At 58.6% G+C, this 57,671-nt stretch carries 52 protein-coding genes and 1 pseudogene (2 of these 53 only partly in view); 29 read left to right on the top strand and 24 right to left on the bottom strand.

Annotation, left to right across the window (positions count from 1 at the left end):
- From lpxC to MHN28_RS05855, 4 genes are all read left to right on the top strand, one after another.
- Positions 1–558, top strand: partial view of a UDP-3-O-acyl-N-acetylglucosamine deacetylase gene (lpxC, locus tag MHN28_RS05870; protein WP_239337069.1) — the 3' portion only. The gene continues 363 nt to the left of window position 1, outside the view; 558 of the gene's 921 nt are visible here — the last part of the coding sequence; its start codon lies off the left edge, out of view; its stop codon occupies positions 556–558.
- 127 nt (positions 559–685) lie between these two features.
- Positions 686–1,528, top strand: a complete 843-nt coding sequence (locus MHN28_RS05865) for an outer membrane protein assembly factor BamD (RefSeq protein WP_239337068.1) — start codon at positions 686–688, stop codon at positions 1,526–1,528.
- A gap of 35 nt (positions 1,529–1,563) precedes the next feature.
- The gene (recN, locus tag MHN28_RS05860; protein ID WP_239337067.1) at positions 1,564–3,213 is read left to right on the top strand and encodes a DNA repair protein RecN; all 1,650 of its coding nucleotides are present in this window, start codon (positions 1,564–1,566) and stop codon (positions 3,211–3,213) included.
- Between the two features lie 100 nt (positions 3,214–3,313).
- Positions 3,314–4,999, top strand: coding sequence for a chloride channel protein (locus MHN28_RS05855; protein WP_239337066.1), 1,686 nt, complete (start codon positions 3,314–3,316; stop codon positions 4,997–4,999).
- Here MHN28_RS05855 and MHN28_RS05850 read toward each other — a convergent pair.
- Positions 4,996–6,363 (bottom strand): DUF3179 domain-containing protein, encoded by a 1,368-nt coding sequence (locus MHN28_RS05850; protein WP_239337065.1) that lies wholly within the window; start codon positions 6,361–6,363, stop codon positions 4,996–4,998. The two genes, MHN28_RS05855 and MHN28_RS05850, sit on opposite strands and share 4 nt — an antisense overlap.
- Before the next feature lie 859 nt (positions 6,364–7,222).
- Between MHN28_RS05850 and MHN28_RS05845 the strand changes: the two genes are divergently transcribed.
- Together MHN28_RS05845 and MHN28_RS05840 are read left to right on the top strand one after the other, a co-directional pair.
- Positions 7,223–7,723 carry a hypothetical protein gene (locus MHN28_RS05845; protein ID WP_239337064.1) on the top strand — a complete coding sequence of 167 codons (501 nt, stop codon included), beginning with the start codon at positions 7,223–7,225 and terminating at the stop codon, positions 7,721–7,723.
- Positions 7,724–7,830: 107 nt separating this feature from the next.
- A complete protein-coding gene (locus MHN28_RS05840) occupies positions 7,831–8,124 on the top strand; it encodes a hypothetical protein (RefSeq protein WP_239337063.1) in 294 nt (97 codons plus the stop codon).
- A gap of 14 nt (positions 8,125–8,138) precedes the next feature.
- On the opposite strand, the gene MHN28_RS05835 is transcribed toward MHN28_RS05840, so the two are convergent.
- The 6 genes from MHN28_RS05835 to MHN28_RS05810 all read right to left on the bottom strand — a co-directional run bounded on the left by MHN28_RS05835 (position 8,139) and on the right by MHN28_RS05810 (position 14,387).
- Positions 8,139–8,480, bottom strand: coding sequence for a DUF427 domain-containing protein (locus MHN28_RS05835; protein WP_239337062.1), 342 nt, complete (start codon positions 8,478–8,480; stop codon positions 8,139–8,141).
- 66 nt (positions 8,481–8,546) lie between these two features.
- Positions 8,547–10,337: an aminopeptidase P family protein gene (locus tag MHN28_RS05830; protein ID WP_239337060.1), complete on the bottom strand. Its 1,791-nt coding sequence runs from the start codon at positions 10,335–10,337 to the stop codon at positions 8,547–8,549.
- Positions 10,338–10,409: 72 nt separating this feature from the next.
- Positions 10,410–12,287 (bottom strand): cobaltochelatase subunit CobT, encoded by a 1,878-nt coding sequence (gene cobT, locus MHN28_RS05825; RefSeq protein WP_239337057.1) that lies wholly within the window; start codon positions 12,285–12,287, stop codon positions 10,410–10,412.
- Entirely contained in the window at positions 12,284–12,646 is a 363-nt protein-coding gene (locus tag MHN28_RS05820; RefSeq protein WP_239337053.1) for a hypothetical protein, read from the bottom strand. The genes cobT and MHN28_RS05820 overlap by 4 nt, the downstream gene beginning before the upstream one ends.
- Entirely contained in the window at positions 12,646–13,632 is a 987-nt protein-coding gene (gene cobS / locus MHN28_RS05815) for a cobaltochelatase subunit CobS (protein WP_239337051.1), read from the bottom strand. Before cobS ends, MHN28_RS05820 begins: the two co-directional genes overlap by 1 nt.
- Before the next feature lie 149 nt (positions 13,633–13,781).
- Positions 13,782–14,387: an isoprenylcysteine carboxylmethyltransferase family protein gene (locus tag MHN28_RS05810; RefSeq protein WP_239337049.1), complete on the bottom strand. Its 606-nt coding sequence runs from the start codon at positions 14,385–14,387 to the stop codon at positions 13,782–13,784.
- 326 nt (positions 14,388–14,713) lie between these two features.
- Between MHN28_RS05810 and MHN28_RS05805 the strand changes: the two genes are divergently transcribed.
- On the top strand, positions 14,714–15,673 hold the full coding sequence (locus MHN28_RS05805) for a Hint domain-containing protein (protein ID WP_239337047.1): 960 nt from the start codon (positions 14,714–14,716) through the stop codon (positions 15,671–15,673).
- A gap of 39 nt (positions 15,674–15,712) precedes the next feature.
- Here MHN28_RS05805 and MHN28_RS05800 read toward each other — a convergent pair whose 3' ends face one another.
- Positions 15,713–16,339, bottom strand: a complete 627-nt coding sequence (locus MHN28_RS05800; protein WP_170422646.1) for a J domain-containing protein — start codon at positions 16,337–16,339, stop codon at positions 15,713–15,715.
- A 107-nt stretch (positions 16,340–16,446) separates the two neighbouring features.
- Here MHN28_RS05800 and MHN28_RS05795 point away from each other — a divergent pair, with 107 nt between their 5' ends.
- Positions 16,447–16,701: a BolA family transcriptional regulator gene (locus MHN28_RS05795; protein WP_239337045.1), complete on the top strand. Its 255-nt coding sequence runs from the start codon at positions 16,447–16,449 to the stop codon at positions 16,699–16,701.
- Between the two features lie 18 nt (positions 16,702–16,719).
- Here MHN28_RS05795 and MHN28_RS05790 read toward each other — a convergent pair whose 3' ends face one another.
- Positions 16,720–17,256: a winged helix-turn-helix transcriptional regulator gene (locus MHN28_RS05790; protein ID WP_239337044.1), complete on the bottom strand. Its 537-nt coding sequence runs from the start codon at positions 17,254–17,256 to the stop codon at positions 16,720–16,722.
- A 40-nt stretch (positions 17,257–17,296) separates the two neighbouring features.
- On the opposite strand from MHN28_RS05790, the gene MHN28_RS05785 reads away from it, so the two are divergent.
- Positions 17,297–17,686, top strand: coding sequence for a VOC family protein (locus MHN28_RS05785; RefSeq protein ID WP_239337043.1), 390 nt, complete (start codon positions 17,297–17,299; stop codon positions 17,684–17,686).
- 61 nt (positions 17,687–17,747) lie between these two features.
- On the opposite strand, the gene MHN28_RS05780 is transcribed toward MHN28_RS05785, so the two are convergent.
- From MHN28_RS05780 to pepN, 5 genes are all read right to left on the bottom strand, one after another.
- Positions 17,748–18,152 carry a DUF4177 domain-containing protein gene (locus MHN28_RS05780; protein ID WP_239337042.1) on the bottom strand — a complete coding sequence of 135 codons (405 nt, stop codon included), beginning with the start codon at positions 18,150–18,152 and terminating at the stop codon, positions 17,748–17,750.
- 175 nt (positions 18,153–18,327) lie between these two features.
- A complete protein-coding gene (gatB, locus tag MHN28_RS05775; protein ID WP_239337041.1) occupies positions 18,328–19,839 on the bottom strand; it encodes an Asp-tRNA(Asn)/Glu-tRNA(Gln) amidotransferase subunit GatB in 1,512 nt (503 codons plus the stop codon).
- Positions 19,840–19,909: 70 nt separating this feature from the next.
- Entirely contained in the window at positions 19,910–21,169 is a 1,260-nt protein-coding gene (locus tag MHN28_RS05770) for a hypothetical protein (RefSeq protein ID WP_239337040.1), read from the bottom strand.
- Positions 21,170–21,298: 129 nt separating this feature from the next.
- The gene (locus tag MHN28_RS05765; RefSeq protein ID WP_239337039.1) at positions 21,299–21,727 is read right to left on the bottom strand and encodes a hypothetical protein; all 429 of its coding nucleotides are present in this window, start codon (positions 21,725–21,727) and stop codon (positions 21,299–21,301) included.
- Positions 21,724–24,276 carry an aminopeptidase N gene (gene pepN, locus MHN28_RS05760; protein WP_239337037.1) on the bottom strand — a complete coding sequence of 851 codons (2,553 nt, stop codon included), beginning with the start codon at positions 24,274–24,276 and terminating at the stop codon, positions 21,724–21,726. Before pepN ends, MHN28_RS05765 begins: the two co-directional genes overlap by 4 nt.
- Before the next feature lie 205 nt (positions 24,277–24,481).
- On the opposite strand from pepN, the gene MHN28_RS05755 reads away from it, so the two are divergent.
- From MHN28_RS05755 to MHN28_RS05745, 3 genes are all read left to right on the top strand, one after another.
- A complete protein-coding gene (locus MHN28_RS05755) occupies positions 24,482–26,614 on the top strand; it encodes a malate synthase G (RefSeq protein WP_239337035.1) in 2,133 nt (710 codons plus the stop codon).
- A gap of 25 nt (positions 26,615–26,639) precedes the next feature.
- Entirely contained in the window at positions 26,640–27,065 is a 426-nt protein-coding gene (locus tag MHN28_RS05750; protein WP_239337033.1) for a heme-binding protein, read from the top strand.
- A 225-nt stretch (positions 27,066–27,290) separates the two neighbouring features.
- Positions 27,291–28,070 (top strand): gamma-glutamyl-gamma-aminobutyrate hydrolase family protein, encoded by a 780-nt coding sequence (locus MHN28_RS05745; RefSeq protein ID WP_239337031.1) that lies wholly within the window; start codon positions 27,291–27,293, stop codon positions 28,068–28,070.
- Positions 28,071–28,116: 46 nt separating this feature from the next.
- Here the strand turns inward: MHN28_RS05745 and MHN28_RS05740 are convergent, their stop codons facing one another.
- On the bottom strand, positions 28,117–30,357 hold the full coding sequence (locus MHN28_RS05740) for a xanthine dehydrogenase family protein molybdopterin-binding subunit (RefSeq protein WP_239337029.1): 2,241 nt from the start codon (positions 30,355–30,357) through the stop codon (positions 28,117–28,119).
- A 3-nt stretch (positions 30,358–30,360) separates the two neighbouring features.
- The gene (locus MHN28_RS05735) at positions 30,361–30,825 is read right to left on the bottom strand and encodes a (2Fe-2S)-binding protein (protein WP_239337028.1); all 465 of its coding nucleotides are present in this window, start codon (positions 30,823–30,825) and stop codon (positions 30,361–30,363) included.
- Between the two features lie 99 nt (positions 30,826–30,924).
- Between MHN28_RS05735 and MHN28_RS05730 the strand changes: the two genes are divergently transcribed.
- A complete protein-coding gene (locus MHN28_RS05730) occupies positions 30,925–31,503 on the top strand; it encodes a TetR/AcrR family transcriptional regulator (RefSeq protein ID WP_239337027.1) in 579 nt (192 codons plus the stop codon).
- Here the strand turns inward: MHN28_RS05730 and kynU are convergent.
- Positions 31,496–32,689 (bottom strand): kynureninase, encoded by a 1,194-nt coding sequence (gene kynU, locus MHN28_RS05725; protein WP_239337026.1) that lies wholly within the window; start codon positions 32,687–32,689, stop codon positions 31,496–31,498. The genes MHN28_RS05730 and kynU overlap by 8 nt on opposite strands.
- A gap of 218 nt (positions 32,690–32,907) precedes the next feature.
- On the opposite strand from kynU, the gene MHN28_RS05720 reads away from it, so the two are divergent.
- From MHN28_RS05720 to MHN28_RS05690, 7 genes are all read left to right on the top strand, one after another.
- Positions 32,908–33,357, top strand: coding sequence for an isoprenylcysteine carboxylmethyltransferase family protein (locus tag MHN28_RS05720; RefSeq protein ID WP_239337025.1), 450 nt, complete (start codon positions 32,908–32,910; stop codon positions 33,355–33,357).
- 127 nt (positions 33,358–33,484) lie between these two features.
- Complete coding sequence (locus tag MHN28_RS05715) at positions 33,485–35,056, top strand: Re/Si-specific NAD(P)(+) transhydrogenase subunit alpha (protein ID WP_239337024.1); 1,572 nt, start codon at positions 33,485–33,487, stop codon at positions 35,054–35,056.
- Between the two features lie 13 nt (positions 35,057–35,069).
- The gene (locus MHN28_RS05710) at positions 35,070–36,524 is read left to right on the top strand and encodes an NAD(P)(+) transhydrogenase (Re/Si-specific) subunit beta (protein ID WP_239337023.1); all 1,455 of its coding nucleotides are present in this window, start codon (positions 35,070–35,072) and stop codon (positions 36,522–36,524) included.
- A gap of 160 nt (positions 36,525–36,684) precedes the next feature.
- A complete protein-coding gene (locus tag MHN28_RS05705; protein ID WP_239337021.1) occupies positions 36,685–37,041 on the top strand; it encodes a VOC family protein in 357 nt (118 codons plus the stop codon).
- A gap of 107 nt (positions 37,042–37,148) precedes the next feature.
- Positions 37,149–38,426 (top strand): DUF3422 family protein, encoded by a 1,278-nt coding sequence (locus MHN28_RS05700; protein WP_239337018.1) that lies wholly within the window; start codon positions 37,149–37,151, stop codon positions 38,424–38,426.
- Between the two features lie 69 nt (positions 38,427–38,495).
- A complete protein-coding gene (locus MHN28_RS05695) occupies positions 38,496–39,638 on the top strand; it encodes an MFS transporter (RefSeq protein ID WP_239337016.1) in 1,143 nt (380 codons plus the stop codon).
- Positions 39,639–39,697: 59 nt separating this feature from the next.
- Entirely contained in the window at positions 39,698–40,861 is a 1,164-nt protein-coding gene (locus MHN28_RS05690) for a M20 aminoacylase family protein (protein ID WP_239337014.1), read from the top strand.
- 76 nt (positions 40,862–40,937) lie between these two features.
- On the opposite strand, the gene MHN28_RS05685 is transcribed toward MHN28_RS05690, so the two are convergent.
- Both MHN28_RS05685 and moaA read right to left on the bottom strand, forming a co-directional pair.
- On the bottom strand, positions 40,938–42,236 hold the full coding sequence (locus tag MHN28_RS05685; protein WP_239337012.1) for a 3-deoxy-D-manno-octulosonic acid transferase: 1,299 nt from the start codon (positions 42,234–42,236) through the stop codon (positions 40,938–40,940).
- Between the two features lies 1 nt (position 42,237).
- Entirely contained in the window at positions 42,238–43,245 is a 1,008-nt protein-coding gene (moaA, locus tag MHN28_RS05680) for a GTP 3',8-cyclase MoaA (protein WP_239337010.1), read from the bottom strand.
- Positions 43,246–43,335: 90 nt separating this feature from the next.
- On the opposite strand from moaA, the gene MHN28_RS05675 reads away from it, so the two are divergent.
- Positions 43,336–43,752: a hypothetical protein gene (locus tag MHN28_RS05675; protein ID WP_239337009.1), complete on the top strand. Its 417-nt coding sequence runs from the start codon at positions 43,336–43,338 to the stop codon at positions 43,750–43,752.
- Here MHN28_RS05675 and MHN28_RS05670 read toward each other — a convergent pair.
- Genes MHN28_RS05670 through glmU form a run of 4 tightly spaced genes read right to left on the bottom strand, consistent with a single transcriptional unit; the run spans position 43,749 to position 48,163 of the window.
- Positions 43,749–44,426, bottom strand: a complete 678-nt coding sequence (locus tag MHN28_RS05670; RefSeq protein ID WP_239337008.1) for a DNA alkylation repair protein — start codon at positions 44,424–44,426, stop codon at positions 43,749–43,751. The two genes, MHN28_RS05675 and MHN28_RS05670, sit on opposite strands and share 4 nt — an antisense overlap.
- A gap of 8 nt (positions 44,427–44,434) precedes the next feature.
- Positions 44,435–44,977, bottom strand: coding sequence for a pyridoxamine 5'-phosphate oxidase family protein (locus tag MHN28_RS05665; RefSeq protein ID WP_239337007.1), 543 nt, complete (start codon positions 44,975–44,977; stop codon positions 44,435–44,437).
- A gap of 3 nt (positions 44,978–44,980) precedes the next feature.
- Positions 44,981–46,804, bottom strand: coding sequence for a glutamine--fructose-6-phosphate transaminase (isomerizing) (gene glmS / locus MHN28_RS05660; protein WP_239337006.1), 1,824 nt, complete (start codon positions 46,802–46,804; stop codon positions 44,981–44,983).
- Between the two features lie 3 nt (positions 46,805–46,807).
- The gene (glmU, locus tag MHN28_RS05655; RefSeq protein WP_239337004.1) at positions 46,808–48,163 is read right to left on the bottom strand and encodes a bifunctional UDP-N-acetylglucosamine diphosphorylase/glucosamine-1-phosphate N-acetyltransferase GlmU; all 1,356 of its coding nucleotides are present in this window, start codon (positions 48,161–48,163) and stop codon (positions 46,808–46,810) included.
- Between the two features lie 133 nt (positions 48,164–48,296).
- Here glmU and MHN28_RS05650 point away from each other — a divergent pair.
- The 3 genes and pseudogenes from MHN28_RS05650 to MHN28_RS05640 form a co-directional block, all read left to right on the top strand.
- Positions 48,297–48,959 (top strand): annotated as a pseudogene (locus MHN28_RS05650) (HAD-IA family hydrolase); the annotation flags it as partial.
- 48 nt (positions 48,960–49,007) lie between these two features.
- Positions 49,008–50,198 (top strand): DegT/DnrJ/EryC1/StrS aminotransferase family protein, encoded by a 1,191-nt coding sequence (locus MHN28_RS05645; protein WP_239337663.1) that lies wholly within the window; start codon positions 49,008–49,010, stop codon positions 50,196–50,198.
- A gap of 155 nt (positions 50,199–50,353) precedes the next feature.
- On the top strand, positions 50,354–51,517 hold the full coding sequence (locus MHN28_RS05640) for an isovaleryl-CoA dehydrogenase (protein ID WP_239337002.1): 1,164 nt from the start codon (positions 50,354–50,356) through the stop codon (positions 51,515–51,517).
- 53 nt (positions 51,518–51,570) lie between these two features.
- Here the strand turns inward: MHN28_RS05640 and MHN28_RS05635 are convergent, their stop codons facing one another.
- Positions 51,571–52,176, bottom strand: coding sequence for an OmpW family protein (locus MHN28_RS05635; protein ID WP_239337001.1), 606 nt, complete (start codon positions 52,174–52,176; stop codon positions 51,571–51,573).
- A gap of 136 nt (positions 52,177–52,312) precedes the next feature.
- Between MHN28_RS05635 and MHN28_RS05630 the strand changes: the two genes are divergently transcribed.
- The 5 genes in view from MHN28_RS05630 to MHN28_RS05610 are tightly spaced (at most 3 nt apart) and all read left to right on the top strand, a layout consistent with a single transcriptional unit that may run on beyond the window.
- Positions 52,313–53,839, top strand: coding sequence for an AMP-binding protein (locus MHN28_RS05630; RefSeq protein WP_239337000.1), 1,527 nt, complete (start codon positions 52,313–52,315; stop codon positions 53,837–53,839).
- Positions 53,836–54,312, top strand: a complete 477-nt coding sequence (locus MHN28_RS05625; RefSeq protein ID WP_239336999.1) for a hypothetical protein — start codon at positions 53,836–53,838, stop codon at positions 54,310–54,312. Before MHN28_RS05630 ends, MHN28_RS05625 begins: the two co-directional genes overlap by 4 nt.
- Entirely contained in the window at positions 54,309–55,913 is a 1,605-nt protein-coding gene (locus tag MHN28_RS05620; RefSeq protein WP_239336998.1) for a carboxyl transferase domain-containing protein, read from the top strand. Before MHN28_RS05625 ends, MHN28_RS05620 begins: the two co-directional genes overlap by 4 nt.
- A complete protein-coding gene (locus MHN28_RS05615) occupies positions 55,913–56,338 on the top strand; it encodes an ASCH domain-containing protein (protein WP_239336996.1) in 426 nt (141 codons plus the stop codon). The genes MHN28_RS05620 and MHN28_RS05615 overlap by 1 nt, the downstream gene beginning before the upstream one ends.
- 3 nt (positions 56,339–56,341) lie before the next feature.
- A protein-coding gene (locus MHN28_RS05610) for an acetyl/propionyl/methylcrotonyl-CoA carboxylase subunit alpha (RefSeq protein ID WP_239336994.1) crosses the window boundary here: on the top strand, positions 56,342–57,671 show its 5' portion. Its footprint extends 599 nt past the window's final position; 1,330 of the gene's 1,929 nt are visible here — the first part of the coding sequence; the start codon lies at positions 56,342–56,344; its stop codon lies off the right edge, out of view.

The raw sequence follows: 57,671 nt of genomic DNA, 5'->3' as shown, positions 1-57,671 counted from the left end.
CAGGCCAGCCCCGTTTTGGCTTACGAAGTTCTTAAGCCGGTGACTGCTGTGCGTGAAGGTGCCAGCGCATCGATCGCGCCTGCGGATGGGCTGATCATCGACTTCCACATCGACTTTGAAGACGGCGCGATTGGCAGCCAGACCAAGCGTCTGGACATGCGCAACGGATCGTTCGCGCGTGAACTCAGCGATTGCCGGACCTTCTGCCGTCGAACCGATGTCGAAGCGATGCGCGAAAATGGTCTGGCACTGGGCGGTACGCTGGAAAACGCAGTGGTTGTTCAGGGTGACGAGGTTCTGACACCGGGTGGTTTCCGTCATGCGGATGAAGCTGTGCGCCACAAGATGTTGGACGCATTGGGCGACCTGTATCTGGCAGGAGGCCCGATTCTGGGTCACTTCACCGGCGACAAGTCGGGTCACGCGATGACCAACACATTGCTGCGCAAGCTGTTTGAAACGCCAGGTGCGGTTCGCCCAATCCTGTGCACCCCCGAACAGGCGGCGCGCCTTCCGGGGCAAGGGCTGGTCTGGAACGAAATCCCGGAAGTCGCCTGATTGGATCAACTCTGACGACAATTCCGCCAGCGGGCGTATAAGGCGTTTTGCACCGGAATTATATGTGCTAGACCATGGCCCAAACCGGGGCAAAACCCCGTCAAGTAATACGACAAGGATAGGCGGAATGGTTGGCACCAAAGCGGCAGTCAGGTTCGCGAGCGCGATTCTTCTGACAGCAGTTTTGACGGCGTGCGCTGGAAAAGGCGCAGACCGCGATCAGAACCTGGAAGGGTTCACTCCCGAACAGATTTTCACGCGTGGCGAGTTTGAGCTGTCGCAGAATCGTTCGGACGATGCGGCGTGGTACTTCTCGGAAGTCGAACGTCTGTATCCCTATTCCGACTGGGCCAAGCGCGCGCTGATCATGCAGGCGTTCTCGTACCATGCGGACAAGAATTACGAGGAAAGCCGGGCTGCCGCACAGCGGTACATCGACTTCTATCCCACCGACGAAGATGCGGCCTATGCGCAGTATCTTCTGGCACTTAGCTATTATGATCAGATTGACGAGGTCGGGCGCGATCAGGGCCTGACCTTCCAGGCGTTGCAATCGCTGCGCACGGTGATCGAGGTCTACCCGGATAGTGAATACGCAACCTCGGCGGTGCTGAAATTCGACTTGGCCTTTGACCATCTGGCGGGCAAGGAGATGGAGATCGGGCGCTATTATCTGCGTCAGGATCACTACTCCGCAGCGATCAACCGGTTCCGGGTCGTGGTCGAGGATTTCCAGACCACATCGCACACGGCCGAAGCGCTCTATCGTCTGATCGAGGCATATCTGGCGTTGGGTCTGGTTGACGAGGCCCAGTCGGCTGGCGCGATTCTGGGTTACAACTATCAGTCGTCCGAATGGTATGATGCGGGCTACAAGCTGTTGACGTCGCGCGGATTGGATCTCAAGAGCCGCGGGAACAACTGGCTCAGCACGATTTATCGCCAGACCCTCAAGGGTCAGTGGTTGTAATCGCCATGGCCAAAGGGTTGGGACGCTAAGACCCGATGCTGCGCGCCCTCGATATCCGCGACATGCTGATCATCGACCGGCTGGAACTGACGTTTCAGCCGGGTCTGAACGCGTTGACCGGTGAAACCGGGGCCGGCAAATCGATCCTGCTGGATTCGTTGGGGTTTGTGCTGGGTTGGCGCGGACGGGCCGAATTGGTCCGGCAGGGCGCTGCACAGGGTGAAGTCGTGGCCGAGTTCGAGCTACACGAAGGCCATCCGGCGCACGGCATTCTGGCCGAGGCAGGATTGCCCGGGGGCGAGGAACTGATCCTACGCCGCGTCAATACGGCTGAAGGGCGTAAGACGGCGTGGGTCAATGACCGCCGCTGTTCGGGTGAGGTGCTTCGCGCATTGTCCGAAACATTAATCGAGCTGCACGGGCAGCACGATGACCGTGGCCTGTTGAACCCGCGCGGTCACCGGGCAATGTTGGACGACTACGCCGGGGCAGGGGATCACCTTGCCAGGGTAAGATCGGCCTGGTCCGACATGTCCCGTGCACGGAAGGCACTGGCCGAGACCGAAGCGGCCCTTGCCGCTATGCGCGCCGAAGAAGAGTTTCTGCGCCACTCTGTCTCTGAACTGGACCAACTGGACCCGCAACCGGGCGAGGATGCTGAACTCGACGCCCGCCGTCGCATGATGCAGGGGGCCGAACGTATCCGCGACGATGTCGCCCGGGCATTCGCCTTGTTGGGTGGTGACGGGGCCGAGGGCGCAATGGCGGACGCCGTGCGCTGGCTCGAAGGGGTCTCGGACAACGCGGGTGGTCAGCTTGAGGACCCCATTGCTGCGTTGGGGCGCGCGCTGATCGAGTTGGGTGAGGCGCAGGACGGTGTGAATGCCTGCCTTCAGGCTCTGGATTTCAATCCGGCAGAATTGGAGGCCGCCGAAGAGCGCCTGTTCGCGATCCGTGCGCTGGCCCGCAAGCACGATGTTGCCCCCGACGATCTGGGTGCATTTGGCGACACTTTGCGGGACCGGTTGAACCGGCTTGAGGCTGGGGATGCGGATCTGGCGGACCAACGCGTTGCCGTCGAAGCCGCGCAAACAGCCTATAATCACGCGGCGGCTGACCTTAGCGCCCTTCGTCAAAAGGCGGCAGGGCAATTGGATTCGGCCGTCATGACCGAACTTGCACCGCTGAAGATGGAGCGCGCGGTGTTTCAGACCGAAATCACTGCTGCCGACCCCGGCCCCGAAGGCACCGATGCTGTGGCGTTTACCGTTGCTACCAACCCGGGCGCGCCATCTGGTCCGTTGAACAAGATCGCGTCGGGCGGCGAACTCAGCCGGTTTCTGCTGGCGCTCAAGGTTTGCCTGACCGGTGACGACGGTGCCCGCACGATGATTTTCGATGAAATCGACCGGGGTGTCGGTGGTGCGACCGCCGATGCGGTGGGACGCCGACTGGCCTCGCTGGCACAGGGCGGGCAGGTGCTGGTCGTGACGCACTCGCCTCAGGTGGCGGCCCGTGCGGCGCATCATTGGCGGGTTCAGAAACAGGTCACAAACGGGCAAACGCTGTCCACCGTCGTGCCGTTGGCCGAGCCCGACCGCGTGGACGAGATCGCCCGCATGGTCGCAGGCGACACCATCACTGACGAGGCGCGCGCCGCTGCACGTGCGCTGCTGGACGCCTGACGCCATTCTGCCGCTTTCCTGTAATCAAACCGTCGCGATCCCACTTTTATAAGGGCGCTCCGTGGCTTACTAAGGGGAAAGACGTGATCCCCGAGGGCCAATGACCCAATCAACCCGCACCGTTCTGCGCAACCAGCTCAATCAGGCTCTGGCCGCGATCAAGGACGCTTGGCGGGTGATGCTGCGACGCGGTCCCAGCCAAATCCAGTTCTGGTTCATCGCACTGGCCATCGGGATCGCGGCGGGATTCATGGCGTTGGGGTTCCGCAAGGCGATCCGGGCGCTGCAGGCTTACATCTACGATACGGATGATATCCTGATGCTGCACAGCCATGTCGAAAAGCTGCCGTGGGTTCTGATTCTGATTATACCGATTATCGGCGGACTGATTGTGGGCGTGATCCTGCATAAGTTCACCGACGATGGTCGTGTACGTTCAGTTGCGGATGTGATCGAAGGGGCAGCGGTGACTGATGGCCGGGTCGAAGGCAAGGCGGGCCTTGCGTCGTTCTTTGCCTCGCTCATCACGCTCAGCACCGGGGGCTCCACGGGGCGAGAGGGGCCGGTCGTGCATATGGCTGGCGTGATCTCGACCTGGGTCAGCAACCGTATTCATGCCGATGGCATTACGGGGCGTGACCTTCTGGGGTGTGCTGTGGCTGCTGCCGTGTCGGCCAGCTTTAACTCTCCCATCGCGGGCGCTTTGTTCGCGCTTGAGGTTGTCTTGCGCCACTTCGCAGTGCATGCCTTCGCGCCGATCGTGATCGCCTCAGTGGCGGGGACGGTGATCAACCGGTTGGAATATGGCGACGTGACCGAGTTTGTTCTCGAGACGCCCGGTTCTCTGCAATTCTACGTGGAACTGCCCGCCTTTCTGATCCTCGGCCTGATCTGCGGTCTGGTGTCCTTGCTGCTGATGCGTTCGATCTTCTTTGCCGAAGATATCGGCAATCATATCCAAAGCCGTCTTTCCCTGCCGCGGTGGCTGCGCCCGGCTGTGTCCGGGGCAATGCTGGGCCTGCTGGCGATCTGGTTTCCGCATATCATCGGCGTGGGGTATGAAACCACGATCCGCGCCCTGACCGGTGATTTGACTCTGACGGTCGCCATCCTGTTCGCGGTGATCAAAACTGTTGCTTTGGCCATTACCATGGGAGGGCGCATGGGGGGCGGTGTGTTCTCACCCTCGCTTATGATCGGTGCGTTGACCGGGCTGGCCTTCGGGTTGATTGCAACTGGTTTGTTGCCGGATGTGTCAGGCACCCACACTCTGTATGCTTTTGCAGGTATGGGGGCTGTGGCGGCTGCCGTTCTTGGGGCACCAATTTCAACGACGATGATCGTCTTTGAGCTGACCGGAGACTGGCAGATCGGGATCGCGGTGATGGTTTCGGTCTCGATGTCGACCGCACTGGCCTCGCGCCTTGTGGATCGGTCGTTCTTCCTGACCCAGCTTGAGCGTCGCAATGTGCATCTGGCCGCCGGACCGCAAGCCTACCTACTAGCCATGCTGCGCGCCGGGGCGGTGATGCGCCCTATTGGTGATCCACGCTCGATCACGAAGGACCAAGCGCAGGAACTGATAGAGCAGGGCCTCTGCGTGCAGGCCGGAGATACTCTTGAGGCCGCGATGCCTTATTTCGACCGTGATGACATCCCTTGTATTCCAGTCGTTATCGTTGAGGACGATGGCATTGAAACTCCTGTCGGTGCGCTCTTTCACGTCGACGCCCTGAAGGCCTATAACCGGGCGCTGGCTGCCACAGCAGCCGAGGAGCACTCCTAACGCCGATATACCGTCGCAGTATCGCCAAGGTAATTGTTCCACGCAAACCAGTATGAGATATGGCCCGCGACCCTGGGCAGCTGTGCGCCGTCTGGCCCGATCAATGCTTCCTCGGTCATGGTCCATTTCCGGCCTGTTTCATCCACCAAACCGCCATCGGACGCCGTAAACTTGTGGGACGCACGCTCATACGCCCGCACGGCGCGTTTGTCCGAGTTCCCGATCAAAACCAGCGGTCGGTTGGCAATGGCGTCATTGATGACTCGCGCCTTGCTGAACGTATCCAGTGGCCATGCCCGCGCTGCGCCAAACTGGCGAATGGTGAAGACATAGTCCTTCTGTTGATGCCGGGACTGATCAACCAGCGCAGGGAACATCAACTCTGGTGAGGCGAAGTATTCGCGATAAACCACGCCGGACCCATAATTCCGCCGGTGCCCGGTTTTCAACGACAGTACCTGTGTCTTAGGGTGTGACGTTTTCCAGCTTTCCCAGGTGGTGATGACCACCGGCCGCTGCTTCAGCTCAATACCACTATCGACCAGGGGGCCAACAACCGGCCTGCCGGTGTACTGGTTCCACAAAGAATTCGTCTGGCGGTCGAACATCAGCTTGTTAGATCGGTACAGGAACCCGGATGACCCAAAGATCAACGGCTTCCCGCGACCCGGCACCTGCGTCTCAAACAAAATTCCGGATCCGCACAGCGTACAATAGGCCAGCGCCACCGGAACGCCACCGATCACCTCGTTGAACATCTCGTGCCAGCCCATGATCCTTAGCGGATAGGCCCGCTCGTCCCCATTAATCGATACGCCGAAGACCAGGTCATCGCCCTTGAGGTAGTCCGCACGCGCGGCAGGGATCAGTACCGGATTGTCCAGCGAGGGGATGCCGTCTTTGCGTACGCCGCCCCAGGCGATTTCCTCCAGACGGATTTTCATCTTGTCGGGCTGCAGGTATTTTAGGCGTAGAAAATCGTCGAAGTTCCCGTCGATTCCAAGCAGCACTTCGCGCTTGAACGGAATAAGAGACGGGTGGGGAACAATTTGCGGATTCCTTTCCTGCCATAACATCCAGTCGAACCAGTCTGCGCCGATGTCCTCTCCGGTCAAAGAGCGCATGACGCGCGCGATCTCGTTACTGCGACGCCTGCCGTATCGCATACCGGTCAGCAGGGCCGGGACAACGTCCGGATTGCCGCGCTCTGTCAGAAAGGCCATGCCTTGTTCGAATTCTGAGGCGCTTCCGAACAAGGTAGATCGCACGGCCTCCAGCACACGATCCTGCTGAGCGGACAGCGCACCGGGAAGTATGATCCCGACGCTAAGCGATCCGGCGAAACTGCGACGGGTAATCGGCATGGCATCCTCTGGTGATGTTCGGAAACATTGTGCACGTTTGGCGCTTCAAATGCATGCAACAGCCTCGTGAACGCGCCGTGATCATACCTGCATCCTGTCGCGCTGGACCATGTCGTAGGGTGCAACTGAAACTGTCGAACCGTCGAAGGCTGGGGTTTTGGGCAGTCTATTGTTGGTCCACTACGTGCACAGCGCGGGCCAAAATTGTGCTGTTGTTCCTGTTTTTTTAATCCGAACCCAGAAAATCGGTATTACCGGTAAAGTCTGCCACGATATCTTCACAAGTACATTACGAATTTAATTGTTCCCATGTGGGAGGCGAGGCCTGCCCAGTTTCAGAAACTTGGGCGTCATAACTGCATTGAATTAAACTTGAACAAGATCTCAGGTTGCGGGGTCACGTTTAAGTACTTTTTCTGCAACTCGCATTGCACCCCCTGTTTCAAACGCAGTTGGTTCCATTGCGGCCTTATGGCATGGACCTGTCGCCTGATCTTGGACCCGGAGATATGGAGTGACCCAGCCCGAAGAAATCCTCCTACTCGTTGGGAATTTGTTTCCTGTCCAAAATGATCAGCGTCATGTTCCAGAGGTGATCCGACACCTTGCTGGCGTTGCGGTGCCGGGCTGCGCAAGTAAGTTTTTTCAATCTAGACGTTTTCTATCCTGTCTATTTTCGACCATCCCAGAACGCGTATGCAGACAACCCAGGCCGCCCCGGTCTGGTCGGTGAGAGTCGTCGAACAAAGGTCCGTTTTGTGCGCGTATTTGACGAATGCGAGGCGGTTCAGGCCGACCTCCAGATTATTGGCGGCGTCAGACGCTAGCGTTTGGGCGGGGGGGAAGCGCGCCTCGTCTTTTGACTGGAACGAAAGATGCCCCCGACGTCGGTTTAGGGGCGATTGCACGGACCGTCGAAATTCGCTTGAGTGATATGGGCGATGTCGAATTGTGCGCAGGTCGCTTTCACCGCCTCGATAACGAAAAGAACTTTTTGAGCTTGGAGCTAAATGACGGCACGCGAACTCGGGCACGCCGTGTGTTTCTGGCGGCAGGGGTTCTGGGAACTGCGACTCTTGCGACTCTGCTGGCACGCAGTCTGCCGCAGATTGCCGATATCGGCTTTCAGGATCACGCGCCCTATAGCATCAATTGTCTCGGGCTGGGGCGGGCTCTGGGATCGCCGCAAAACTATGCAAACCGGGGAAGCTTCAATGCGCTGACACTCAAGCGCAAAAAGCTGGTCGATGCAATCTCATTGCATCTGTCTACGCCGTGTCACAAGCGCCGGTCAGCCTTGTGGCGACGATGTTGGGCCTTGGGCCGCGCTTGCGCGGGTGGCGCATGGGTCGTTTGTTGATTTCGTGCAGCCCGTCCGGATCTGGATACCCAATACATATGTGAAGATTCGCCACCAGCCACAACAAGGCCGCATTAATGTAACCCATGTCCCCGCACCCGAACAGGATGACGGTCTACAGTTTTTTCTGGACTGGCTCGCATCACACAGGGTGCGCTATAAACTGGTGGTTACCGCGCCCGGGGCAGGTTGTCCACTACCACAACCTGAAGCTGGGCACCCAAAACGAGCCTGTGGATCAGGCGGTTGAATCCGCCTTTCAGGGCAGGGCGCGGGTTATCGATGCCTCTTGCCTGACCAAAATCGGCTGCCCACTGCACACCCTGACATCCATAGCGCAGGCCTACGGGCATGTGCGCCATGACGTGGCCAGCACCGAACGGGTAAGAGAGGCCATCTGAGGCCCCATCTATCCTTAAATCTGCTCAACCTTCACAGAATCGACGCGATAGAACGCGACGTGGCCCTTGATCTCGGCCATTGCGGGAACCGGGTCTTCATAGCTCCAGGCTGCGTTTTCAGTCACAGAAGACTTGTTGACGATTGAGAAATGCGTCGCATCCCCTTTATGCGGGCAATGCGTGACCTTGTCCGTACGGTCCAGAAAGGCCATCCCGATATCGGCGCGAGGGAAGTAGATCACTGGTTCCAGATCACCTTCCAACAGTTCCAGTGCGTTCATGCTCTCTCCGAGAACCGCGCCGCCGGAACGAACACTCCATTTACCAGGTGCTTTACGGATTGTTATCTCAGTCATCTCTGCTTCTTCCCTCGTCTTTTTCTTCGGATCACTCCTCTGCCCGCTTTATGTGACAGTTCAGTGTCAGATCGGTGCAGTTGCGGCATCCAACCACAGTTGAGCGTCACCGCCCAGTCTTGGACGGACTTTTTCCGCAACGTCGCGGTGATAGGCGTTCAGCCACGCTCGTTCTTCCTGCGTAAGCATATCGACTACAATCAGCCGCCGGTCAATCGGAACGTAGGTCAGGGTTCGCCAATTCAGCATTGCGCGCTCGTCGTCCCCGCCGGGCAGGGCCGGGGCCTCTTGCACCACAACCAGGTTTTCGATCCGAATGCCAAAGGCACCTTCGCGATAGTATCCGGGTTCGTTTGACAGGATCATGCCCGGTTCCAGCGGCACATGGCTGACCTTCGACAGGCGCTGCGGTCCTTCGTGGACGCTTAGATATGCGCCGACCCCGTGGCCGACACCGTGATTGAAATCCTGACCAGCGGCCCACAAAGGCGCCCGGGCAATACACTCGATGTCTCGCCCGGCCAGCCCAACGGGCCAGCGCAGCATGGACATACCGATCATTCCCTTGAGTACGCGGGTAAAGCAAGCTTTTTCCTCATCGCCCACGTCCCCGATCGCGATGGTGCGGGTGATGTCCGTTGTGCCATCCAGATATTGCCCGCCGCTGTCCAGGACCAGCAGATGCCCGTTCTCCAGCCGACTGTCAGTTTCTTCGGTCACCCGGTAATGCATGATGGCGCCGTTGGGCCCGGTGCCCGCAATCGTGTCGAACGAGATGTCCTGCAAAGCGTTGTCCCGGCGGCGGTGCTCTTCAAGCCGCGTGACCACTTGCACTTCGCTCAGAGTGCCAGGAACCTGTGCGTCCAGCCAGCACAGAGTCTCAATGACGGCCACGGCGTCGCGCAGATGCGCCTCGGCACTGCCTGCGATTTCAGCCGGGTTCTTGCGCGCTTTTGGCAAGGCGCAAGGATCGCCCTGGTCCAGCATCTTGTCACCCAACACGTCCGCGACGGCCTGCGGCAGCGTCCCCAGATCGACCTGAACGGTTCCTTCCAGTTCAGCGACTGCGTCCAGAAAGGCCTGAGGTTTATGGACCTGCACCTGATTTCCGAGGTGATCGTCCAGCCCAGCCAGTTTTTGCGCTTCCATGAAAAGGTCGACCCGTCCATCCGCATGCAGAATGGCGAACCCATGCGCCACCGGGTTGTATCCGATATCCGACCCCCGAATATTCAAAAGCCACATGATCGAATCTGGCAGAGTAATGACCGCCGCAGTGCATCCACTTTGCCGCAGGTCGTCGGCCAGCCGCGTGATTTTGCTTGCGGCTGCTTCGCCGGCAAACTCAATCGGATGCGCCTTGACCGGGTTCATCGGAGGGTCCGGCTGATCCGGCCAGACCCGATCCACAAGATTGTCACTGCGCAACAGTTCGATGCCGCTTCCGTTCAACTCTTTTTGTGCGCTGGAAATCTGACCCGCCGCATGCAGCCATGGATCAAAGCCAACCTTGCCTCCGTCGGGCAGTTGTTCTTTCAGCCAAGCACTCAGGCCGGTTTCGGGCCATGGCACCGGCGTGAACTCGGCCGCGACCTGTGCTTTGACCTGCGTGCGATAGCGACCGTCGATGAATACACCCGCAGTATCCCTCAACGCCGCACAAAACCCTGCTGATCCGGTGAAACCGGTCAGCCAGGACAGCCGCTCATCCCGCGGTGCCACGTACTCACCTTGATGCGCATCTGCACGGGGGATCAGAAAACCATCCAACCCTTCTTTCCCCATCTCGCCTCGCAAGTCGGCCAACCGGGGTGGTCCCTGTTCCGGACGCGCTGTTACGGCAAAGGACTGAAACATCTCATACCTCTCTCGGATGGGGCTTACCCCTTCATCTTTTTAGAAATACTCCCGCCGGAGGCACAGCCAGCGTCAGCTGGCCTTTCTCATCCCCATCACCCGGGCCCGCGCGCGGGGATCGCTGTCGAACAGCGCCGCAAGTTGTTCGGTCATCGCGCCCGCCAATTGCTCGACATCCGTGATGGTCACTGCGCGGTCGTAATAGCGGGTCACGTCGTGGCCGATGCCGATGGCCAGCAGTTCGACCATCTTGCGCTTTTCGACCATGGAGATCACGTCGCGCAGGTGTTTTTCCAGATAATTCGCGGGGTTGACACTCAAAGTTGAATCATCGACCGGCGCACCATCCGAAATCACCATAAGGATCTTGCGCGCCTCGCGGCGGGCCAGCATCCGGCGATGCGCCCATTCCAGCGCCTCACCGTCGATGTTTTCCTTCAGCAGGCCTTCTTTCATCATCAACCCCAGATTGGGCCGCGCGCGGCGCCATGGGGCATCCGCACCCTTGTAGATGATGTGGCGAAGATCGTTCAAACGTCCCGGCTGCTGTGGACGGCCATCGTTCAGCCACGCCTCTCGCGCCTGTCCGCCTTTCCATGCCCGCGTCGTAAAGCCCAGAATTTCGACCTTCACGTTGCAACGCTCCAGCGTTCGGGCCAGAACATCAGCACAAATAGCGGCGATCGAAATCGGACGGCCGCGCATGGAGCCAGAGTTATCCAGCAGCAGCGTAACCACCGTGTCGCGGAACTCGGTGTCTTTTTCGACCTTGAAGCTCAGCGGAGTGGTTGGGTTCGCCACCACACGCGCCAGACGACCGGCATCGAGGATGCCTTCTTCGCGGTCGAACTCCCAAGAACGGTTCTGTTGTGCCTGCAACCGGCGTTGCAGCTTGTTGGCCAGACGGCTGACCGCACCCTTCAGCGGCTCAAGCTGCTGGTCCAGATAGGCGCGCAGTCGTTCCAGTTCGGCGGGCTCTGCCAAGTCCTCGGCCGCGATCTCTTCGTCATAGGTGCCCAGGTACACCTTGTAATCCGGATCGGCCTCGGACGCCGGCGGTGGGGCAGGTGGCTCCAGTGGGGCCTCGCCTTCCGGCATCTCAGCCTCATCGCCCATCTCATCCTCGGCCATCTCGTCCATCGAGACCTGAGCCTGAGATTGATCCTGCTGCTCTTCCTGTGTCTGCTCAGGGGTCGCGTCGGACTCTTGCTCGTCCTGATCATCCTGACCGGTGCTGTCGGGATCGGGCTGTTCCTCGGCGTCGTCCTCGGCCTGATCTTCCTGGTCGTCGTCCAGCTCATCCGGGTCTTCGCCCAACTGGTCGCCGTATCCCAGATCCTTAATCACCTGCCGTGCGAATTTGGCGAATTCCGCCTGATCCGAGAGGATCTCTTGCAAGTTGTCTAAGGTGCCTCCGGCCTGTTCTTCGATGAAACCGCGCCAGAGGTTCATGATGTTCTCAGCCGCAGGCGGCAAGCCCCGCCCGGTGGCAAGGTGCCGGATCAGATACCCGGCAGCGACCGATAGCGGCGCGTCTGCAGGCTGCTTGCACTGGTCGTACCCGCGCCGCAGCGCCTCGTGCCCGATCTTGACGTCGATGTTGGAGGCGGTGCCGGGCATATCCCGCGCGCCCATCGCCTCACACCGGGCAACCTCCATCGCCTCATACAAATCCCGCGCCATATCGCCCGGAGGGGCATAGCGCGCGTGGGTCGCGTCGTCATGGTATTTGCGCTGCAAGGCCAGAGCATCAGCCGTTCCGCGTGCCAGCAGGACCTCTTCGCGGGTCATACGGCGAGAGACCTGCGGCAGACGCATTGATTCACCCGACAGACCGGACGGGTCGACGGTATAGCTCACCGATAGCTCAGGATCGTCGGCCATAACCTTGGTGGCTTCGGCCAGAGCCTTTTTGAACGGATCGGCGGGGTTGTCGTTTGGTTTGCTCATTTTGGTTTTCCCGAGTCCGGATCGGAGTATTGGGCGAAGACAGTATCTGGGTCCTGTTGCAGCAGATATCTGCAGTGCACCTGAGAATTCTGGCTTGGATTCAGGTCCGAGACAACGGATTTCGGCGTTTCCCATTGCTGTGCAATGATGCCGACGGGTACTTCATCCAGTTCAACCACCCAAGTTGCCTTGCCTCCTGAAATACGAGCCAAATAGTCTCGCGACAGAATGGCTTTGCATAGATCAAAGCCCGTGACAGGTGCAGGAACGGTAAGAACAGAACGATGAGGTGCAGACACATCATCCCCTGCTGCGACGCTATCCCGCGTCAGCGACAAAGAATAATGTGCGCCGTTCATCACCCCAGGCTCACGCTTGCTGCGCTTTCCGGCAGTTCTTCATCGAAGCAGCGCTGATAGAACTCGGCCACGGTCTGGCGTTCCAGCTCGTCACACTTGTTCAGGAAGGACAGGCGGAAGGCATAGCCTACGTCGCGGAAGATCTCAGCGTTTTGTGCCCAGTTGATCACGGTCCGGGGGCTCATGACGGTGGACAGGTCACCGTTCATGAAGGCGGTCCGGGTCAGGTCTGCAACGGTGACCATCTGGCTGACGGTCTTGCGGCCCTTCTCGGTGTTGTAGTGCGGTGCCTTGGACAGAACGATCATCGTCTCGGCATCGTGGCTGAGGTAGTTCAGGGTCGAGACCAGAGACCAGCGGTCCATCTGCGCCTGGTTGATCTGTTGCGTACCGTGGTACAGGCCGGTAGTGTCGCCCAGACCGACGGTGTTCGCAGTGGCAAACAGACGGAAGTTCGGGTTCGGGGTGATGATTTCGTTCTGATCCAGCAGGGTCAGTTTACCGTCATGCTCCAGCACGCGCTGGATGACAAACATCACATCCGCGCGGCCTGCGTCGTATTCGTCGAACACGATGGCAACGGGGTTGCGCAGGGCCCAAGGAAGGATGCCTTCGTGGAATTCGGTGACCTGCTTGCCGTCGCGCAGTTTGATCGCGTCCTTACCGATCAGGTCGATCCGGCTGATATGACTGTCGAGGTTTACGCGAACGGCAGGCCAGTTCAGGCGGGCGGCGACCTGTTCGATATGGGTTGATTTGCCCGTGCCGTGGTAGCCTTGGATCATAACGCGGCGGTTGTGCGAAAATCCTGCCAGAATTGCCAGAGTGGTTTCCGGGTCGAACTTGTAGGTCGGGTCGATGGCAGGCACACGGTCGCTGCGGTCAGCAAAGCCCTTGATCGCCATGTCGGTTTCAATGCCGAACACGTCACGGACCGAAATATCCTCGGTGGGTTTTGCGTTGATATCGATCGATCCGTCAGCCATTCGCCTTGTCCTTATCCTTTGGCCCGCATTGCCGGGTTTGAACCTGTGTGTGGTGCAACATATTGCGGGCAAGGGCAAGGGAAAGCCGCCCGCGTCGGGACTTAGGCGGATGTTTCTTTGAAACTGGCCTTATCGACGCGAGGAGTTGGTCAATCGAGGATCGCGTTACGGACCCGGATCAGGCTGCGTTCATCGACGAAACGGGGCGTAGTGTGCATATATTCCTGAAACGCGCGGCCGTATCCCTGCAGCAGCCAGCGTTCTTCGTTCAGAACGAATAAGAAGTAGATCACGAACAGTGTCGCAGCCAATCCCAGCGTCACCCAGGACCCGCTGGTTATACCCAGACCCACCGTGGCCAGAACCGACGTCACATACTGCGGGTTGCGCGAATAGGCGTACATACCGCCGGTCACCAGCCCGTCGCTCTCGCAATAGGTGTTGTCGAGGCCCAGAAAACGATAACCCCAGAGGGTGATCCCGAAGGACAGCACCATGATGGGAATGCCGATCACATAACGCACCCAATGGCCCCAGCCGTTCACCCAGACCTCGGACAGGGCAAAAACCACCGTCGCTCCGCAATACAGGCGGAACAATCCAAAGGCCGCATGGTGCCGCCAACCGCTGGCGCTGGGCCAGAGACCCAATTTGGGAAGGTGCAAGTTCAGCGCGAGGTATGCGCTGAGTAACATTGCTGAACCAAGGGCAACCAGCAGGGCAATCGAGTGTAAGGGATTGATGAAGTGTTCCATATCGCTTTCCAATTGGCACAAGTCTCAGTTCGGATATGGGCCCTTGCTACGGGCCATGCGACAGGCCGTAACAAGGGTATGTAACAAGTTGAGTAAAACCGCCTACGGCATTTCAACTACACTCAGATCCCGCGGGCCCGGTGCAAATTTGCAATTTTCGCCAGCGACTCTAACCTTCAATCAAAGAACAGAATGTGTGTATTTGTTTTGACCATGTGGGCGCAGGTTCAGTCAGGATTTTGCTGGCGAGGATGCGGTCGCGTCGAGTGAGGGTAACGGGTATGGTTTCTACGCCGATTGATCCCTTAAAGGGAGTTACCGTTACTGTGTCCGGGGACACAACGGGGACTGTAACCGGTGACCCTCCACTTCCTGCGATGGGTGACCTGGATGGCAATGTCTCAGTTCCGAACGATAATTGGACCGTCATTGGAGATTTTTTTGAAATCTCTGATCAGCCTGACAACGGAACGGCATCGATCAACCTCTTCACCGGAGAATGGACCTATCAAGTCGATCCCGATTACTACGACAGTCTCGATCCGGGCGACATCGTAACGGATACATTCCAAGCCCGTGTCGTCGGGGTCGCCCTCAATCCGGCTGATCAGTTTGTCAGCGGCGAGGCTTTTCAAACGGTCTCCATACAAATTGAAGTCGTCTGCCACTTGTTGGGTACGCTGATCCGCACTCCTGACGGAAACGTGCCGATCGAACATCTTAGCCCGGATGACCTTGTTTCCACAATGGACCACGGGGCGCAGCCAATTCGGTGGGCAGAGTCGGCATTCCTTTCGCCTGAACAGCTTGAAGAAAACCCGGATCTATACCCGATTGAGATTTCGAGGAACGCGCTTGGTCCGAATTGCCCCAAGCGGGATTTGCGTGTTTCGCCGCAACATCGAATGCTTGTGACCGGACCGTTTGTCGAACTGTTGTTCGGCGAAGCACAGGCCCTGGTCGCCGCCAGACATTTGGTCGGGCTCCCCGGGGTGCAAGTCGCCAAGCCAGCGGACGGGGTGACTTATGTCCACGTCCTGTTGGATCGGCACGAGGTTTTGTTCGCCGAAGGAGCGCCGTCTGAAAGCCTCTACCTTGGAGACGAAGCTTTGGTTGCGATGAGTTCTGAAGGTATACAAGAACTTCGTGAAATATTCGGGTCAAAGCTTGACAGCGCTTCCCAAGGATTTCCGTCTCTCGCACGACGCTCGCTCAAGGCTTATGAGGCACAGGTCTTGCAAGCTGAGTGGGCAAACTCTACGAAACCTCCGAATTTTCAGGGCTGAGCTGTTTCTTACGCTGTGCAAGAATGTGCGTTGGAGACGTTACTTGAAGTTCCGGCTGTCCTTGATCTGATCCCAGGCCCAGACGACCTCTTGCAACTGCTCTTCCTGCGAGCGGTCGCCGCCGTTCATGTCCGGGTGCAGCACTTTGATCAGTTTTTTGTACGCCTTGCGGACCTCGGCCTTTGTCCAGCTGTCGTTGGCTTCCAGAATCTCAATCGCGCGGCGCTCGGTGGGGGGTAGGCGACGACCGCCGCCGCCAGAGGTGCGTCCCTTGTTCTGGGTGCTGTTCGCGCCAAGTACCTGGTGTGGGTCCTCGATGCCCAGTCGGGCCCAGGCGCGCGCCTCAGGGTCGCCCATCGGCTTGGTCTCTCGCTCCCACACTTTGTCCTTGGACCGCTGCGCGTTCAGCTCGGCTTCGGTGGTTCCGTCGAAGAAATTCCACTTGTTGTTGTATTCGCGAACGTGCTGCTGGCAGAACCAGAAGAAGTCATCCAACACATCAGGGGCCTTGGGCGCGCGGAACTTGCCCGGTTCATTGCAGCCTTCGTGATCGCAAATACGCGTCGAGGTTTCAGACGCGCCCGACATGCCCCGACGCCCGCGCGGGTTCTTTTTCTTGGCGCTGGAAACGGACATATCGAATCCGAAGGGGTCTGATTTCGTCATGCTCTGATCCTTACGAACACATCTTTTCGACTCGGAGGCAGCAGTTTAGTCTAAGCAGCCGAAAGTAGAAGAGGGGGGCGGTAAATTTTTTACCGCTGAGCGAAAAAATGACTGTGACCGACGAGATCCGATCCTGCCTGCAGGCCGCGTTCGACCCGCGTGAGCTGGAAGTTGTGGATGACAGCGAAAGCCATCGCGGTCATGCCGGGTATCAAGAGGGTGGTGAAAGCCACTTCAACGTCCGCATCCGTGCCAGTGCATTCGAAGGGCAGTCCCGCGTTGCCCGCCACCGTGCCGTTCACAAGGCCCTGGGCGATATCGTTCCCCGCATTCACGCGCTGGCGCTGGATATTGATTCCTAATCACGCTTGGCGCTTTGGTCAGGCGGCCAGCGCAATTGCCTGATTAACTGCGAATCCCCGGTTTATCGCGCGATAGGTGGGGAAGGGCTGCCTGTGCGTTGCATCGATTTCCCGCTGTATCCATTCCTGTTCTTCCAGCCGGTGGAGCGACGTCGACAATGCCCGATCCGAGATTGTGATCAGACCGGATTTGAGTGCCGAGAAACGTTGCGGTCCGTCCGTCAGCGCCAGAATGGGCGCGGTCCAACTGCGGCGCAGCAGAGCGAATTCTTTTTCATTCGGCACCGCATTTACGATCCGGCTGGCCGTTTCGGCCGTCGGCACACCAATTTGCGTCAGCCGGAATTCGGGTCTTAGCGGGTGCCCGTGGCCGGGATTCCGTTCCAGAAGTCCAAGCTGAATCAAGTGATCAAGGCTTTGGGCAAAAGACGTTCGACTGGCCGTTGTCGCAGCCAGCAAGGGTGCCTGACGCCCCGGAATGCCCGCGTGCATCAACGCCAGAATGTTCAGGGACCAAGCGCGGGACGTGAGCTTGACAAGAATCGTTATGTCCATAAAGTATAGTTACTTTATTTTTAAACCAAAGGAAAGTTCTATGCCGCTTGTCTCATTGGAAAACACGATAACTCTGGCCATGTCCGTCAAGGATAGACACGTCAGTGCTAAATGGTATCAGGCCAAGCTGGGTTTTGAGCTGATCCACCACATCGATGAAGCCGGGTGGAGCGAGATGAAGACTAAAACCGAAGGCGTGACATTGGGTCTGGGCGAACAGGCAGAGCCCGCGCCGGGCAATACGGTGCCAGTGTTTGGGGTGTCTGATATCACGGTGGCCCGGAAGGCTTTGGAAGCTTCGGGCGTCAGGTTCGATGGTGAAACGGAAACCATCGAAGGCATGGTCAGCACCGCGACCTTTTACGACCCTGATGGCAATGCGCTGATGCTGGCGCAAGACCTGAGCCAGGCAGCGAACGCGGCAGAGTAACTCTGATTGAGGGTCTGAAAGCGCAAAGACCTACGGACCAGCTTTTGGGGGCTGGTTATGGTTAGTCTTTGGCCTTGTCAGACAGGTCCGCCGCTTTCAAGGTCAGTGGCGGGTCCTTGACCTCTTCGGAAATCGGCGCGGGCGCTTGCACCTCTTCGGGGCCAGGAATTGGCTGTGCCTCGACAACCTCCTCAACGGTTTCATCCGACGCGCGCGTTGAGGTGAAAGTGACTTCGATTTCGCGCCGAAACACCAGAACATTGCGCCAGTTCACGGTCGACGTGGTCAAGCCCGAGCGTTCCTCGCTGGGTAAAAGTTCCGCGCGCTGGTATTCCCAACCATCCTGACCCATTTGGTTCAGAATCTGCTCGATTGACACAGCAAACCGCCCTTCGGCGGTTTTGACACCCTTGGCCTTGGTGCCTTTTTGTGGGGCGGGGACAACTTTGTATTCGTAGCGCTGCATCAGATCTTCCTGGTTGCCGATCCCAAGCAATCTAACATGTTGCCGGGTTTCGAAAAGTCATCTTCGCCCGTTGGGCAAATTCTGTGTCATCTGTTGCGCGTACCCTGCGCGGGGATCGGAAAGGCCCGGGCAGCACGCCCGAACACCTCCATAAAGGTCGTTTGAACTGAAAGGCTTACGATCCCAGTTTCTTGCTAACCAACTCGTTGACGGCCTTTGGGTTCGCCTTGCCGCCGGTCGCTTTCATGACCTGACCGACGAACCAGCCCGCCAGTTTCGGATTGACCTTGGCTTTTTCGACCTGCGCCGGATTGGCGATAATGATCTCGTCCAGAGCAGCCTCAATAGCGCCGGTATCGGTGACCTGCTTCATGCCGCGTTCTTCGACGATCTGGACCGGGTCACCGCCTTCGGTATAGACGATCTCGAACAGGTCCTTGGCGATCTTGCCCGAGATGGCGTCCGACGAAATCAGGTCAATGATTCCGCCCAGTTGTGCAGGCGAAACCGGAGACTCCGTGATATCGTGATCTTCTTTCTTCAGACGGCCAAACAGTTCGTTGATGACCCAGTTCGCAGCCAGCTTGCCGTTGCGGCCCTTAGCCACTTCTTCGAAATACGCGGCCGATTCCACCTCGGCGGTCAGCACTGATGCGTCATAGTCGGTCAGGCTGAATTCGGCGATAAAGCGCGCCTTTTTGTCGTCGGGCAGTTCGGGCAGCTTGGCGGCGATGTCGTCTACCCACGCCTGCTCAATCTCCAGAGGCAGCAGGTCAGGGTCGGGGAAGTAGCGGTAGTCATGCGCTTCTTCCTTCGACCGCATCGAACGGGTCTCGCCCTTGTCCGGATCATACAGACGGGTCTCCTGATCGATCTTGCCACCCGCTTCAACGATGGCGATCTGGCGGCGGGCTTCGACCTCGATCGCCTGCTGGATAAAGCGCATCGAGTTCATGTTCTTGATCTCGCAACGCGTGCCCAGATGCGAGAAATCCTGCGTTTCCTGATACTTCTCATACGCGCCCGGCAAACAGATTGAGACGTTCACGTCCGCGCGCAGGTTGCCGTTCTGCATGTTGCCGTCGCAGGTGCCCAGATAGCGCATGATTTGGCGCAGCTTGGCGATGTATGCGGCGGCTTCTTCCGGGCCACGGATATCGGGGCGCGAGACGATTTCCATCAGACAGACACCGGTCCGGTTCAGGTCGACGAAGGACATATGTGGATCCATGTCGTGGATCGATTTGCCCGCGTCCTGTTCCATGTGGATGCGTTCGATGCGGACCATGCGCGCGGTGCCATCGCCCATCTCGACCAGTACTTCACCTTCGCCCACGATGGGGTGGTAGAGCTGGGAAATCTGATAGCCCTGCGGCAGGTCGGGGTAGAAGTAGTTCTTGCGGTCAAAAGCTGATTTCAGGTTGATATCCGCTTTCAGCCCCAGCCCGGTGCGGACAGCCTGTTCCACGCAGTATTCGTTTATGACAGGCAACATCCCCGGCATCGCCGCGTCCACGAAGGCCACGTTCGAGTTCGGCTCAGCCCCGAATTGGGTCGATGCGCCCGAGAACAGCTTGGCATTGGAAGAGACCTGCGCATGCACCTCCATCCCAATTACCAGTTCCCAATCGTGCTTGGCCCCGGCAATGGTTTTGGGTTTGGGCATTTCGTATGTCAGGTCGAGCATGGCGCGCCTCATTTCCGCAGAAGTCTAAGCCTGCGTATTAGGCCCGGCACGGCCTAGGGGCAAGGGGGAATCAGTGCCCGGACAGGCGCAGACCCTTCGGTGTGAAGGTCACGTCCAATCCGCTGCGCAGTTCATCACGGAACAGATCGGCTATTGCGCGCAAAGCGTCACGTTGGCCACGAGCTGCAAAGCGCTCGGGCGAACTGATGCGGACGCTGTTATTGAACCCGTTCGCTGCATGCGCCCAGATCAGCGGGTGCAACTCGGTCAGGTGATCGCGGATCAGCCAGTTTGCGGCCTCACGAATCTGGCCGCGCACCTGATCTGCCTTGGCGTTTTGGCCAGAACCCTTCTGGATCGTGATGGAGCAATAGGCCGAAAGTAAATTGACGGTCTGCTGATCCGGACGCTGGCGCAGAATGTCGTGCAAACCTTCTACGAAGTAGTCGACATCCAAGCGCGCGCAGGCCTCTTCGTCCAGCGTAATCGCGTCGAACTGTACCCAAGTATAGCCGCCGGCACCCCAGAGCTCTTGCGTGCGGGCCGCCATGCGCAGGGCCTGAACCTCAAGTTCGTCATAACTGCCGAACCAGCGCGGTAGCAGATGGGTGCCCATCGCGCGCATATGCCGCTGGTTGTGCGGATCCAATTCGATCAGCCGTTCGTATTCATATGCCACACGCGTATTGGCCTTGCGCTGGCCTGCAAGCAGGGCGCAGCCTGCCGCAGCGATGATCGGGCTGTCTGGCGCGGCCGTACGGCAAGTAGGAAAAATTGTTGCCGCTCGGTCGAAATGCGCGGCACATCTGGATCGGTGTAGCGAAGGCAGGGTTGCTTCCGTTGTCGTGCCCCGCCACGCCCAGGCGAGGTCAATATGAGCCAGTGCCACCACCAGTGCGATCATCGGATCACCGGAATGCGCGCGCATTTCGTCTTCCAATTCTGAAATCCCGCTCAGCACATCAATTTCCGACAGTGCCTTGGCGTCGGAAAGGGCGTGCTCGACGGCCAGAACGACATCGGCCCGTGCGCCAAAGGCCAACAGTTCCGCGATTGGCATCCCGTCCGGTGCCGTGTCGCGGGCATCGTCCGCGGCGCGCATCAGGTCGGACAATTCCGTCCACCGGTCCTGTCTGGCCAGATAGCGTCCTTGCTCAATGGATGTCCGCCCAATCTCATCCTGCGCCTGAATGTCGGCCAATGGGATGTTCAGCTGCCCCTGATCGGGCAACACAGCAGAAATCGACGGATCGGCACAGCGCGCATCCGACGCGGTGGGGCGAGAAGATGATCGGGAACGAGACTGACGGTCCCTAAAAAACCAGAACATGGTAACACTCGAAACAAAAAAAACAGGTAACCTAGCGGCAAGCTTTGCCGGAAATAACGCCGAGTTCAAGTTTTTTGGGTCTGACCGTTGAGGGTTAATGGATAATTTGCGGCTTTTGATTGAATTGTTTCAAAATGCAGTGAAGTGGTGACGCTCGACACGAAAGCCCGCTTGCTGCAGAACCTGTTCGAATTCGCGGTGGTGTGGAGTCGACTCGTCCGGCAATCGAATGCGTTTCCCCGAAACCAGAACCAGCGAGACGCGAACTGAGAAATCCCACCGCGTATCGAAGCGGATGTAATCTATGTCCGAGCAATCGACCTCGGCATCGCGGGTTCCGGTAAACCAACGCAGTTTGTCCGGATCCAGGCTCAACCCGGCGCTGGTGTTCTGCGCAATGTCCCACAGAGCCGGCAAAGTGGCCAGGCTCAGAAGACCGACCAGCCACCACGCCGCGTCAAACAGGATCACAAGGGCAAGAAGCGCTGCATAGACACAGATCAGGACACCGACGGTGCGCGGCGCCCTGTTCTGACGGGTAAACGTGAAATCCATCATGCGTTGAGGATACGAGAAACCATCTCGGTCGTGTCACGTGACAGGTCCGGCGTTTCGGCGATGCGCGTCAGTTGTGCGCGGATCAGGTCCTGCCGGTCCGCGTCATAGCGTTTCCAGGTTTGGAATGCCGAACACATCCGTGCGGTGGTTTGCGGGTTCACCGGGTCCAGTTTTATGAGCCAGTCCGCCAACAGCTCATAACCAGCTCCGTCTTCCCGGTGGAACCCAGCATGATTCATTGCCAGCGCCCCCATAACAGCCCGGAACCTATTGGGGTTTTTCCAATTGAAATCAGCGTGCTCTGTTAGCGCGCGCGCGATGTCAGCTGTGGCCGCAGGGGACGCCATTGCGACCTGAAGGCCAAACCACTTGTCCATGACCAGACGGTCATGCTGCCACTGGTCATAGAATGCAGCCAGCTCGGTTTCGCCTTTTCCAGCGCGCAGGAGGCAGGACAGGGCGTTCAGTTGCAGCGTCATGTTGCCCGCCGCGTTGTATTCCTCGGTCGCTCGTACACCGCCATCCAGCCGCGAGGTCAGAGCCAGTGCGGCGCTTCCAAGCGAGCGTTTCCCGGCTTGCTCGGCATCAGGGCTGTATGCGGTTTCGATCAAGGTCTCACTGTGCAGACGGGGCAGCAGGTCCTGAACATGCTGCGCAGTCGCCTGCCGCAGCGTTTCAACGGCAGTCCAGATTGCCATCGGATCGGGTGTTTCGCCGCGATCGTGCAAAGAAGCAGCCAGCTCGGATTGTGTGGGAAGCCCCAGCATCAAGGCACGATAGGCAGGGTCCAGTTCACCGTCGCGCAGTACGGCCAAAATCCCGTCCAAATAATCAGCGCCCGGTGCAGCGTCTTCGAGGACCATGCGCAGCAGCGTGTCCTGAGCCAGCGACCGTCCCGCCTGCCAACGGTTAAACGGATCGGTGTCGTGAGCCAGCAGGAATGCACGTTCGGCATCGGTGTGGTCGTGCTCGAGGATCACGGGGGCAGAGAAGTCCCGCAGGATCGAGGCGACAGGCTTGGCCGCCAACCCGGTGAAAGAGAAGCTCTGTTCGGCCTCGGTCAGTTCCAGAACTTCAGTCGCGCGTACTTCGTCTCCGTTGGGGCCAAGCAGGCCGACTGCAACGGGGATCACCTGCGGCAGTTTTTCCGTTTGGCCGGGCGTGGCTTCGGTGCGCTGGGCCAAAGTCAGGGTATAGGTACCGTCATTCCAGTCTTCGCTCACGGTCACGCGCGGCGTGCCGGATTGGCTGTACCAGCGCTTGAACTGACTCAGGTCGCGGCCTGTCGTGTCCTCGAACACTTTGATCCAGTCTTCGATGGTGCAGGCCTGACCGTCATGGCGGTCGAAATACAGATCAAGCGCCTTGGCATAGGCTTCGTCGCCAACCAGCCGTTTCAGCATACCGATGACCTCGGCGCCTTTTTCGTAAACGGTCGCGGTGTAGAAGTTGTTGATTTCCTGAAAACTTTCCGGGCGCACGGGGTGCGATAGAGGCCCATTGTCCTCGGGGAATTGCCGCGCGCGCAAGTCGATGGCGTCGTGGATGCGTTTCACAGGGGCCGAACGCATGTCGGAGGTGAACTGCGCATCGCGGAAAACTGTTAGGCCTTCCTTCAGACACAGCTGGAACCAGTCGCGGCAGGTGATCCGGTTGCCGGTCCAGTTGTGGAAGTACTCATGCGCGATGATCGCTTCGATCCGTTCGAAATTAGCATCGGTCGAGGTTTCGGGGCTGGCTAAAACAGCCGAAGAGTTAAAGATGTTCAGCCCCTTGTTCTCCATTGCGCCCATGTTGAAGTCATCCACGGCCACGATGTTGAACACGTCCAGATCGTATTCGCGGCCATAGACATCCTCGTCCCATTTCATGGACTTCTTCAACGCTTCCATGCCGAAATCGCACTTACCCTCATCGCCGGGGCGGACCCACAGGTTCAATTCGACATCCCGGCCCGACATGGTGATGAACCGGCCGGGATGGGCGATCAGCTCGCCCGCGACCAGCGCGAACAGGTAAGCGGGTTTGGGCCACGGGTCGGTCCATTCTGCCCAGCCTTCACCTTCGCCTGACGGGTTGCCGTTGGACAGCATTACAGGGAGGTCGCCTTTGATGCGCACGGTAAAGGTGGACATCACATCGGGACGGTCGGGGTAATAGGTAATCTTGCGGAAGCCTTCAGCCTCGCACTGGGTGCAGTACATGCCGTTAGACATATAAAGCCCTTCAAGGGCAGTGTTGTTGCCGGGATCGATTTCGACCTCTGCCTCCCAGACAAATGGTTCGTCGGGCACGGCAGCGGTCAGACCCTTGTCAGTTACCTCGGGAGAAATTGCTTTGCCGTCGATCGATGCACGGATCAGCGTCAGGTCTTCACCATGCAGAAAGAATGGCTTGTCGCTGGCGTCGGGGTTCGGGCGGAAGCAAATGCGTGAGGTTACACGGGTCGCGTGGGCGGCAAGATCGAACGTCAGATGCACGCTGTCCACCAGATACCCAAAGGGCGTGTAGTCTTTCAGATAGATCGTCGTTGGGGCAGCGTCGCGCATCAGGGGCCTCGCATCATTTCGTGTTTGCGCGAACGTATGGGCTGTGGCGATTGGCTGCAAGCGGTGCTGGCCCTGCCTGTGTATGCACCGAACCGGATTTTGGTAAGTCTTTTTGACCGCGACGCTGCGACGCAAGTTGCCTATCGGAAACTTTCGCCCTAAATGCTGACGGCATACAGTCGTGCACATTCGCGGGAGAGACAACATGAGCAGCAGACAGTCGCGCAGCGGACTGCAGGTGGATACGGTTCTGGCCGAGTTTATTGAGGGTCAGGCCCTGCCGGGTACAGGTGTCACAGCGGATGCCTTCTGGGACGGTCTTGCGCGCATGGTTGCTGAGTTGGGCCCCAAGAACCGCGCGTTTCTGGCCAGGCGGCAGGAGATTCAGGGCAAGGTCGATGCATGGCATCTTGAGCGCCTGGCGAGGGAGCATGACGCCGAGGCCTATCAGGCGTTCCTGCGCGAGATCGGCTATCTGGTCGAAGAAGGTGCGGATTTTCAGATCGAAACCGCCAATGTCGACCCCGAGATCGCCTCGATCCCAGGACCGCAGCTTGTTGTTCCGATCACAAATGCCCGTTTCGCGCTGAACGCTGCCAATGCGCGCTGGGGCAGCCTGTATGACGCGCTTTACGGCACGGATGCCATGGGTGACTTGCCCGAAGCAGGCGGCTACGACGCGGCACGCGGCGCGCGGGTGATTGCCTGGGCAAAAGGTTTTCTGGATGACGCGGTGCCTTTGGCAAACGGTTCGTGGGCGGATGTATCTGAACTGCGCGTCGAAGAAGGCGCGCTGGTGCCTGCATTGGCGGATGCCTTGCGTTTTGTCGGCTACGGCGGTTCGGCCGAGAATCCAGATTTCGTCCTGCTGAAGAACAACGGCCTGCACATCCGGATCGTGATCGACCCGTCCAGCAACATCGGCGCGTCCGATCCGGCGGGGATCGCGGACGTTTATCTGGAATCCGCGCTCTCCACGATCATGGACTGCGAAGACTCGGTGGCTTGTGTCGATGCCGAAGACAAGGTTGTGGCCTATGGCAACTGGCTGGGCCTGATGAAAGGTGACCTGACCGAAGAGGTCACTAAAGGCGGCGGCACCTTCACGCGTAAATTGGCCGAGGATCTGACCTATACGACTGCCAATGGTGCATGGGATGTGCTCAAAGGCCGTTCACTGATGCTGGTCCGCAACGTGGGTCACCTGATGACCAACCCGGCTGTTCTGGACGCCGAGGGCAACGAGATCGGCGAAGGTTTAATGGATGCGCTATGCACCACGCTGATCGCTATGCATGACCTACAGCGCGAGGGTGGAAATTCGGTCAAAGGTTCGGTCTATGTGGTGAAGCCCAAAATGCACGGGCCTGCGGAAGTCGCTTTCTCGGTCGAGATTTTCGATATGGTCGAGGACATTCTTGGACTGCCGCGCAACACTGTGAAGCTGGGTATCATGGATGAGGAACGCCGGACCTCGGCCAACCTCAAGGAATGTATCCGAGCCGCGAAATCGCGTGTGGCCTTTATCAACACGGGCTTTCTGGACCGGACCGGCGATGAGATTCACACCTCGATCGAAGCGGGTCCGATGCTGCCGAAAGGCGACATCAAAAATACGCCGTGGATTGCCTCCTACGAGGATCGCAATGTCGATATCGGTCTGGCCTGCGGCCTGAAGGGTAAGGCGCAGATCGGCAAGGGTATGTGGGCCATGCCCGACCGGATGGGTGACATGCTGGAGCAGAAGATCGGCCACCCGAAATCCGGCGCGACCTGCGCCTGGGTGCCGTCCCCGACGGCTGCGACCCTGCACGCAACGCATTATCATAAGGTGGACGTGCTGGCCCGTCAGGACGAACTGGCCGCGGGCGGTGCACGCGGTACGCTGGACGACCTGCTGACCATTCCGCTGCTGGGCGGGCGCAACCTCAGCGAGGACGAGATCACGCGTGAGATCGAGAACAACGCGCAGGGCATTCTTGGCTACGTAGTGCGATGGGTCGATCAGGGTGTAGGTTGTTCGAAGGTGCCGGACATCAACGATATCGGCTTGATGGAAGACCGCGCTACCTGCCGGATTTCGTCTCAGGCGCTGGCCAACTGGTTGCATCACGATGTCGTCTCGGAAGAGCAGGTCATGGCCGCGATGCAAAAGATGGCCGCCGTGGTGGACCGCCAGAATGCGGATGACCCAGATTATCGCCCGTTGGCACCCGGTTTCGACGGAATTGCTTTCCAAGCGGCCTGTGATCTGGTCTTCAAGGGGCGTGTGCAGCCATCGGGCTATACCGAGCCTGTTCTGCATGCCCGTCGGTTGGAACTGAAAGCCAGCCTCTAACGTTTGAAGAATAACAGGATACGATATGGCAGTTTCACTACGCAAAGCCCGCACCATCATCCGCAAATCCCTTGAGAAAGGGCATGAGATGGAGCTGAAACCACTTTCGATTGCCGTGCTGGACGCAGGTGGGCACGTGATCGCGTTCGAACGCGAAGATGGCGCTGCACCCGGTCGGTTCGCGATTGCGCACGGCAAGGCTTATGGTTCGGTCATGCTGGGCATGGCTGGCACTGCTCAGATGCAGCGGGCAGAAGGGCAAGCCTATTTCATGGCCGCCGTGAACGGAGTCTACGGCGGGCAAGTGGTGCCTGTTCCGGGCGGCGTTTTGCTGCGTGACAAGAAGGGTGCTGTGATCGGAGCCGTTGGGGTGACCGGCGACACGTCCGATAATGATGCCGCAGCGGCATTGGCCGGGATAGAAGCCGCTGGCCTGACCGGCGAGATCTGAACTATTGAAGGGCGGAGGGCCTGCAAGGCTCTCCGATCCTCGCGGGCGTTCCCGCGATGCCGCAAGATCCGGCAGCGGTCGATAAGTACAGCGAAGACCGGACATCTTCTAACATGTGCATGGTTGAACAAGAGCTTGCGCTACCACGCAGGGCTTGTGCTATTGCGCGCTTATCACGCTGCCGATAGGTTTTTGAAAGCAAAGGAAACAACACAGGAACGCAGAATGTCTCGACCCGTCGTCGGTATCATCGGCAATTCGTATTTGATGAATGATCAATATCCAACCCATGCCGGTGGGACGATGAACTCGGACGCGGTTGCGAATGTGTCGGACTGTTTGCCGCTGCTGATCCCCGCCGATCCGCGCTATGTCTGTGTCAATGAGCTGCTTGAGGTTTGCGATGGCTTCCTGCTGACCGGCGGGCGTCCGAACGTTCATCCCGAGGAATACGGCGAGCCTGCAACTGAAGCGCATGGAGAGTTTGATCGGGCCCGCGATGCCGTCACTCTGCCACTGGTGCGCGCCTGCGTTGAGCGTGGCCAGCCATTCTTCGGCATCTGTCGCGGGTTTCAGGAAGTCAACGTGGCGATGGGTGGAACCCTCTATCCTGAGATCCGGGATTTGCCGGGCCGCTTGAATCATCGGATGCCCCCCGATGGCACGTTGGAAGAGAAGTTTGCCCTACGCCATATCGTGTCTCTGAACGAAGGTGGTGTTTTCCATCGACTGATGGGAGCGACCGAAGTGATGACGAACACGCTGCACGGGCAGGGTATCAAGACCGTCGGACACCGCGTGGTGATAGACGGTCAAGCGCCCGATGGAACACCCGAGGCGATCTACGTTCAGGATGCGCCGGGTTTCACGCTTTCGGTGCAATGGCACCCCGAGTGGGATGCCGAAAATGACCCCGTATCGCGCCCGTTGTTCAAGGCATTCGGCGCAGCTGTCCATGCTTGGGCGGCAGGATCGGACGCCCCATTGGTCCAACAGTCCGCGTAATTCATGCGCCGGTCCGGGAGAGAAGGACCAGACCGGCGCACCGCGATCAAATCAGCAGATTGAACTGATTGATCAAAGGCAGGGTGCGCGCGCGCTCACCCGTAAGGTCGAACAAGGCATTGCCCAAGGCAGGCATGGACGGAGGAGTTCCCGGTTCGCCCACACCACCCATGTGGCGGTTGGTTTCCAGAATTTTCACCTCGGTCACGGGCGCGTTGTGCATCCGCAGGGCGTCATAGTCGGGAAAGTTGTATTGTTCGACTTCACCATCCGCGAACGTGATCTCGCCCATCACTGCCGCCGACAGGCCATAGATCATGCCGCCATACATCTGGGCCTCGACCGTGCCGGGGTCTAGCGCCAGGCCGACATCGCAGGCGATCCAGGCCTTTGCGATGCGGGTGGTGCCATCCTCGTCGATCACTTCGATCACCTGGGCAACCGGTGTGCCAAAGCTGTAGGTCATGGCAACGCCGCGTCCAACGCCTTCGGGGGTTTCTCCGGTCCAGCCAGACATTTCCTTAACGGCTTGCAGACAACCTGCGGAGGGGGCGTGCTCGGCCTTGGCCAGTTCCAGCCGGAATTCCAGCGGGTCGCGGCCTGCGGCGTGGGCCATCTCATCCATGAAAGTCTCGTGGAAGAAACCGTTATGGCTGTTGCCGACTGAGCGCCAAAAGCCGACGGGAATGTCCAGATCTGCAATGTGCCCGCTCATGCGATAGTTGGTTACCGCATAGGGCTGGTTAAAGAATCCTTCGACCAGAACCTTGTCGGGGCCTCCGCCGGGCATACCGGTATAGCGCTGAACCGCTTGTTGCGTACACGACTGAGACGCGACCTTGCCGTCGATCAGAACAGCCTGACCATCTTTGACTGCACCACGCATCCGGGCCATCGCGCCGGGGCGGTAGTAGTCGTGGCGCATGTCTTCTTCGCGGCTCCAGGTGGTCTGAACAGGAACACCGGGCATAGCCATTGCGACCTTTGTGGCGATCTCGCCAAAGTCCAGCTCACCCCGGCGACCAAAGCCGCCGCCCAGATAGGTGGTGTGGATCTGTACAGCCTCTTTGTCCAGATTGGCGGTGCTGGCCGCCCGTATCTGAACCAGCGTTGGGGCCTGATTGCCGCACCATAGTTCCAGCGCCGAGCCTGTGAACAGCGCAGTGGCGTTCATAGGCTCCATTGTGGCGTGGGCCAGGTAGGGTACCGTATACTCAGCGGTGATTTCCGAGGCACCTTCGGGCAGAGTGTCCACATCCCCGTCATCCCGCATGGTCGAGTTGGGTGAGGCATCGAACGCTTTCGCGATTTCGGCAAAAATGGCGTCGGTTTCCGGTGGGTAGGGGGCGTCTCCCCAGTCTACGTCGATCGCCTCGACGGCCTGAATGGCAAGCCAGGTGTTGCTGGCAATCACGGCCACGCCGTTGCCCAGATCAACGACCTTTTCGACACCGGGCATTTGTTCGGCCTCGCTGGCGTCAAAGCCCTTCATCTCGCCGCCCAGCTTGGGGTTGATGCGGACCGAGGCGAATTTCAGACCCTCGGGACGAACATCGATTCCGAACTCAGCAGTGCCTGTGGATTTGCCGACCACGTCCACGCGCGGCAGGTTCTGCCCCAGCAAACGCCAGTTGGTCGGATCGCGCAGCTCGACTTCGGGCGGCTCAATCTGACCCGCGGCTTCGGCAAGCTCGGTATAAGGTATGCGCGTCCCATCCGGTGCAATTACGGCACCGTTTTCGGTCTTCAATTGCGAACGATCAACGCCCAGACGGTCAGCCGCGGCTTGTTTCAGCGTTTCTCGTGCAGTTGCACCTGCCTCGCGCATGCGTTCGAACCCGTCGCGCATCGACGTCGACCCGCCAGTAACCTGAAGGCTGAGTGTTCGGCCAAGAACGCCCAGAGCCTCACCCAGATTGTGTTGGAAGTCCGAGATGTCATAGCCTTTGTTCGGCAACCCCTCACCGATCAGGGCTGAGTTGTAATAGGCCGCCGCCGCTGGTCCGTGCAGAACCCGGATCTGATCCAGTTCCACGTCCAGTTCTTCGGCGATCAGAGCGGCCCATGTGGTCATCACGCCCTGTCCCATTTCAGCGCGCGGGGCGAACAGGGTGACGCCTTGTTGATCAATCAGAACAAAGGGGCTGAGTGCGGTTTCTCCTTCACCCGGCTTCAGTGGGTTGGCGGCCGGGCGGCTGACGTAATACGCACCAAAAGCTACTCCGCCCACAATGGCGGCCGAGCCGATCAGGAAAGTGCGGCGGAGGATTTTTCCAACAGATGCCATCGGTTATGCCTCCTTCAACTTGGATGCTGCGTCATGGATTGCGGCGCGGATACGGGGATAGGTCCCGCAGCGGCACAGGTTGCCTTGCATCGCATCGTCGATGTCTTCGTCCGAAGGCGCGGGGTTTTCGGCCAGCAACGCGGCCGCCTGCATAATCTGGCCCGACTGGCAGTATCCGCATTGAGCCACCTGATGATCGACCCAGGCTTGCTGGATCGCAGCCATAGAATCCGGTGTTCCGACCCCTTCGATCGTGGTGACATCGCCCCAGACATCCGACAGCGCCACTTGGCACGAACGTACCGCTTCGCCATCGATGTGTACCGTGCATGCCCCGCAGGCGGCGACGCCACAGCCGAATTTGGTTCCGGTCAGGCCGATCTCATCCCGCAGAACCCAAAGCAGGGGTACATCATCTGGCAGGTCAACCTGATGTTGCTTTCCGTTGATCTTCAAGTCGGTCGCCATGGCGCACCTCTCGTAGCTGTGGCTGGTTTCTGACATAATTGGTGAAAAGTGTCAGTGTGTCAATTGACAAAATAAACAGAAAGTGTCACGAGTTCAGGTATGGCAGAAATAAAAGACGATACACGCCAGCAGGCGATTCTGACCTCGGCCTTTCAGGCCTTTGCGACTTATGGGTTCCGGAAAACTTCAATGGACGACATAGCGCGGGGCGCCGGGATGTCCCGTCCTGCCGTGTATCTGCATTTCAAGAATAAAGAGGCGATCGTCAGTAAACTGACCGAGCTTTACTATGTTGAGAAAAGCGAGGCAGTCGCCAAAGCGTTGAAAACACCCGGTTCCATACCGGATGTTTTTGCACGTGCGGTTCAGGCTCAGACCGAGGGGATAGCCGCCATTCTTGCCTCTCCTCACGGGCTGGAAGTCCTGGATAGCACCAAATCACTGGCCTCTGATATCCTGTCGCAGGGCGAGGCGGACCTGGCCGGACTATATGCCGAGTGGCTTTTGCGTGAAGAAAAAGCCGGGCGGGTCCGCCTGACCGCTGAGGCCGGGGAGATGGCCAAGACCATTACGGCCGCTCTCAAGGGGTTGAAGGTAAGCGCCGGTGGTGCCGAGGAGTACGAAAACCTTGTCACGCAGTTTTCCAAACTGATCGGCGCAGCGCTTGAGGTCAGGTAACGCGTTGCCGTACCTTGTTTTCCGGAGTATCCCACAGGCGGTTCTGCATGATATCTGCAAGGATTTCCACGGCGCGCTCAACGTCATGTTCGTCAACGTATAGCGGCGTGAAGCCGAAGCGCATGATGTCCGGCGCGCGGAAATCTCCGATTACGCCACGCGCGATCAGAGCCTGCATTGCAGCGTAACCATCTGCAAAACGGAAAGACACTTGACTGCCGCGCCGCTCGGGATCGCGCGGGCTGGCCAGGTGCAGATCAGGGCAGGTGGCTTCGACCCGTTCGATGAACAGCTCGGTCAGATCGATTGATTTGGTGCGCACGTCCTGCATATTGGCCATGTCCCAGACATCCATCGCAGAGGACAGAGCGGTCATTTGAATGACCGGAGGTGTGCCAACACGCATCCGCTCAATGCCGTTTCCGGGGCGGTAATCCAGATCAAAGGCAAATGGGGATTCGTGGCCCAGCCAGCCGGAGAGCGCGGGACGCACCCGGTTCGCCAGGCGCGGCGCGACATAGATAAACGCGGGCGCTCCGGGGCCACCATTCAGGTATTTGTATGTGCAGCCGACGGCGAAATCAGCGTTGCACCCGGCCAGATCGACGGGAATCGCGCCGGCAGAATGAGCCAGATCCCAAACTGTGATCGTACCGTTCGCATGGGCCAATTCGGTCAAGGCTTTCATGTCATGCATGCGGCCCGAGCGATAATCCACTTCGGTCAGCATCAGAACTGCCACATTCTCGGTGACGTTTTTGGCGATGTCCTCGGGGGCGACGACACGCAGCTCGTAATCCGAACCCAGAGAGCGCAGCAGACCGTCCACCATATAAAGATCTGACGGAAAGTTCCCGCTGTCCGACAGCACGACCTTGCGGTCAGGGCACAGTTCCAGCGCCGAGGCCACAGCCTGATAGACCTTAATGGAGAGTGTGTCGCCGATGACAACGCTGCCGGGCTCGGCCCCGATCAGCTGGCCGATGCGATCACCCAAGCCCGTCGGCAACCCCATCCACCCGGCCTTGTTCCAGCCGGTGATCAACATCTGCCCCCATTCCTGAACCATCATTTCATTCACCCGATCTCCGGCAGCGCGGGGCAGCGGCCCGAGTGAGTTGCCGTCGAGGTAAATGACACCTTCAGGCAGGTCGAACATGGCTTTGGTCGCGGCAAAGTCGGTCATCATAATCCTGTGAATGTGGTGGGCACTTTTCGGGTTAAATGGCTAACTGATCCAAAAGCGTCTGTCCATGTTCGACGAATTTGATGGCAACCGCGGTGGGTAGAGAAAAGGTTTTTCTGCTGCGACCAACTGTGGTTTTGCTATTGCTGCGGAAAAGCGGTAGGTCATCGGGCAAAAGCGACATTTTTTACCACTGCCGGAACGAAAGACAGCCCGACATGCGTAAAATCGACATCCCTCCGGTTTGGTTGCTGGGCTTTGCCGTGCTGGCGTGGCTGCAGGCGCGGCATATGCCGATGAGATTGTCACTGGACAGTGGGTTTACCGATCTTCTCAGCGGATTCCTGATTGGTGGCGGAGTGATTTTGATCGCGTTGGCCATCACCGAGTTTCGTCGTCATCGCACGACAATCATTCCGCATGAAACACCGACTTCGCTTGTTCAGTCGGGGATATTCAAACGCAGCCGAAACCCGATCTACGTTGGCGATGTGCTGATCCTTGCAGGGCTGATCCTGCGATTTGATGCTGTCCTTTCTCTGGTCTTGGTTCCGGTTTTCGTCTGGATCTTGGAACGACGTTTTATTCTGCCCGAGGAGGACCGTTTGCGCAGAACTTTTCGCGCAGATTTTGCCAGATACGAACGACAAACCCGCCGATGGATATGACGCGATGTTGCAATGACACAACGTAAATATGCTGCGCTTGCGAAATAATGTTGCGCAGGATACATGTTTGCTTAACAAACAATACCGACCACCCGCTCGGTCAGAGTGAAAATTAGGGGGACTGCCAGTGAAGATAGGCACACCAAAAGAGATACTGGACGGAGAGAACCGTGTCGCGATGACGCCTGACTCTGCCGTGCAGTTGCAGAAACTGGGCTATGAATGCCTGATCGAGAAAGGCGCTGGTGAGGCCGCTGGCTTTTCCGATGCAGCCTATGAGGCCGCGGGCGTTGAGATCGTCAAAACCGCCGCCTCGCTGTGGAAGACGGCGGATATTGTTGCCAAGGTGCGTCAACCCACCGAGACCGAGCTGAAGCGCCTGACAAAGGGCAAAACGCTGATCTCATTCTTCAATCCAGCCGGGAACGAAGAGGGGATGGAACTGGCTAAATCCAAGGGCGCGAACGTGATCGCCATGGAGATGGTCCCGCGAATCTCGCGCGCGCAGAAAATGGACGCGCTGTCGTCGATGGCCAATATCGCCGGTTATCGCGCGGTGATCGAGGCGGGCAACAACTTTGGCCGTTTCTTCACTGGTCAGGTAACGGCCGCTGGTAAAGTTCCACCTGCCAAGGTTCTGATCGTCGGTGCCGGTGTGGCCGGTCTGGCCGCCATCGGAACCTCGACCTCGCTGGGTGCGATCACCTACGCGTTCGACGTGCGCCCTGAAGTGGCGGAACAGGTCGAATCCATGGGTGCTGAATTCGTCTATCTGGACTTTGAAGACGACCAGCAGGACGGCGCCTCCACCGGCGGCTATGCCTCGGTTCAGTCGGAAGAGTTCCGCAACGCGCAGCTGGCCAAGTTCCGTGAGCTTGCGCCGGAAATGGACATCGTCATCACCACGGCGTTGATCCCGAACCGTGAAGCGCCTGAGCTTTGGACCAGGGACATGGTCGAAAGCATGAAGCCCGGCTCGGTCATCGTTGATTTGGCGGCGGAAAAAGGCGGCAACTGCAAGCTGACCGTACCGGATGAGAAGATCGTGACCGACAATGGCGTGACCATCATCGGTTATACCGACTTCCCCAGCCGGATGGCGGCGCAATCCTCGTCTCTCTATGCGACCAATATCCGCCACATGATGTCGGACCTGACGCCCGAAAAGGACGGTCAGGTCAATCACGACATGGAAGACGATGTGATCCGCGGTTCGACCGTGACCTATGAGGGCGAGATCACCTTCCCACCGCCACCGCCCAAAGTGCAGGCGATCGCGGCACAGAAAAAGCCCGAGGTCAAAGAACTGACCCCGGAAGAGAAAAAGGCGCAGGAAATCGCAGCCTTCAAGGCGCAGACCAAGCAGCAGTTTACCCTTTTGGGTGTCGGTGGTGCGCTGATGTTGTTGGTGGGGCTGATCGCTCCGGCCAGCTTCATGCAGCATTTCATCGTCTTCGTGTTGGCCATCTTTGTCGGCTTCCAGGTGATCTGGAATGTTGCACACTCGCTCCACACACCGCTGATGGCGATCACCAACGCGATCTCGTCGATCATCATCGTCGGGGCCCTGATGCAGATCGGATCGGGGTCGTTCCTTGTCATTCTGCTGGCGGCACTGTCCGTCTTCATGGCCGGGATCAACATCTTCGGCGGCTTCCTCGTAACCCGGCGCATGCTCGCCATGTTCCAGAAATCTTAAGGAGGCCGGGCACATGGAATTTGGCTTCACTACTGCCGCCTATGTCGTTGCGGCTGTTCTGTTCATCCTTTCGCTCGGCGGTCTGTCGAACCAGGAAAGCGCCAAGCGCGCTGTGTGGTACGGCATCGTCGGTATGGCGCTGGCGGTTTTTGCCACGCTAGTTGGCCCCGGCTCGGGCTTTTGGTTGCTGTCGCTGCTGCTGATCGCGGGCGGTGGTTTCATCGGCCAATACGTTGCGCAGCGCGTGCAGATGACCGAGATGCCACAGCTTGTTGCTGCGATGCACTCTCTGGTTGGTCTGGCGGCTGTGTTCGTCGGCTTCAACGCGCATTTTGAGATCGGCAATGTGGCGCAGGTCATGGCGATTGCCGACAGCGCGAAAGAGGCGGATCTGTCCGATCTGGGCGCTTTCGCCAAGCTCATCGCCAAGAAGACCTCGGCCGAGCTTGCGATCCTGCATGTCGAACTGTTCCTCGGCATCTTCATCGGTGCGATCACCTTTACCGGCTCAGTCGTGGCCTACGGCAAGCTGGCGGGTAAAGTGACCTCTGCGGCAACCAAGCTGCCCGGCGGTCATGCGTTGAACGCAGCGGCAGCCGGTCTCTCGCTGATCTGCCTGATCTGGTACACCTCAACCGGTGGACTGTTCCCGCTGATCCTGATGACCCTGGCCGCACTGTTCATCGGCTACCACCTGATCATGGGCATCGGCGGCGCCGACATGCCGGTGGTTGTCTCGATGCTGAACAGCTACTCGGGCTGGGCGGCCGCGGCGATTGGTTTCTCACTGGGCAACGACCTGCTGATCGTGGTCGGCGCGCTGGTGGGTTCGTCCGGTGCGATCCTGTCCTACATCATGTGTAAGGCGATGAACCGTCACTTTGTCAGTGTGATCCTGGGCGGCTTTGGTGGCCCGCAGGGTGAGCAGATGGCTGTCGAGGGTGAGCAGGTAGCGATCGACGCGGATGGTGTTGCGGCAGCTCTGAACGATGCCGACAGCGTTATCATCATCCCGGGCTATGGCATGGCCGTGGCGCAGGCGCAGCAATCGGTGTCCGAACTGGTCCGCAAACTGCGCGCAAAGGGCAAAGAGGTGCGTTTCGCGATCCACCCCGTTGCCGGTCGTCTGCCTGGCCACATGAACGTGCTGCTGGCCGAGGCGAAGGTGCCGTATGACATCGTTCTGGAGATGGACGAGATCAATGATGACTTCCCGGAAACGGATGTGGCCATCGTTATCGGTTCGAACGACATCGTGAACCCAGCGGCGCAGGAAGATCCCAACAGTCCCATCGCCGGTATGCCGGTTCTGGAATGCTGGAAGGCCAAGCAGGTCTTCGTGTCCAAGCGTGGTCAGGGCACCGGCTATTCGGGCATCGAAAACCCGCTGTTCTTCAAGGAGAACACCCGCATGTTCTACGGCGACGCCAAAGAGTCGCTGGACAAGCTGTTGCCGATGATCGACTGATCAAAGGGATCAACCAAATTGCAAAGGGCGCCTGCGGGCGCCCTTTTCTTTTTTGTCATGAAGGGGGCTTTGCCCCCTTACCCCCAAGGTATTTGCAGCCAGATGAAGCTGCTGGAGTGTGGTACGTTGGTTTGTGGTTATTATAGGCAGGAGTTTGGTGATGCAGAAAGTAAACGGTATTGGGGGGGTGTTCTTCCGTGCCCGTGATCCCGAAGCTTTGAGTGCGTGGTATGAAAAGCATCTGGGCGTCAATCACTTCGATCCTGTGCCATGGAAACAGCGCGAAGGGTACACGGTGTTTGCTCCGTTCGCGCAGGATACCGAGTATTTTGGGCGGGCCGAGCAGCAGTGGATGATAAACTTTCGGGTCGATGATCTGGCGGCCATGATTGCACAGCTGGAATCCGCCGGGATCGCCGTAGAGACGCGCGCCGAATGGGATAGCGAGGTGGGCAAGTTCGCCCGCGTTCACGATCCCGAAGGGAATCCAATCGAGCTGTGGCAGCCAAATCAATGAGATAGATGGATTGTATACTATCGTATCCTCGTAAGTATATGAAATAAAAAGATAATTGATGTATTTTGAAGGTGTCGTATAGTGCCTCGGACGAAACGGAGCCCTAAATGACGCCGATAGATGACCACCCGCTGCGCTATGCGTTGGCAAATGAACTGCACGCCCGTCCGTTCCCAGTGGCAGCGATGCCCTGCACGGTGGTCTTTCTGGCGATCAAGAAATCTGAAGCCGCCGTTGCGCGAGATCGTCGCGAAGATCTGGCTCATTTGATTGACCTGCTGGATCGTCACGGGGCGCAACACCCGCAACCGGACGCCACGCATTACGCAGGTCAGATCGGCCGCCATTGGTTGAAATGGGAACAACATACCGAGTTCGTGACCTACACCGCGATCTCTCAGAATGTCAGTGACCGGGCGTTCAACCCTGCCGACTTTGAGGTTTTCCCACCGGATTGGCTGATGGCCAGTCCCGGCCAAAGGGTGACATCGGCGATGGTGCGCGTCGTCGAACGGCAGAGCGATGAGGTTGTCAAATCCAAACTGTTGGACTGGTTTGAGCCCGAAAGCCTTGCCGTGGCCCGCGTGTTGGACGATGCTGCCATCTGCGCCAGCGATTTCCGGATAGATCCGGCGGGGCATATGCGCTTTGCGATGTTTGTGACGGAAGGTACCGGGCGGCGCAGGACGGGGCGGATCGTCCAGCGCCTGTGCGAGATCGAAACTTACAAGGCAATGTCCATGCTTGGATTTGCACGCGTCAAACAGCTTATGCCGCGTATCGGGGAATTGGATGGACAGCTTACCCGGCTAATGGGGCAAATGACCGACAACTCGGCGCAACCTGACAATCTGTTGCAGGACTTGCTTTCGACCTCGATCGAGCTTGAAACGCTGTCGGCTCAGTGTTCGTTCCGTTTTGGTGCGACCGGGGCTTATGAGGCAATCGTGAACCAACGGATCGAGGTCTTGCGCGAGGAACGGTTCCAGGGGGGACAGAACTTTGCCGACTTCATGATGCGCCGCTATGATCCCGCGATCCGCACGGTGAAGTCGACGGAACGCCGTCTGCAGGCGCTGTCCGACCGGGCCATTCGTGCGGGAGAGTTGTTGCGAACCCGTGTGGACGTTGAGCGTAGCGCCCAGAATCAGGCGCTGTTGGAAAGCATGGACCGACGCGCCGATCTGGCCCTGCGTCTGCAGCATACGGTCGAGGGGCTGTCGGTGGTCGCTATCAGCTATTACGCAGTGTCTCTGGTCAGCTACCTTCTTTATCCGCTCACCAAGGCCGGGATCAGCAAGGGGATGCTGACAGCAGCGGTGACGGTCCCGGTGGTTTTGGGTGTTTGGTTCGCCATCCGGCAAATTCGCAAAAGGCTGGAATAATCCATGTTTGCCTGAGGGCATTCAGCCTGTAGAACGACCGCATTTGACGCTTACATCTAAGGATTTCCCGTGATCGGAATCGTGGCAGCGTGGCGGGCCGTGGCCGCCATGTTTATTCTGAATGGTGCGCTGTTTGGCATCTGGGCTTCTCGCATTCCAGCAGTGCGGGATCGGTTGGACCTGACACATGAAGCGCTAGGTTATGGTCTGCTGTTCATGGCTGCAGGCGCTGTGTGTTCGTTTCCGATCACGGGGCGTCTGACCGACCGGTTCGGAGCTGTGGCGTTGACGCGGGTCATCGCCGTTCTGTACACGTTTTCGCTGATTTTTCTGGCCTTGGCCGGTGGGTTCTGGTCGCTGGCGATATTCCTGTTTGTGTTTGGCGCGTTTCACGGTTCGATGGACGTCGCAATGAACGCCTGGGCTGCTGAGGTCGAACAAACCTACAAAAAACCAGTCATGTCGTCGTTTCACGCGATGTGGAGCCTCGGGGCCGGACTGGGCGCACTCAGCGGGTTCGGGGCTGTGCAGATGGGCCTGAGTGTGATACAACATTTTCTTTTGGCCGGCGGCGTTGTCGTCGGTCTCGCGCTGATATTGTCATGGGTGTCGTGGACATCTCGCCGGGCGGTATCACCCACTGGTAAGGTTTTTGCGTTGCCATCGGGTGCATTGATCCTTGTCGGGTTCACGGCCCTGTGTGGCGCCTTAGGCGAAGGCGCCGTAGCTGATTGGAGCGCTATTTTCCTGAGAGACGCGACCGGCGCGACGGAAAGCATCGCGGCTTTGGGATATGCGGTGTTCTCGGTCGCGATGGTTGTGTTCCGGTTGGCAGGCGGTTTCGCAATCGCCCGACTCGGGCCGGTTGCAGTCGCCCGCTTTGGCGGAGTGTCTGCGGCGTTGGGTGTATTCTGCGTTGTGTCTGCCGCCGAGGCTGGGCTGGCGCTGACAGGTTTTGCTTTGATGGGGATCGGGTACGCGGTGATCATGCCGCTGGCTTTCAGTAGGGCAGCGAGCGATCCCAACGTGCCTCCTGGGCAGGCCATCGCCAGTGTAGCCACTTTGGGATACGGAGGGTTGCTGATTGGCCCGCCGCTTATTGGGTTTCTGGCAGAGATGCTTACATTGCGCTTAGCATTCATGGTTCTGCTGCCACTGGCTGTATTCATTGTCCTGTTATCCGGCGCGCTGCGGCCCGCCGATTTGGATTGAATGCGGTCGCTCCTGTAACGAGGCAGAGAGCCGGAAAAAACCAAAGCTGGGAGAAGAGCATGCCGATCAAAAACCGCTTCGCCGAATTGCAGGGCGAAATTACAGAATGGCGGCGCGACATTCACGAGAACCCCGAGATTCTGTTCGAAACGCACCGCACCAGTGCGCTGGTCGCCGACAAGCTGCGAGAGTTCGGTTGTGATGAGGTCGTGACGGGTATTGGACGTACCGGCGTCGTTGGTGTGATCAAAGGCAAGACCGATACAAGCGGCAAAGTGATCGGCCTGCGGGCGGATATGGATGCGTTGCCGATTCACGAGGCGACGGGTCTGGACTATGCCTCGAAAACCGACGGGGCGATGCATGCCTGCGGGCATGATGGGCATACTGCGATGCTGCTTGGTGCGACGAAATACTTGTCCGAAACGCGGAATTTTGACGGAACCGTCATCGTTATCTTCCAGCCTGCCGAAGAAGGCGGTGGCGGTGGACGTGAAATGTGCGAGGACGGCATGATGGACCGCTGGGGCATTCAGGAGGTCTATGGCATGCACAACTGGCCGGGGCGCCCGGTGGGCAGCTTCGCAATTCGGCCCGGCGCCTTTTTCGCGGCAACGGACCAATTCGATATTACCTTCGAAGGTAAAGGTGGGCACGCCGCCAAACCCCATGAAACCGTCGACACCACCGTGATGGCCGCGCAGGCTGTTTTGGCTTTGCAGACCATTGCGTCGCGGAACGCAGACCCGATTGATCGCATTGTGGTTTCTGTAACGTCATTCGAAACGTCTTCAAACGCGTTCAACGTGATCCCGCAGACGGTGAAGATCAAAGGGACTGTCCGCACCATGAGCAAGGAAATGCGCGATCTGGCCGAAAAGCGCATTCACGCGATCTGTAACGGTATCGCCACGACGTTCGAAGGCGCAGTCGATGTGACCTATTACCGGGGTTATCCGGTGATGGTGAACAGCGATGAACAGACCGACTTTGCCGCTGACGTTGCGCGTTCGGTTTCAGGCAGCTGCGATGAGGCTCCGTTGATCATGGGAGGCGAGGATTTTGCCTTTATGCTTGAAGAACGCCCGGGAGCCTACATCCTTGTCGGCAATGGTGACACGGCCGCCGTGCATCATCCGGAGTACAACTTCAATGACGAGGCTATTCCGGCCGGGTGCAGTTGGTGGGCGGAAATCGTCGAGCAGCGGATGCCCGCGGCCTGATGGTTCGGACAGATGGGGGCTCTGACCCCACACCCCCGAGGTATTTCCAGCCAGATGAAGAGGGATCTTCGATCGGTCAGGTAAGGTTGAGGTTATTGCACAAAGCGTCGATCACGCCGTCCAGCGCGGATTTCTGAGTGTTCACGCAGGACTTTGCCGCTGCCCGGGCTTTGTGCAAAGCGGCGTCGTCGGACAGCCAGTTGGCGACGGCCCCGGATAGCTGAGTTGCAGAGTTGACCTCGGTCGCGCCCCCGCTGTCAATCAGCGGTGCGAAGGTTTCCGCGAAGTTGAAATAGCCGGGGCCTGTAATCACGGCAGCGCCGGCCTGTGCGGGTTCAAACGGATTGTGACCGCCGATTTCCCGGAGTGACCCGCCCAGGAAAACGATCGGGCACAGAGCGTACCAGGTTCCCGTCTCGCCCAGAGTGTCAGCAACGTAGACCTGCGTTTGTGCGTTGATCTTTTCACTCTTGGAGCGGAATGCAGCTGATTGCCCAGCAGAGTTAAGCAGATCGGTAACTTCCCCCCGTCGCTCGGGGTGGCGGGGGATGAGCAGCAGCAACAGGTCGGGCCGGCGGTTGAGCAGTTCGGCATGGGCCGCCAGAACGGTTTCTTCCTCACCAACATGCGTAGAACTGGCGATCCAGATCGGGCGACCGGCGATTTGCGCGCGGATATCGTCCACCGTGGCCTGATCTATCGGAAGAGGGTCCGACATCGCCTTGAGATTGGTGCCCGGCTGTACCCGCTCAGCGTTCGCGCCCATGTCGATCAGGTTTTTCGCTGTTTGGTCATTTTGGGTCAGGAACAGCGTGAAGTGGTCCAGAATGAACCGGGCGGTTTGGGGGCGTTTCTTCCAACCCTCGACTGACTTTTTCGATAGACGCGCATTGAGCAGAGCCAGCGGAACGCCCCGATTGGACGCTTTAACGATTAGACGGGGCCAGATTTCGCTTTCGACAAAGATGCCTGCGTCCGGACGCCAGTGGTCCAGAAAACGCTGCACCGGGCCAGCGGTATCCAGTGGCGGGTATTGGTGGCGCGTGCGTGGCGGCATCCGTTTTTCGATCAGCGCGGCAGAGGTGGGAGTGCCGGAGGTGATTAGAAACTCTGCATCAGGCGAGCGCTCGCCCAGACGTTTGATCAGGCTTATGACCGACAGTGTCTCGCCCACGCTGGCTGCATGGAACCAGATCAGCCGCCCATCCGGGCGGGGTAGACTGGCATGGCCTAAGCGCTCCTGTTGCCGGGTGTCTGGGACGTCTGCGGCTTGTAGTTTTTTGCGAACCGTGCGCCAGACCAGGGGACCCGCAACAGAAGTCAGGCCGCAATACAATTGGTACAGCAGCGTTGGCCGGTCAGATCGGGCTGGCACGTCAGCCGCCTGTGTGGCTCATGTGGCGGCTCATCTGGCCGTCGACCGCCTGGCGCGAATAGTCGAAATCGTGCCCTTTGGGTTTGAGGTTGATCGCCGAACGGATAGCGTCCTCAAGCGGTTGGTCCGTATCGGGGTGATCCCGCAATGCACCGCGCAGATCGGCCATATCCTCTTGTCCAAGGCACATGTACAGCTCACCCGTGCAGGTCAGGCGCACCCTGTTGCAGCTTTCGCAGAAGTTATGGGACAAAGGCGTGATGAAGCCAATCTTTTGGCCCGTATCCTCTAGCCGTACATAGCGTGCAGGGCCGCCGGTGCGTTCCGCAAGATCTGTCACTGCATAGTGGTTTTCGTATTCCTTGCGCACGTCCTTTAGCGACCAGTACTGGTCCAGGCGATCCTCGTTGCCGATATCACCCATCGGCATGACCTCGATCCAGGTCAGGTCCATGTCACGCTCGGCGCACCATTCTGTGATCTTGGGCAGTTCCGGTTCGTTGAAGCCCTTCAGGGCCACGGCATTTATCTTGATCCGCAGACCAGCCTTTTGGGCGGCATCGATACCGGTCAGCACCTGCTTCAGTCGGCCCCAGCGCGTGACTTTGGAAAACTTATCCTCGTCCAGCGTGTCCAGCGAGACATTAACCCGACGCACACCGGCAGCGTACAGATCATCGGCAAAGCGATGCAGCTGCGAACCGTTGGTGGTCAGCGTCAGCTCTTTCAGCGCCCCGCTTTCCAGGTGACGGGTCATCGAGTTGAAAAACGTCATTATGTTGCGACGCACCAGAGGCTCGCCACCGGTGATGCGCAGCTTTTCGACGCCCATGTTCACGAAGGTCGAGCACATGCGGTCCAGCTCTTCCAGAGTCAGCAAGTCTTTCTTGGGCAGAAAGGTCATGTCCTCGGACATGCAATAGACACAGCGGAAATCGCAGCGATCCGTTACGGATACGCGGAGATAGGTGATAGCACGTGCAAACGGGTCGATGAGCGGAGCAGTCATGCGACATAGGTAAAGCTGCAACCGCCCTGCGGCAAGGGCGAACTGTGCTTTGCGCTGGTACAGATGAGCGCAGGACGGTAGGCTTGCGTCATGAGGTATGCGTTTTTGGCTTTTATTGTTCTGGTGGCGGGATGTGACACCGTGCGGTCGACAACTGACCGTGTCTTTGGTGGTGAGAAGACACCCGAAGAAGCAGAATCCGCCGCTGTGGAAGAGGTGGTAGAGCCACAGCCCGTCGCAGTCACAGCGGACGGATGGGTCGGGCCAAAGACCACAATCGCGGGGTTGGGCGACCCAACAACGCCGGGTCGTTGGCTGGAAACGCCGCTGGTCGAGACCGAAATCACGGGTCGGGTCGTCGTGCCCAGAACTGGCGCGCAGGCATACATTACTCTGGTTCCAGCCTCTGGCCCGGCTGGGGGCGGAAGCCGTCTTTCACTGGATGCGATGCGGGCGTTGTTGCTGCCGTTTGATGAGCTGGTCGAGTTGGAAATCTATTCCAACTAACCCTTCAGATATTTACCGGCCTCCTTTCGCGCAAAGGGTTTCATCGCCTCTCCGTGCGTATCGAGAAAGACAATCACGCGGTCCGGATCGTGCTTGGACAGCTCGCGCAGCCACCAGGCGATAGATTTCTGAATAAACCAATCCCGGTCAGACACAAATCCTGCGGCCCAGCCGAGAATTCGGTCGCGGCGTGTCAGGTCATCAGGCTTTGGGTGGTTTTGCTTGGTCCAGGGCAGGGTGGCCACCAGCACTGCGCGCCGTGACCACATGTGGTCCGAGGTTGTCCACGCTTCTACCTGATCCAACCGCGTCGGCTCGGCCGACAAACGCTTTTGCATCGCCATGCAGGCGTGGTCCGCAACGGCCCAAGCATCAAAATCGGGTAGCCAGCTTTGCAACAGGTCCCACACTGCGTCGTCCGGTCGGATGCGGGCCTGCGTCAGCAGTTTCGCAGCGGCGAGGCGGCCTTCGTGGATATTCGTCTGCCACAGCGAATCCGCAAGGCCCACGCGCGCGGCGACATCCAATTCCTGTCGCCATGCTTTGGTGAGGTCATTCAGGATAGGATTGGCCACGCCCAAATAGGGGCGCTCGACCTTGTGATACGCGGCCATCTGTTCACTGCGCTCTGGATCGGAGTGAGCCTTTATCTGGTCCAGATAGGTTTCAAGCATCAAACAGCTCAGGTCAAGGAACGCGTAGGTTTGCCATCTATGGTCTGATGGTTTTTTTCAACCCAATAGGATTGGATCTGCTCGTCAGACTTGCCATCGACCCACTTTTGCATCGTGTCCCGTTCGGATTGGTACTCCATGAAAGGAACGGCATAGCCGCACGAGGTCTGAACCAGATCGATGTCCAGATCATAGATTTGCCGGGCGCTGCGGTGGGTCGGGAACAGATCGGCCAATTTGTCCCAGTCTTCGTCACCGACATGCAGAGTATGTGCGGTCCCGTAGGTGCGCAGGATCATTGGCCGCGTCGTGAACGAGCACCACATCAGCGTCATTCGATTGACCTCGAGCAGATGCCCTGCGGTTTCGTTACCGCTGCCGGTCAGGTTCATCCAAGCAATCCGGTTCGGGCCAAGAACACGCAGAGAATCCATGCCTTTGGGCGAGATATTGACCCGCCCATCCGGCGCCGCTGTGCCAACGAAGAACAGATGCTGTTCTTCGATGAACTTGCGCTTTGCATCATCCAGTTCCGCGAATTGCTTGGCCATGATTCACTCCACCGTAACGGATTTCGCCAGATTGCGTGGCTGGTCCACATCGGTGCCCTTGGCCACCGCTGTGTGATAGGCCAGCAGTTGAGCTGGTACCGAGTACAGGATCGGCGCAAGGCTTGGGTGAACATACGGCATCCGGATCACGCTCCAGACGCCATCTTCAGCCTCGGCAATGCCATCGTCGTCTGAGACGAGGATGACCTTACCCTTGCGCGCCATCACCTCTTGCATGTTCGACACGGTCTTATCAAACAACGTGTCGCGCGGGGCCATGACGACCACTGGCATATTCTTGTCGATCAGAGCGATGGGTCCATGCTTCAGTTCACCCGATGCATAACCTTCGGCATGGATGTAGCTGATTTCCTTGAGTTTCAATGCCCCTTCCATCGCCAGCGGATACATCAGCCCACGCCCCAGGAACAGAACATCTCGGGCCTCAGACAGGCGCTGAGCGGACGTCTTGATGGCCGGGTTCTGATCCAACGCTGCATTCAACACCGTTGGCAGTCCGCGCAACGCGGCATAGTGGTCGGCCAGTTTCTCGTCGGTCAGCGTGCCGCGATCCGCAGCCGCCTTGAGCGCCAGCATCAAAAGAACGCTCAGCTGACATGTGAACGCCTTGGTCGAAGCCACGCCGATCTCAACGCCAGCATGGATAGGAAGGGCAATATCGCTTTCGCGCGCAATCGAGCTTTCGGGGACGTTGACGACCGAAACGATCTTGTCCGCCTTGCCCTCGCAGTACCGGAGTGCCGCCAGAGTGTCGGCGGTCTCACCCGATTGACTGACGAACAGCGCGGCTGTGCGATCACTGATAGGCGGCTCACGATAGCGGAATTCGCTGGCGATATCGACCTCGACCGGCATTTGCGCCAGTTGCTCGAACCAGTATTTCGCGGTCAGGCATGCGTAAAATGCCGTGCCGCAGGCCACCATGGTCAAACGATCCAGCTTGGCGAAATCCAGATCGGTGTCCGGCAGAACCACTTGATCGCCGCCGCTGGGCAGGTAGGACCGGATCGCGTCGGCAATCACCACGGGCTGTTCCGCAATTTCCTTAGACATGTAGTGCTTGTGGCCGTTCTTGCCGGTACGCGTATGATCCAGCTTGATCCGACGCGTTTCACGGTTCGCCAGTTCACCCTCTTCGTTGCGAATTTCCAGAGAGTTTCGGGTCAGTACCGCACGGTCGCCTTCCTCAAGATAGGTTATGCGATCGGTCAGTGGAGCCAGCGCGATGGCGTCTGAACCTACATACATCTCGCCATCTCCGTGCCCGACGGCTAGTGGTGATCCTTTACGTGCAGCGATAATCAGGTCGTCCTGCCCATCGAAAAGGAAGGCCAAAGCAAACGCACCTTCCAGTCGGTCGATGGTCTTGAACGCGGCTTGAACGGGAGAAAGGCCAGTCTCCAGGTAGTGTTCGGTCAACAGAGCGACGGTTTCGGTATCGGTTTCAGTCGTGAAATCAATCCCATGCTCAGCTAGTTCCTCACGCAGCTCTCGATAGTTTTCGACAATACCGTTATGCACAACGGCCACTGGTCCGGCTTTGTGTGGGTGTGCGTTGGTGACTGAAGGCGCTCCGTGTGTGGCCCAACGTGTGTGACCAATACCAGATTTTCCGGGCAGGGGATTATGAACCAGCAAATCGCTGAGGTTGACCAGCTTGCCCACCGCCCTGCGCCGTTGAAGTTTGCCGTCATTGACAGTAGCGATCCCGGCACTGTCGTAGCCGCGATACTCCAGTCGCTTTAGTGCCTCCACCAGGGTGGGCGCGGCCTCGTGCTCGCCCAGTACACCAACAATACCACACATAAATTAGGCTCCTTTGTTTCGGCGTGCTTTCTTCGCCTTCAACATATCAAATAATTTCTTTGCATAACCGGGCTTATTTTCCTGCTTGGCCCGTGCCATGGCCAGAGCGTCGGGTTCGACATCGCGTGTAACAACCGTGCCAGCGGCTGTCATCGCACCGTCACCCACATTCACCGGTGCCACCAGCATTGTGTTCGAGCCAACAAAGACGTTTTCACCAATCGTTGTACGGTGTTTGTTAAAGCCGTCATAGTTGCAGGTGATCGTGCCTGCGCCGATATTGGATTTTGCTCCAACAATAGAGTCGCCGATGTAACTCAAATGGTTAACTTTCGCACCTTCGGCGATTTCAGTGTTCTTCAGTTCGACGAAATTGCCGATACGCGTGTTTTCTGCCAATTCCGTACCTGGGCGCAATCGGGCATGCGGCCCAACGATTGAACCTCTGCTTATGTGGCAGCCTTCAAGGTGTGAAAACGACCGGATTGTTGCGCCGCTTTCAACAGTGACGCCCGGTCCGAAAACGACATTGGGTTCGATAACAGTGTCTCGTCCAATAATCGTGTCGGCGGCCAAGTACACAGTTTCCGGTGCCATCAACGTTACGCCCAGCGCCAGGAGTTCGCCGCGAGCACGTGCCTGGAATTCCGCGTCTGCCGCAGCAAGATCAGCGCGAGAGTCCACACCCAAAGTTTCTGCCTCGTCGCATTTGATAGCAGTGGCTGAAAGCCCGCGTGCATTGGCCAGAGATACGACTTCCGTCAGGTAATACTCACCCGTGGCATTGTCATTGCCGATCTGGTCAATCAGTTCGAACAGCAGTTTTGCGTTGCAGGTCAGAAGCCCGCTATTAGTAAAGCGGATTGCACGCTGCTCCTCGGTTGCTTCTTTATATTCGACTACTTTCGTCAACCGGTCGCCATCCATGATCAATCGGCCATAACGCGGTTGAACTTCGGCAATATCAAAACCAAGCATGACCAGGTCGAATGAGGCGCGCGCCTCGATCATGCGTTCCAACGTTCTTGGGTCGATAAACGGAGTGTCGCCATAAAGGACAATGACATCGCCTTCGAAACCTTCAAGCGCATCGCGCGCCTGAGCAACGGCATGCGCCGTTCCCAATTGTTCTTCCTGCACAACGATCTGAGCTGTTTCATCCTCGGCATTGGCGACCTCGGCGACGGCCTCTGAACCGTGACCGGTGACAATAACAGTCCGCTCGGGCGACAGAACGGCACCTGCGCGCATTGCGTGGACCAACATCGGGGTTTGGGCAATCGGGTGTAGAACTTTTGGGGTATCCGAATTCATCCTGGTGCCTTTTCCGGCGGCAAGGATGACAAGGGCAATACTCATGAAATCGATTTCTCTTTGTGTTTTTTCGCCGCCCGTTTTATCCGCTGAGTTCAAAGGCGCAAGCGGTACGGGCATCAAACAAGATTGCCGTTTGCAACACTTACGGCGAAGACCCGCCGAATTAGGAGGCAATATGCGTACGGTAATCTTTGATCTGGACGGGACTTTGGCCGATACATCGGGCGATCTTCTGGCCGCAGCCAACCACTGTTTCCGCCATATGGGTCACGGCGACGTACTGGTTCATGGAGAGGACGCGGCGATTGCCTTGCGTGGGGGGCGAATGATGCTGACGCATGGCCTGAAAAGGGTTGGTGCGTACGATGATGCGACCGTTCAGGCCTACTATCCGATGCTGCTGAACGCTTATTCTGAAGATATCGATACGCATACGCAGTTCTATCCCGGTGCGCTTGATGCGGTTGAGGGGTTGAGAGCTGCGGGCTACGGTGTTGGCATCTGTACAAATAAACCCGAGGCTTTGGCGCATCAGTTGCTCACTCAGATGGGCGTGCGGGATCAGTTTGCTTCGCTGGTGGGGGCAGACACTTTGCCAGTACGCAAGCCTGACCCGGAACCTTTGCGCGAGGCCGCCCGCCGGGCAGGTGGGCACCCTGATCTATGTGTGCTGATCGGCGATTCTGACACGGATCGGAACACGGCCCGTGCTGCAGGCGTGCCTTCGGTACTGGTCACGTTTGGCCCGTCGGGCGCCGATATGGCTGAGCTGGAACCCGAAGCATTGCTCCACCATTTCGATGATCTGCCGGGATTGGTGGCAGAGTTGATTGGCGTGGCCGCGCAATCCCTTGACCCAAACGTCTTGCAGGACCAGAACAATCCCATGACAGAGACATTCACCGGCAGTTTTACCCAACAGGAACCCATCCCCGAAGAGGCGGTTGAGGCCGCCCTGGCCGTTTTGCGGCACGGGCGTTTGCACCGCTACAACGTTGTTCCCGGAGAACTGGGTGAAACGGCGCTTTTGGAACAGGAATTTGCCGCCCAAATGGGGGCGAAATACTGTCTGGCCGTGTCGTCGGGCGGGTATGCGCTGGCCACTGCATTGCGGGCTGTAGGTATAAAGCCGGGCGATCAGGTTCTGACCAATGCATTCACTTTGGCACCTGTGCCGGGGTCAATCGCCTCGGTCAACGCGCGCCCGGTTTTTGTGGGCGTGACCGAAGACTTGACGATCGATCTGGATGATCTTGAGGCCAAGCTGGATCAGGCGCGCGTTCTGATGCTCAGCCATATGCGCGGGCATCTTTGTGACATGGACCGGCTGATGAAAATGTGTGACGCCGCTGGTGTGATCGTGATCGAGGATTGCGCCCACACGATGGGTGCCGCGTGGCGCGGGCAGCTGTCGGGCCGACAGGGAGCGATCGGCTGTTATTCGTGTCAGACCTACAAACACGTCAATTCGGGTGAGGGCGGGCTGCTGATTACCGATGACGAGGAGCTGGCGGCAAAGGCAACGATGTTGTCGGGGTCGTACATGCTGTATGAGCGGCACCTTGCTGCGCCGGGGCCTGACGTGTTTGAGCGGATCAAATACAACACGCCCAATGTTTCGGGCCGGATGGACAACTTGCGCGCGGCAATCCTGCGCCCGCAATTGCGGGATCTGAACCGGCAGGTTGAGCGCTGGAATGAACGCTATTTCGAGATCGAAAAAGGCCTGCGCGGAACGCCTGGCCTAACCATAGTCGAACGCCCCGAGGCCGAGACATTCGTGGGGTCTTCAATCCAGTTCTTGTTGCTGGATTGGTCGCCGGAGCGGGTAAACGAAGTGATCAAGCGCTGTGCTGCGCGCGGGGTCGAGCTCAAGTGGTTTGGCGGTGCCGAACCGTCGGGGTTCACGTCGCGCTATGACAGCTGGCGATATGCCGACAGTTCGCCAATGCCCAAAAGTGACCGTATCCTTGCCGGGATCGTGGATATGCGCGTCCCGCTGACCTTTTCGCTGGAGGACTGCGACCTGATTGCCCGGATCATCCGGGCAGAGGTCAGCGCCGTCTATCAGTCGTAGCCCAATCGAGTGCGCGTGACGCGCACGCTTATTTCTTGGAAACCGCCGCCCCGATCCGGGCGGCGGTTTGTTTTTGGGATGCTGTCGTTGACCCCTTTCAGATTCGCTGCTATTTATTGAACAACTGTTCATTAATGCGAAAGAGGAGATCGCTTATGTTCACGGCGACCATGCAATTTGATTTGGGTGAGGACGTGAACGCCCTGCGCGAAATGGTGCACCGTTGGGCGCAGGAGCGGGTCAAGCCAATGGCGGGCGAAGTCGATTCCTCGAACGCCTTTCCAAATGAGCTTTGGAAAGAAATGGGCGATCTGGGCATGCTGGGCATCACAGTGTCCGAGGAATACGGCGGGGCAGGCATGTCATATCTGGCCCACACCGTCGCGGTGGAAGAGGTTGCGCGGGCCTCGGCCTCGGTTTCTTTGTCCTACGGAGCGCATTCAAACCTGTGCGTCAATCAGATCAAGCTGAATGGCAATGACGAGCAGAAGGCGAAGTATTTGCCGCGTCTGGTCTCAGGCGAACATGTCGGCGCGCTGGCCATGTCCGAAGCCTCGGCGGGATCCGACGTTGTGTCGATGAAGCTGCGCGCGGAAAAGCGAAACGACCACTATCGTTTGAATGGCAACAAATACTGGATTACCAATGGACCGGACGCCGATACTCTGGTCGTCTATGCCAAGACCGATCCGGAGGCCGGTTCAAAGGGCATTACGGCCTTTCTAATCGAAAAAGAAATGAAGGGTTTCTCGACCTCGCCCCATTTCGACAAGCTGGGCATGCGGGGGTCGAACACGGCCGAACTGATCTTTGAGGACGTCGAAGTGCCCTTCGAAAACGTGCTGGGCGAAGAGGGCAAAGGCGTCGCTGTTCTGATGTCCGGGCTGGACTATGAACGCGTTGTTTTGGCCGGGATCGGAACCGGGATCATGGCTGCCTGCCTGGACGAAATCATGCCGTATCTGGCCGAGCGCAAGCAGTTCGGCAAACCCATCGGCAGCTTCCAGCTGATGCAGGGCAAGATCGCGGATATGTACACCGCGATGAACTCTGCTCGTGCTTATGTATATGAGGTTGCCAAGGCGTGTGACCGGGGCGATGTAACCCGTCAGGATGCGGCGGCGTGCTGCCTCTACGCCTCGGAGCAGGCGATGTCGCAGGCGCATCAGGCCGTGCAGGCGATGGGCGGGGCAGGGTTCCTGGCGGACTCGGCGGTCAGCCGAATTTTCCGCGATGCAAAGCTGATGGAAATCGGCGCGGGCACTAGCGAAATCCGCCGGATGCTGATCGGGCGCGAACTCATGAACGAGATGCTCTGAGATAAAAAACGCCCCGCAGACGAGGTAACTGCGGGGCGCTTTCCCGTAAAGGATCAGAACTTATGGACGTAGGATACGCCAACAAGGAAGGGATCGATTTCGGTTTTGCCGATTTTCGTTCCGTTGAGCTTGACATCCGAGTCAATGTCAAACCAGCGGACGTTCAGACGAACGGCGCCGTTATCAGAGACCATGTAATCCAGACCGGCCTGCAGCGAGACACCAAAGGAGTTGTCGACTTTCAGGTCGCCCAGCGGGGATTTCTCGTCGAAGAAGATCGTGTAGTTCAGGCCGGCGCCGACATAGGGCTTCCACGCGCTGTTGGTCGGGAAGTGATAGTTCAGCGACAGGGTGGGCGGCAGGTGCTTGACGCTGCCCGCGTCGACGCTTCCACCCAGGGTCACGTTGTGTTTGAACGGCGTTGCGGCCAGCAGTTCGATACCCAGGTTGTCGCGGATGAAGTATTCGGCGGTGAAGATCGGGCGGGTGTCCGAGTCGATCTCGGCCTTTTGTCCGGCCAAGGTGCCGTTGTCGGATTTGGGGTCGAGGTAACCGACACCGACACCGACGGTCCAGTCTCCCTGCGACTGGGCGAGTGCGGGGGCGGCAAGCGCCACCAACGCGGTGGAAAGGGTCAAAGCGGCGAGTTTCTTTTGCATGGTCTTGCCTTTGGTTTTGTTGATGAAACCGCTTTGACAGCCGCAATGTGTCTGCACTCTGATCTGCATCAAATCTGTGTGACGGATTCAGGGGAAGTTTCAGCGTCAAAGCCCCAAAAAATAAGGAGTTTCCGGTATGGTAGACGCTAATCGCATACCGGGTTTGCACCCAGCGGGTGGCTGGGATATTCCGCCACGTCTGAACATGGCGCGTCAGTGTCTGGCCCAGGCGCCAGAGCAGGTCGCGTTGATTGATCTGACCGGGGCAGGTGAGCGGCGCGTAGCCTATCGGCAGCTCGCTGAAATGACGGACGGGCTTGCGCGCGCGTTGTTAAAAAAGGTGCAGCCGGGTGACCGCGTGGGCGTCTTGCTCAGCCAGTCGCCCTGGTGCGCGGCGGCGCATCTGGCGATCTGGAAGATGGGCGCGATCTCGGTGCCTTTGTTCAAATTGTTCAAGCAGGATGCCTTGCGTTCTCGTGTGGGCGATGCCGGAGCGCGGGTTGTGCTGACCGACCCGGACGGTGCCGCTCTGTTGGGCGATTTGGCTGAGCCGTTGATGGTGGATCAGATTGATGAGGGTGGCGATCCGGTACCCTTTGCAGACACCGGCCCCGAGGATCCGGCGGTTCTGATCTACACCTCAGGCACGACGGGCAGCCCAAAGGGCGCGTTGCATGGCCACCGGGTTCTGACGGGGCACCTGCCCGGCGTCTCGATCAGCCACAACAACCTGCGTGATGGAGATTGCCTGTGGACACCGGCCGACTGGGCCTGGATCGGCGGGCTGTTCGACATCCTTATGCCGGGTTTGGCGCTGGGCATTCCGGTTGTTGCGGCGCGCCTGGACAAATTCTCTCCCGAGGCCTGCGCAGACGTGATTGAGCGGGGCGGGGTGCGGAACGTATTTTTCCCTCCGACTGCATTGCGCATGTTGAAAGCTGCGGGTCAATCCATTCCGGGGCTGCGGTCCGTTGCTTCGGGCGGTGAGCCGCTGGGGGCCGAGATGCTTGCCTGGGGGCAACAGACGTTTGGCCTGACCATCAACGAGTTCTATGGCCAGACCGAATGCAACATGGTCGTATCCTCCTGCTCGGAGGAATTCCCGGTGCGGCCTGGTTGCATCGGCAAGCCGGTGCCGGGGCATGAGGTTGCGGTGATTGATGAAGACGGCACTCCGACCGACGAAGAGGGCGACGTGGCCATCCGGCGCGGCTCGGCTTCAATGCTGTTGGATTATTGGAACCGGCCCGTGGCGACGGTTGAGAAGTTCCGGGGTGATTGGCTGATCACCGGAGATCGCGGCGTGTGGGACGGCGACTACCTGCGTTTTGTGGGCCGCGACGATGATGTGATTACTTCGGCTGGCTACCGCATCGGTCCGGCCGAGATCGAGGATTGCCTGCTGACCCACCCGGCGGTGGCGACGGTGGGCGTGGTCGGCAAGCCTGATCCGCTGCGGACCGAGATCGTGAAAGCCTACGTCGTGCTGAAGCCCGAAGCCGAAGCTGAGGAACGAGAGTTGCAGGAATGGGTCAAGGACCGCCTTGCGCATTACTCTTACCCGCGCGAGGTGGCGTTTCTGGAGGAATTACCGATGACGGTAACGGGGAAGGTGATCCGAAAAGAATTGAAGGTGCGTGCAGCGGCGGAGAGGGCTGTATGAAACACCTGCTGATTATCATTCCGTTGTGCATGGCTGACGCAGGCGAGGCAGTCGCTGAAACCGCTCCCATGCCGATAAATGTCTTGGAGTGGTTCGACGGTTGTGCCCAGCTAACTCAGGCCTCGAACGGTATGGTCATGGATATCAACTGTGCGGACCTTGCTATTGAATACTGCACTACTGGTCGAGTTGAAGGTAAACGTTTGCAATGCCTAGCTGATCTTTCCGAGCACATCGTTTTTCTTTCGACAGCTATCAAAAACGATTTGCCTAAAAAAATCGAAGGATCAAGTTGGGCTGCACGAAATTATGAACGTAAGTACTCAGAATTGGATGAAGACGTTTTTGATGTTTGCGATGCGTCTCCCATTGAAGGAATCCCCTTAGATATGTGGTGCGACATCTATTTGAACTCGGGAGATTGGGTGCAATGGCGTTATCTACAGCGACTTACCTTGGAGGTTAAGCAATGAAACTCACTTCCAAAACCATGCCCGCCTCCGAGGGCTTCAAGGCAAACCGCGCGGCTCATCTGGACGCACTGGCGCAAATCTCTGCCGCTGCTGAAGCGGCCCGCATGGGCGGAGGAGAGAAATCCCGCGCGCGGCATGAATCGCGCGGCAAGATGTTGCCTCGGCGCCGGGTGGCGAACTTGTTGGACCCGGGGTCTCCGTTCCTGGAAATTGGCGCGACGGCCGCGCATGGAATGTATGGCGATGCCGCGCCGAGTGCCGGTGTTGTGGCAGGCATTGGCCGGGTGCAGGGGCAAGAGGTCATGGTGGTGTGCAACGACGCCACCGTGAAGGGCGGCACCTATTACCCGATGTCGGTCAAGAAGCACCTGCGCGCACAGGAGATCGCCGAGGAAAACCATCTGCCCTGTATCTATCTGGTCGACAGCGGCGGCGCGAATCTGCCCAATCAGGATGAGGTCTTTCCCGACCGCGACCACTTTGGCCGCATCTTCTACAATCAGGCGCGGATGAGCGCGAAGGGTATCCCTCAGATCGCCGTGGTAATGGGCTCGTGCACGGCGGGCGGGGCCTATGTGCCTGCGATGTCGGATGTGACGATCATTGTGAAAGAGCAGGGCACGATCTTTCTGGCCGGCCCGCCCTTGGTCAAGGCCGCGACCGGAGAAATCGTCAGTGCCGAAGACTTAGGTGGGGGCGACGTTCACACGCGCCTGTCTGGCGTGGCGGATTATCTGGCCGAGGATGACGCCCACGCGCTCGCCTTGGCGCGTCGTGCGGTCGGATCGCTGAACCGGCGCAAACCGCAGACCGTGGATTGGGCCAGCCCCGAAGATCCCGCCTATGACCCAGAGGAAATTCTCGGTGTCGTTCCCGGCGACCTGCGCACGCCTTACGACATCCGCGAGGTGATCGCACGGCTGGTCGATGGTTCTCGGTTCGATGAGTTCAAGCCTCGGTTCGGTGAGACACTTGTGACCGGATTTGCCCATGTCAAAGGCTGCCCGGTCGGGATCATTGCCAACAATGGCGTGCTGTTTTCTGAGGCCGCGCAGAAGGGCGCGCATTTTGTTGAACTGTGCTCGCAGCGCAAAATCCCTTTGGTCTTCTTGCAGAACATCACTGGGTTCATGGTCGGTCGGAAATACGAAAACGAGGGCATCGCGCGGCACGGGGCCAAGATGGTGACGGCGGTGGCTACGACGAATGTGCCAAAGATCACAATGTTGGTCGGCGGATCGTTTGGCGCGGGGAATTACGGAATGGCAGGCCGCGCTTATCAGCCTCGGTTCCTATGGACATGGCCCAACTCGCGGATTTCCGTGATGGGCGGTGAGCAGGCTGCGGGCGTTCTCGCCACTGTCAAACGCGACGGGATCGAGCGGCAGGGCGGCACGTGGTCGGCCGAAGAAGAGGCCGAGTTCAAACGCCCGACACTGGAGATGTTCGAGGAGCAGTCGCATCCGCTTTATGCTTCGGCGCGGCTATGGGATGACGGCATCATCGACCCACGCAAAAGCCGCGATGTACTGGCTCTGTCGTTGAGTGCCGCATTGAACGCCCCAATTGAGGAGACACGTTTCGGCGTGTTCAGGATGTGATGAACATGGCACTGCAAGATGTATTGGCCCGGTATCCCAGCGCACAAACCTTCAAATTCGGCGACAGCGCAATGATGAGCGCCGAGTTGCTTTCACTGGTGCGTGCAGGCCGGAAAACGGCAACCTGCGGCGCGCTGAGGGACTATCCGGATGGCAGCCCCGAGACACCGGTCGTTGGGCGGCGCGACATCGCTTTGGAATGGGATGGACGTCCTGCGCTGGTTATCGAGACCGTCAATGTCTCGGTCTGCCGTTTCTGTGATATGAGCGAGGATTTCGCGTTGGCCGAGGGCGAAAACGAAACGCTAGGGGGATGGCGCGAGGATCATCGCCGATACTTTGAGCGTAATGGTGGTTTCGATCCAGAGATGGAATTGTTGTGCGAACGGTTCCGCCTAATCGAAGATCTGGCGGTTGAGGGGTAAGAGATGGTCAACAAAATCCTGATTGCCAATCGGGGCGAGATCGCCTGCCGGGTCATGGAAACGGCTCAGAAGATGGGAGTCGCCTGCGTTGCCGTGTATTCAGACGCTGATGCCTCGGCAAAACATGTGCAGATGGCGGATGAGGCGGTTCATATCGGCAGCGCGGCCCCTGCGGAGAGCTATCTTAAGGGCGATGTGATCATTCAGGCGGCGCTGGATTCAGGCGCGCAAGCGATCCACCCAGGCTATGGGTTTCTGTCCGAAAACCCCGATTTCGTGGATGCGGTCGAGGCTGCGGGGCTGACCTTCATCGGGCCATCGGCGGACGCGATCCGCAAGATGGGCCTCAAGGACGCGGCCAAGGTTTTGATGGAGAAAGCGGGCGTACCTGTTGTGCCGGGCTATCACGGTGACAATCAGGACCCTGAACATCTGGCGGGGGCTGCTGACACCATCGGATACCCGGTTTTGATCAAGGCCGTTGCTGGCGGAGGCGGCAAGGGCATGCGGTTGGTCGAGCGTCCGGAGGATTTTGCCTCGGCGCTGGACAGCGCCCGTGGAGAGGCGCGGACCGCGTTTGGCAATGATGCGGTACTGGTCGAAAAGTTTGTCGCCAAGCCGCGCCATATCGAGGTGCAGGTGTTTGGCGACGGTACTCATGCCGTACATCTGTTCGAACGGGATTGCTCGCTGCAGCGTCGCCACCAGAAGGTGATCGAAGAAGCTCCTGCCCCCGGCATGACGGCTGAGATGCGCGAAGCGATGGGGCAGGCGGGCGTGCGCGCCGCTGAGGCGATCGGTTACAAGGGCGCGGGGACGGTTGAGTTCATCGTGGATGCCTCGGACGGCCTGCGCCCGGATCGGTTCTGGTTCATGGAGATGAACACGCGTCTTCAGGTGGAGCATCCGGTGACTGAGGCAATTACCGGCGTTGATCTGGTGGAATGGCAATTACGTGTCGCATCAGGCGAGACGCTGCCGAAGCGTCAGGAGGACCTGTCGATTTCGGGCCATGCGTTCGAGGCGCGCCTATACGCCGAGGATGTGCCGAAAGGCTTTCTGCCGGCGACTGGTACGCTGACGCATCTGCAGTTCCCGGCGGCTTGTCGTGCCGACAGTGGCGTGCGCTCGGGCGATACGATCAGCCCGTGGTACGACCCGATGATCGCCAAGGTGATCGTCCACGGCCCCACGCGTGCCGTTGCGCTGGAGCAGTTGCACCGCGCCCTGCAAGGGACCGAAGTTGCAGGAACTGTGACGAACCTCAGCTTTCTTGGCGCGTTGACCAGACATCAGGGATTCGCCGCTGGTGATGTGGATACTGGTTTGATCG

It is taken from the genome of Ruegeria sp. Ofav3-42, assembly GCF_022347725.1.
Lineage (GTDB): Bacteria > Pseudomonadota > Alphaproteobacteria > Rhodobacterales > Rhodobacteraceae > Ruegeria.
Note: the sequence above shows the minus strand (reverse complement) of the source record. Positions and strands in the feature narration are given on the sequence as shown.

Coding starts and splice junctions, on each gene's coding strand:
- gatB (WP_239337041.1), bottom strand. CDS start 19,839: ATGCTCGACCTGACATACGAAATGCCCAAACCCAAAACCATTGCCGGG.
- MHN28_RS05720 (WP_239337025.1), top strand. CDS start 32,908: ATGCGTAAAATCGACATCCCTCCGGTTTGGTTGCTGGGCTTTGCCGTG.
- glmU (WP_239337004.1), bottom strand. CDS start 48,163: ATGAGTATTGCCCTTGTCATCCTTGCCGCCGGAAAAGGCACCAGGATG.
- MHN28_RS05755 (WP_239337035.1), top strand. CDS start 24,482: ATGAGCAGCAGACAGTCGCGCAGCGGACTGCAGGTGGATACGGTTCTG.
- MHN28_RS05705 (WP_239337021.1), top strand. CDS start 36,685: ATGCAGAAAGTAAACGGTATTGGGGGGGTGTTCTTCCGTGCCCGTGAT.
- MHN28_RS05620 (WP_239336998.1), top strand. CDS start 54,309: ATGAAACTCACTTCCAAAACCATGCCCGCCTCCGAGGGCTTCAAGGCA.
- MHN28_RS05670 (WP_239337008.1), bottom strand. CDS start 44,426: ATGCTTGAAACCTATCTGGACCAGATAAAGGCTCACTCCGATCCAGAG.
- MHN28_RS05820 (WP_239337053.1), bottom strand. CDS start 12,646: ATGAACGGCGCACATTATTCTTTGTCGCTGACGCGGGATAGCGTCGCA.
- MHN28_RS05730 (WP_239337027.1), top strand. CDS start 30,925: ATGGCAGAAATAAAAGACGATACACGCCAGCAGGCGATTCTGACCTCG.
- MHN28_RS05735 (WP_239337028.1), bottom strand. CDS start 30,825: ATGGCGACCGACTTGAAGATCAACGGAAAGCAACATCAGGTTGACCTG.
- MHN28_RS05790 (WP_239337044.1), bottom strand. CDS start 17,256: ATGGACATAACGATTCTTGTCAAGCTCACGTCCCGCGCTTGGTCCCTG.
- MHN28_RS05770 (WP_239337040.1), bottom strand. CDS start 21,169: ATGTTCTGGTTTTTTAGGGACCGTCAGTCTCGTTCCCGATCATCTTCT.
- MHN28_RS05700 (WP_239337018.1), top strand. CDS start 37,149: ATGACGCCGATAGATGACCACCCGCTGCGCTATGCGTTGGCAAATGAA.
- MHN28_RS05710 (WP_239337023.1), top strand. CDS start 35,070: ATGGAATTTGGCTTCACTACTGCCGCCTATGTCGTTGCGGCTGTTCTG.
- pepN (WP_239337037.1), bottom strand. CDS start 24,276: ATGCGCGACGCTGCCCCAACGACGATCTATCTGAAAGACTACACGCCC.
- MHN28_RS05780 (WP_239337042.1), bottom strand. CDS start 18,152: ATGCAGCGCTACGAATACAAAGTTGTCCCCGCCCCACAAAAAGGCACC.
- MHN28_RS05795 (WP_239337045.1), top strand. CDS start 16,447: ATGACTGTGACCGACGAGATCCGATCCTGCCTGCAGGCCGCGTTCGAC.
- MHN28_RS05750 (WP_239337033.1), top strand. CDS start 26,640: ATGGCAGTTTCACTACGCAAAGCCCGCACCATCATCCGCAAATCCCTT.
- MHN28_RS05830 (WP_239337060.1), bottom strand. CDS start 10,337: ATGTTTCAGTCCTTTGCCGTAACAGCGCGTCCGGAACAGGGACCACCC.
- MHN28_RS05615 (WP_239336996.1), top strand. CDS start 55,913: ATGAACATGGCACTGCAAGATGTATTGGCCCGGTATCCCAGCGCACAA.
- MHN28_RS05625 (WP_239336999.1), top strand. CDS start 53,836: ATGAAACACCTGCTGATTATCATTCCGTTGTGCATGGCTGACGCAGGC.
- MHN28_RS05665 (WP_239337007.1), bottom strand. CDS start 44,977: ATGGCCAAGCAATTCGCGGAACTGGATGATGCAAAGCGCAAGTTCATC.
- recN (WP_239337067.1), top strand. CDS start 1,564: ATGCTGCGCGCCCTCGATATCCGCGACATGCTGATCATCGACCGGCTG.
- MHN28_RS05645 (WP_239337663.1), top strand. CDS start 49,008: ATGACAGAGACATTCACCGGCAGTTTTACCCAACAGGAACCCATCCCC.
- MHN28_RS05855 (WP_239337066.1), top strand. CDS start 3,314: ATGACCCAATCAACCCGCACCGTTCTGCGCAACCAGCTCAATCAGGCT.
- cobT (WP_239337057.1), bottom strand. CDS start 12,287: ATGAGCAAACCAAACGACAACCCCGCCGATCCGTTCAAAAAGGCTCTG.
- MHN28_RS05840 (WP_239337063.1), top strand. CDS start 7,831: ATGACGGTCTACAGTTTTTTCTGGACTGGCTCGCATCACACAGGGTGC.
- glmS (WP_239337006.1), bottom strand. CDS start 46,804: ATGTGTGGTATTGTTGGTGTACTGGGCGAGCACGAGGCCGCGCCCACC.
- MHN28_RS05765 (WP_239337039.1), bottom strand. CDS start 21,727: ATGATGGATTTCACGTTTACCCGTCAGAACAGGGCGCCGCGCACCGTC.
- MHN28_RS05800 (WP_170422646.1), bottom strand. CDS start 16,339: ATGACGAAATCAGACCCCTTCGGATTCGATATGTCCGTTTCCAGCGCC.
- moaA (WP_239337010.1), bottom strand. CDS start 43,245: ATGACTGCTCCGCTCATCGACCCGTTTGCACGTGCTATCACCTATCTC.
- MHN28_RS05675 (WP_239337009.1), top strand. CDS start 43,336: ATGAGGTATGCGTTTTTGGCTTTTATTGTTCTGGTGGCGGGATGTGAC.
- MHN28_RS05785 (WP_239337043.1), top strand. CDS start 17,297: ATGCCGCTTGTCTCATTGGAAAACACGATAACTCTGGCCATGTCCGTC.
- MHN28_RS05640 (WP_239337002.1), top strand. CDS start 50,354: ATGTTCACGGCGACCATGCAATTTGATTTGGGTGAGGACGTGAACGCC.
- kynU (WP_239337026.1), bottom strand. CDS start 32,689: ATGACCGACTTTGCCGCGACCAAAGCCATGTTCGACCTGCCTGAAGGT.
- MHN28_RS05745 (WP_239337031.1), top strand. CDS start 27,291: ATGTCTCGACCCGTCGTCGGTATCATCGGCAATTCGTATTTGATGAAT.
- MHN28_RS05740 (WP_239337029.1), bottom strand. CDS start 30,357: ATGGCATCTGTTGGAAAAATCCTCCGCCGCACTTTCCTGATCGGCTCG.
- MHN28_RS05865 (WP_239337068.1), top strand. CDS start 686: ATGGTTGGCACCAAAGCGGCAGTCAGGTTCGCGAGCGCGATTCTTCTG.
- MHN28_RS05635 (WP_239337001.1), bottom strand. CDS start 52,176: ATGCAAAAGAAACTCGCCGCTTTGACCCTTTCCACCGCGTTGGTGGCG.
- cobS (WP_239337051.1), bottom strand. CDS start 13,632: ATGGCTGACGGATCGATCGATATCAACGCAAAACCCACCGAGGATATT.
- MHN28_RS05850 (WP_239337065.1), bottom strand. CDS start 6,363: ATGCCGATTACCCGTCGCAGTTTCGCCGGATCGCTTAGCGTCGGGATC.
- MHN28_RS05810 (WP_239337049.1), bottom strand. CDS start 14,387: ATGGAACACTTCATCAATCCCTTACACTCGATTGCCCTGCTGGTTGCC.
- MHN28_RS05630 (WP_239337000.1), top strand. CDS start 52,313: ATGGTAGACGCTAATCGCATACCGGGTTTGCACCCAGCGGGTGGCTGG.
- MHN28_RS05835 (WP_239337062.1), bottom strand. CDS start 8,480: ATGACTGAGATAACAATCCGTAAAGCACCTGGTAAATGGAGTGTTCGT.
- MHN28_RS05690 (WP_239337014.1), top strand. CDS start 39,698: ATGCCGATCAAAAACCGCTTCGCCGAATTGCAGGGCGAAATTACAGAA.